Consider the following 46935-nt stretch of genomic DNA (forward strand, 5'->3'; position numbering starts at 1 on the left):
AAGACGCCGTCGAAGAGCAAGACGGCGCCGGCCGGGGCGGTCGTGACCGGCGGGGACACCGTCGTGTCCGTGGCGTGGTCGTAGACGGCGGGCCGGAAGCGCCGATCCCCACCCGGACCGAGCGGATCGAGCAGCACCCGGTTCAGCGCGTCGTAGTCGTGGGTGTCGAAGTAGCAGCCCTCGGCCGAGTACTCCCCGCGCGGATACCGCCGCGCCCGCGGGAAGAGGAAATCGTCGATCGTCGCGCGGATGACGTCGCGCCCCCCGGCGCGCAGGATGACGGCCAGCTCGTCGGCGAGCGTGGTCTTGCCGGCGGCGGGCGCCCCGTCGATGGCCACCCGCGTCGGGTGTGCCACCGTGACCGAGCCGACCGCCGCGGCCAGGCGCCCGAGCACCTCGTCGCGGGCGCCTCGATCCATGTCCTACTCCATCATGACGTCAGGGTGAACGTCACGTCTCCGGTGCCGTCGCCGTTCTCGACCAGGATGGCCTCCCCCCGGGCCTTGCGGTAGGCGCCGGTGCCGCCGGTCACCGCGAAGTGCTTCACCGGCGGCGGGGTGTTCAGGAACTGGGTGGCCAGCTGGCCGCCGGGGAGCGCGAACGTTGCGGTGCACTGGGCCTCGGGGCCGCCGTCGGGATCGGTGATGGTGCAGGCCACGCCGTCGTGGCCGACCTGGCGCCCGGCGGCGTCGAAGAGCAGGTCGTGGGAGATGATCTGGTCGCCCATGGTCGGGCCGGGCGCGCCGAGATCGAGGTACGAGAACGGGCTGAACTGCACGTGGAACCGCATCGCCGGCCGCGCCGAGTCGGTGGCGGCGGCCGGCGTCGAACCGGCCACCGCGGCCAGCAGTCCGGCGGTGGTGGACGCGGCGAGAATGATCAAGACCGGACGCTTCATGGGTTCCTCCTCGGGTCGGAGCTACCGGGCAATCCGGTTCGGATGCTCCGCTCCGGGCCGCGCCCGGACAATTAGCCGATCATCCAGCCATCGACGCCCGGCCATATCGGGTGAGGACGGCGGCGCCGGAGGGGTCGGCGGACAGCGTCCGGAGGTGGCTCGCCGGGCCGGCGGCGGGGAAGAGGCGGCGGCCGGCGCCGAGGATCGTGGGAAAGGTCAGCAGGCGGTACTCGTCGATCAGGTCGGCGGCCATCAGGGTGTGCACGACGCCGATGCTTCCCGTGACGATGACGTCGCGGTCCTGGCGCTTGACGGTGTCGATCAGGTCACCGTCGATCGTGCGGGAATTCGACCAAGCACCGACGTCCATTGCCGTACGCGTGGCGACCAGTTTCGGAATGGCGTTCATCCGCGCCGAGAACGGGTCGTCGCGGCCGGGCCAGAGCCGGGAGAACAACTGCCACGTGGTGCGGCCGAGCAGCATCACGCCGTCGTCCATGAGGGCGCCGAGGCGGAACTTGTCGCCGGCGACCGCCTCGCGACCGTGCCGGAATGCCCAGCCGCCGGTCGGGGTGCCGGCGGAACCGTCCGGATCCTCGACGATCCCGTCCAGGGTGATGAACTCGATGACGATGACGCTCATGGTGACGATCCCTTCGTGTCGGTCGGTGTCCGGCGGTACCTACCGGCGACATCGCGGGGGCTCATCGCGTACGGGCGAATTGCTTCAAGAAATTTCGGTGGGCAGGCCGAAGGAGCTCAGCACGGCGGGGTCGGCGAACACGACGTTGTGCGCGACGAGACCGCCGGTGATGGTGAGGACCTGGAGGGTGTGCAGCCGTTTTCCGCCGTCGGGGAGGGGCGCGTACGCGGCGAGCGCGGGCTGGCCGTTGGCATCGAGCCGCGTCATGGCCCAGCCCGCGCCCCGCATCCGGAAAACGCGCTCCATGAACCGGCCGTAATCGGCACGGCCCCGGTACCACAGCGGAACCGGCGGCATCTCGAGCACGGCGTCGGCGGTCAGCAGCCGTACGAGACCGGGAATGTCGGCCGCCTCGAAGGCCCGCACATATTCGTCGATCGCCGTGCGCACCTCCGGGTCGCCGGGCTCGGCGACCTCGCCCTCGCGGGCGCCGGAAACGGCCGCGCGGGCCCGTTGCAGCGCGCTGTTGACCGCCGGAATCGTCGTGCCGAGCTGGGTCGCCACCTCGGCCGCGCTGAACTCGAGGACCTCGCGGAGAACGAGCACGGCACGCTGCCGGGCCGGCAGGAACTGCATCGCCGCGATCAGCGCCAACCGCAGATCGGCCCCCGATCCGGGGCCGGGAAACGGCTGGAGCCAGGGAATGTCCATGGCCGGCGTGAGAGGCGCGGCTGGATCGTCGCTCGGCGCGCCCAGACCCGACGGCAACGGCCGCTTCCGCCCGGATTCGAGCGCGGTCAGACAGACGTTCGTGGCGATGCGATAAAGCCACGTCCGCACCGACGCGCGTTCGCTGTCGTACCGTTCCCGCGCTTTCCAGGCGCGCAGCATCGTCTCCTGAACCAGGTCCTCGGCCTCGTGGAACGAGCCGAGCATCCGGTAGCAGTAGACGACGAGCTCACGGCGGTAGGGCTCGAGGTCCATTCCCGGAACGCTAATTCATTCGCCGGTGGCGCCGTCGATGGCCTCGCGGATCAGGTCGGCGTGGCCCACGTGCCGGGCATATTCCTCGATCAGATGCTCGAGCAGGAACCGGACGTCGGTGTCGCCGAACTCCGGATTGGCGACCGTACGGCCGAGGTCCTCGGTGACCTTGCCGAACAGCTCCCGCGACTGGTCGCAGGCCGCCAGGTAGCCGGCGTAGATCTCGGCGGCCGACGTGGGATCGGTCGCCGGGGGAGTGATGCCCGCGAGCCGCACCTGGAACCAGTACCGCTCGACCCCCCGGAGGTGGCGCATGAGGTCGAGCAGGGTCAGCTCCGACGGCAGCGGACGGCGCCGCAGCTGAGCCTCGGTGAGGCCGGCGCACTTCCAGAGGAAGGTCGCCCGGTGGTAGTCGAGGTTCGAGGCGATCACGTCCAGCCACGATCCGGCGAGCGTGCGCGCGGGCCGGGCGATGCTTTCGATCACGATGTCGTTCATGCCCCACCGACGAACGGGACCGGCCCCGGATCGACAGGCCGGCGTTTCTAGGGCCCGAAGCCGACGCCGCCGATGTCGCCGGTGTTCGCGTCCGCGCTTCCGAACTGGCCCGGCCAGCGCCGGCGGGGCTTCTCGACGCCGGCCACGTGCTGCAGGCAGATCGCGCCGGGGAACTCGTGGCACTGGCCGCGGCCGCCGCAGTCGGCGAGGTAGTTCCGGCCGCCCCTCACCACGAGCGCCTTATCCACCCGGAACAGCAGGGGCAGCTCGCCGGGGCCGCAGCCCTCGTCCTCGCGGGCCCGGCGGAAGGCGTCGGCCAGGCCCGGGCCGGTGTGCTCCGGCTGGTAGGCCAGGAGGCGCCCGAAGGCGGCGTCGCAGAGGTCGGCGTAACCGCGGGTGTCGCGGATCGTCTCGCGCCACAGGTCGTCGGCCACCACCGAGGGCATCGACAGGGTGGCCCGCGGGTGGCGGGCGGCCAGCCGGAACCACTGGCGGGTGGCGTCCTCCACGAGGGCGATCCCGGCGGTGTCGAGGCTGTCGTGTCCCACCGAGAATCGGTGGCGGACCCCGGCCGGGAACCGGTAGTCGCCGATGATGGCCAGCCGCTGAGCGGTTCGCCGATCGATCCAGCTCATGGCCCACAGCGTGCGACCGCCGGGCGACCGCGGTCAAGGGTGTGTACCTTCCCCTGGACCTTCCCCCTGGGGTAAGGCACACGATCGGTGCCGTGAAGCTCTTTGTCGATCGACGGCCGTTGACGGTTCCCGCCTTCCGCCGGCTCTGGGTGGCATCGGCGGTCACGGCGGTCGGCGGCTCCTTCAGCCTCATCGCGGTGCCGACGCAGCTGTTCACGATCGCCGGCTCGTCGGCCCTGGTCGGAGTGTCGGCCGCGGTCTCGTTGTGCGCCCTGGTCGTGTCGGCGCTGTGGTCGGGCGCCCTCGCCGACGCGATGGACCGCCGGCGGCTGCTGCTGGCCGGTAACGCCGGGCTCGGGCTGGCCTATCTCGGGCTTTGGGTCAACGCACGGGCCGGGCTCGACTCCGTACCACTGCTGCTTCTGCTTGTCGCCGTGCAAGGGGTCAGCTATGGCGCCACGCTGACCTCGATGGGCGCCGCCGTGCCCCGCGTCGTGCCGGCCGGGCAACTGGTCGCGGCCAACAGCCTCAGCGCACTGACCCGGTACAGCGGCGCCGTCGTCGGCCCGCTGCTGGCCGGCGTGCTGATCCCGGCGATCGGGCTCGGCACGCTCTACCTGCTCGACGCGCTCGCGCTCGGCACCGTGCTGTGGGCGGTGGCCCGGCTGCCGGCGATGCCCCCGACGGCGACCCTCGCCGGGGGCACGCTGCGCCGGCTCGGCGACGGCTTCCGGTACCTGGCGGGGCGTCGGGTGCTGGTCGCGATCCTGGCCGTGGACCTGGCCGCCATGGTTCTCGCGCTGCCGCACGCGCTGCTGCCGGAACTGGCCGAGCGCACGTACGGCGGACCGGCCGGCGGCGGCGCGGAACTGGGCGTGCTGTTCGCGGCGTACCCGGCCGGGGTGCTGCTGGCCGGCCTGCTGTCGGGGACGTTCAGCCGCGCGCGGCGGCACGGCGCGCTCATGGCCTCGGCCGCGATGGCCTGGGGCGGCTGCGTGGTGCTGCTCGCCCTGACCGCGAGCCTGCCCATCGCGGTGGCGGCGCTCGTGCTGGGCGGCGCCGTCAACTTCGTGCTGAGCACGTTCCGCAACGCGATCTCCCAGGCGTACACGGACGATGCCCTGCGCGGCCGCATCCAGGGCTCGCTGACCGTGGTCCTGATGGGCGGACCGCAACTGGCCAACGTGGTGCACGGCTTCGCGGGGGCGGCAGTGGGCGCCCGCGCGGCGATCGGCGTGGGTGGCGTGCTCACCGTGGGTGTGGTCGCCCTCCTGGTTCGCGCCGTCCCCGAGCTGTGGCGGTACGACGCCGGCTGCGGCGATGGATGATGGATGCATGATCGGTGACCGGTGGGGCGTGACCGACGGCGAGATGTCGCGCTCCTATCCCTGCGATGACTTCGTTGTCTCGCCCGCGCTGCAGGCGTGGCGGGGTGTGCGAGTCGAGGCGCCGGCCGAAGCCGTGTGGCCATGGGTGGCCCAGGTGAGGATCGCCCCGTACTCCTACGACTGGATCGACAACCGCTGCCGCCGCTCTCCTCGACAGCTGGTAGGCCTGCCCGAGCCCGAGGTCGGCGAGGCATTCACCACGGCCGGCGGCCGGCGCCTCGGCCGGATCGTCTCGGTCGACCCCGGAAAGCAGCTGACCGGCACGATCATGGGCGCCTTCATGTCGTACGTCCTCGTGCCCGAGGAGCACGACCGGACCCGCCTGCTGCTGAAGGTCGTCATGCAGACCAGCCGCTGGACCGCACCCGGACTGTCCATCGGCGACCTCGTCATGGCTCGGCGGCAGCTGCTGAACTTCAAGCGACTCGCTGAACGGGACCGCCCGGTTTCCAGGGCGGTGGCGGTCGTGATCGAAGGATCTCGAGTCCTGCTGATCAAACGGTTCCTCCGGCAGGAGTCCTCGGCGGCCTGTGTGATGTGCGAGGACGGTGGCCGGCCGGGCCCGGGCTGTCCCGGACACCGTTACGCGGTGCTTCCCGGAGGCCACGTCGAGGACGGCGAAACCGCCGAGGTGGCGGCGGTGCGCGAACTCCTCGAGGAGACGGGGCTGCGGGCGACGATCGGCCAGCGGGTGTGGACGGGACGACACAACGGCCGTCCGGCGTTCTATTTCCTGATGGCCGATGTCGAGGGCGTGCCCGTGTTGTCCGGCCCGGAGTTGGCGGAGAGCGGCCCGAACAACAGCTATGAGCTTCTGTGGGCCACGGCGGATCAGTTCGAGGCGCTGAACCTGCACCCGGCCGATGTCCGCGAGATCCTGGCCGAGCTGGCGCCCCGTCGACATCGATGATCGGAAGACCCGCTCAGCGCGTACGCTCGCGCCTGTTGTCGCCCAATCGACGCGGCCTCAGTGGAGGGTGGAGCGTCGGGTGGGCCGGAGGCGGAGGTTTTCGACCTTCACCACTTCCGCGGGTACGTCCGCCTCCAGCGGCGACCGGGTTAGCCAGACCAGCGCATGTTCTCCCTCCCGTACCGGTAGCCCGGGGAAGTTGTTCGCGGCGTACTCGGTCCGCAACACGGCCAGAGTGTCCCGCGGAATCCGGGTGGGGTCCGGGAACGGGCCGGCCCAGTACCAGATCGTCGCGTGCAGAACCGATTCGGGATTGGCGGCGCCGCGGTCGAACACCGGCACCGCAACGATTTCGCGCAGCAGCAGCACGTCGTCCGTATCGAGCATCGTCGCGTTCGCGGCCGGCCCGTGCTTCGCCCACACCGGGCCCGAATAGAAGGCCGTCAGCCCGGCCTGACGCGAGGGCATGTCGGTGAATCCGCGCAGCCACACGAACCGGTCGGCGCGGTCGAGGTCGCGGAACTGACCCAGCACGGCCATCCCCAGTTCCTCCTGGGTCTCGACGAACTCGCGGTCGAACAGGTCGATCAGTTCGGCCCGGCGACCCTCGCGCAGGGTGTAACGGCGCAATTCGACGATCATGCCAAAATCCTCTCCAGGACGTCGGTAACGGTCGAGCGCGCCAGCGCGTTCCGGAAAGCGTCGGTCGCCTCGTCGTACAGGTCGGTGAGCACCGGGCGGATTCCGCGTCCGACCGGGCACTCCAGGTTCGGCTCGGAGTGGTGCAGGGCGAGCAGCGGCTCCGGCGAGACGGCGAGCCAGACGTCCAGCAGGGTGATCTCCGTTGCCGGCCGGCCGAGGGAGAAGCCCGCGCCGTTGCCGCGGCGTGCGCTGACCAGGCCGGCCTGCCGCAGATCGCCGAGGCTGCGCCGGACGATGACCGCGTTCGTGTTGATGCTGGACGCGACCTCGTCCGAGGTGAGCACGTCACGACCGCGCCGCCTGGCCAGTTCCAACCACGCCAGGGCGTGGGCCGCGATCGTCACCCTGCTGTTGGCCGTCACCCGAGCAGTCTCACCGGCATGAGCTTTAAAAGCAACCATTTCTATTACGTTTGAAGGTCCGCGTGCACCATGCGGGGGCTTACCGCTCGACCTAAAGTTGCCTGGAATCCGGCAGGATCGTCACCGACCGCGAGGGGACCGCGCCGATGCACGTCACCACACCGCTGGTCCTCGCGGTCGATTGCTCGACGACCGCGGCCAAGGCCGTCGCGCTCGACGGGTCCGGGCAGGTGGCGTCGTCCGCCGTCGAGCTCCTGGACCTGGCCCGTCCCGGCCCCGGCCGACACGAACAGGACGCCGGGCAGTGGTGGTCGGCCACGGCCGGTGCCCTGACCAAGGCGGTGGCCGCCCTGGGCGCGGACGCCGCCCGGGTGGCGGCGGTGAGCGTCACTCACCAGCGCGAGTCGTTCGTCTGCCTGGACGCCGCGGGCCGCCCGCTGCGGCCGGCCATCCTCTGGCTCGACAGCCGGGCCGACCGCGAGATCGCCGAGCTGGGATCCGACCGGGTGCGCGAGGTGTCCGGGAAACCGCCGGACGTCACCCCCGCCATCTACAAGATCGCCTGGATGTCCCGGCACGAGCCCGAACTGCTGCGATCCGCGGTCCGGGTCGCCGACGTGCATGCGTACCTCGCTGCCCGGCTCACCGGTCGATGGGTGACGAGCGTCGGATCGGCCGACTCCCTGGGCCTGCTCGACCTGCGGGCCGGAGACTGGTCCCCGGAACTGCTCGAGCTGGCCGGTGTCCGCCGCGACCAGCCCCCGACCTGGTGCCGCCGGGCACGCCGATCGGGCCGCTGCTGCCCGAGGTCGCGGCCGCCATCGGCCTGCCGTCACCCGTACCCCTCATCGCCGGGATCGGCGACGGCCAAGCGGCCGGCCTGGGCGCCGACGTCACCGGCCCCGGAGTCGGCTACCTCAACCTCGGCACGTCCATGGTGATGGGCGTCGCCGCCACCGACTACGCGACGTCGCCCGCCTTCCGCACTCTGGCGGGCGCGCCGTCCGGGACGTTCGTGCTCGAGACCATCCTCAACGCCGCCGCCTACCTGACCGGCTGGTTTCGGCGCGAATTCGGCGATCCGGCCCTCGGCGGCGCGCTCGACCCGGCGCTGGAGGCGGCGGCCGAGGCGGTGCCACCCGGCTGCGACAGCCTGCTCACGGTGCCCTACTGGAACTGCGCGCAGACCCCCTACTGGGACACCGCCGCCCGCGGCGTGACCCTCGGCTGGCACGGCGGGCACACCCGGGCCCACCTCTACCGGTCGCTCATGGAGGGGGTGGCCTTCGAGCTGCGCCTGCACCTGGAAGGGCTGGAGGCGGTCACCGGCACGCGGGTCGACCTGCTGCGGGCCATGGGCGGCGGCAGTCGCAGCCCGCTGTGGACACAGATCGTGGCCGACACCACCGGCCGCCCGCTGCGGTTGTGCCACGGCGAGGAGATCAGCGCCCGCGGCGCGGGCGTGCTGGCGTGGGCCGGGGCCGTCCCCGGATCGGACGTCGTCTCGGCCGCCGCGGGGATGGTCTCCTTGGGCGACACCGTCGTCCCCCGGCCCGAACACACCGCCAGGTACGACCGCCTCTTCTCGGTCCAGCGGCAGATGTACCCCAGGCTGCGGGAGGTGTTCGCGGAGCTGGCCCGAGCCTGACCGAGCACGGCACCTTGATGAGGCCCGACTCGAGTCAGTCATCCCTGCCGGATGAGGCAACGGCAGGCGATCGGAAGGACGGTCAGAGTGCCTCTGGGGACGGAACGCGCCCTCCCTCAGGCTGGCGGAGGTGTGTGCGATGCCCACGGAACCAGCACCAGAACCACGGGAGCCGGCCGACATCGTCGCGGCGTATCGGGAAGCGATGCGGGAGCTGGCGGTGCTGCGGCAGGAACGAACGGCGTCCGCGCGCAAATTGCGGGCTGAGCGCGGGTTGCGCCCCTGGCAGGTCGAGCTGCTCAAATTGCAGCGGTACCTCGAGGTCGAGAACCTGCGCATGATCGTGCTGTTCGAGGGCCGGGACGCGGCCGGCAAGGGCGGCGCGATCCGGCGGGTCACCCGGTTCATGAACGAGAAGCACTACCGGGTGGTCGCGCTCGGCCGGCCGACGGAGGAGCAGCGTTCGCAGTGGTATTTCCAGCGGTATGTGGCGCAGTTCCCGATCGGCGGGGAAATCGTGCTGTTCGACCGCAGCTGGTACAACCGCGCGATGGTCGAACGGGTCTTCGGCTTCTGCACCCGGGAGGAGTACCAGCACTTCCTGCGTGGCGTCACCGGATTCGAGAAGGACCTGGTCCGTCAGGGAACGATTCTCGTCAAACTGTACTTCAGCGTGACCAAGGAGCAGCAAGCCCACCGGTTCGAGCGCCGCCTCACGGATCCGCTGCGGCGGTGGAAGCTCAGCGAAATCGACCTGCAGGCCCAGGACCGCTGGGACGACTTCACGAACCGCAAGTACGAGATGCTCGTCCGCACCGGCACCAAAGCCGCGCCCTGGCTGATCGTCCGGTCCAACGACAAGCAGTCGGCCCGCCTGAACACCATGAAGGTCATCCTGAACGCGATCGACTACAAGGACCGCGATCCGGACCTCGACTTCGCGCCGGACCCGCGGATCGTCGTCTCCGGTGCCGACGAGGTCGCCCTGATGCGCGCCGAGCGCACCCGTACCGGCAAGTTCACCAACTGAACGCGCTCTGCCCACCGCCCGGACGTGATCCGAGGTGATTTCGCCCGCCACCAGCTCGAGGATCAAATCTGCCCTCCAGGGTGCCGGGGCCGGCGCCGGGGGTCGGCCCACGCTCGCCGGCGAAGCCAGACTCGGAGGCGACAACCTCGAAGCCATCACGCGCGACGCGGTGGCCTCCCGGCACCGGCCAGCCGCAAGCCGGAGCACCTTGGCGTGACAACCATCTCCGAAAGGTGACAACCACGACCGAACGGCCCACCGGTTCGTGCCGGTGCCGGGCCGCTCACCCGAGTTGAAACAGAACGGCGTCAGCCGCCGCGAGGCTGCGCCGGCGCTGGTGACCCGAGGCGCCGTAGCCGGGTTTGTCCGGCGAGATCCACCGCGGGCGGGCGATACGCGCGGTGTCGTCGTAGCAGGCCCCGCCTAGGCCCGACACCGGGGTCCCGGCCGTGGAGATGACCGGGGATGCGTCCGGGTTGCCGAACTCGTGCCAGCTCAGCGGCCGGCCATCGGCAAGGATCAGCACGGCGGACGTCATGCGTACATTCTGACTCGGGTCGCCCATCGGGTTGCCGGACGTTCGGTGGTGCCGGTCAGAGACGCACGATCAGGCGGCCTCCGACCTGCTCGGCGTCCTCGCAGCTCAATCCCTCGAGGACGCCGGGGACGTCGGCAAGTTCGACGGCGATCGCGTCGGTGCGGCGCAGGGCCGCGACGAGTTCCCGGACAAGCCGGCCGACCGGGACACCGCCGAGCCCGATGACGCGGACCACGCCGTCGTCTCCGGTGCGGGTCAGGGCCACCGCGGCGGGTGGGGCGGCCGGCGCCGCAGCCACGTCGACCAGCTCCCACCAGATGGCGTCCGGGGCGCCGGCGGCCGGCGTGACATGCCGGGCGACGGCGCGGCGGCCGGGCGGCACCCGGCGGAAGACCAGATCGTGGAACATGCGCCAACGGTGCCCGTCACGGCTTGCGCGATGCTTGCATGCGGTCCGCGGCCGGCCTCATCAGCCGTGGCGCGCGGCAGACGTCGCCGAGCTCGGCGCTGCGGGCGGCGGACTCGGCGACCAGGGCGGCGGACCGGTCGGTGTCGCCTGCCAAGGCGTGCGCCTCGGCCCGCAGCAGCAGGTAGAACGGCGCGAACATGAGCACCGCGGACGCCGCGAAACGGTCGTACGCCTCGTCGCAACGGCGGGCCCCGTCCGGCTCGCCGAGCATCGCGTCGGCCCAGGCGAGCAGCATCGCCGCGTGGATGCCGTACAGCGGGCCGAGGTCGGCGGCCGCCGCGCAGGCGCCGGCCCGGGTGCGGCACCCCTCGGCATCGCCGCGCATCGCCCGCAGCCAGGCGGCGTAGAGGTCGGCCTCCATCACGACGGCCTCATTGGTGCCCGCCCGGGCCCGGGCCAGCTGGTCGAGCCGGTCCGCGGCGTCGTCGTCGCCCCGGCAGTGGGCGACGAGGGCCGCATAGCCGGCGGCGGCGACGCCCACCGCCGGCACCTGCAGGCCACCGATCGCCTCGAACGCCCGGAAGTGCCCGTCCGACTCGTCCAGCCGCCCACGCACGCACTGCCCCCACCCCGCGACGAAATGCGCGGCGGCGACCGCGGCCGGGGGGTGCGGCCCGTCGAGCGCGCGTTCGGCGGCCTCGACGGCCTCGGCATAGTGACCGGTCAGAGCCCGGGTGAGCAGGACGTTCACCCAACCGGCCGGACTCTCGTCGAGGTCCGGTCCGGTTTCGTCGAGGACGGTGGCGGCCGGCTGCCGGCCGCTCCAGGTGCGGACGACCGACATCCGGACCCGCACGGTCGCGGCGAGCCGGGCGCCCTCCTCCCGGTCCGGTGCCCGGCCGGCCAGGTCGAGCGCCTGATCCAGGAATCGCTCCGCCTCCCGGTAGCCGTTGCGATTCATGGCGTCGTCGGCCGCGGCGGCGAGGTAGGGAACGGCGGCCGGGCCGACCGCCGGCTCGGCGAGAACGAGGTGGCGGGCGACCGCGACGACCTCTTCGGGGGTGAGGTCACCGCCGGTCCGCAGGGCGTCGGCCAGGCGAGCGTGCAGACGTACGCGGCGGGCCTGCGACACGCCCCGCTCGAGCGTCTGCCGGATCAGGTCGTGGCGGAGCGCGAACCCGGGGCCGTCCTCGACGAGCAACTCGGCCAGCAGGGCGCTCTCACAGGCGTCGAGTACCGCGTCGGCATCGAGGCCGGACACCGTGACCAGCGTGTCCAACCCGATCGGACCGCCGGCCAGCGCGGCCACCGTGAGCAGGGCGACGGTCTGCTGCGGGAGCCGTTCCAGCCGCCGGCGCAGGACTTCTTCGACCTCGGCCGGCAGCGCCTCGTTCACCGCCGCCGGGTCCAGCCGCTGCTCGCTGACCAGCAGCCGGGCGACTTCACCGACGAAGAACGGGTTGCCGAGCGTACGCCGGTGGATCGCCGCGGCGACCTCGGAATCCGGTGGCCGTCCGGACAGGCGGCGGACGATCTCGGCCACGTCGCCGGCGTCGAGCCCCGGCACCGGCACCCGCACGACCGCGTCGCGCCGGATCCCGCGCAATGTCGCGGCCACCTCCTCGGTGCCCGGCTCCTCGGTGCGCACCGCGACCGCGAACATCACGCCGTGCTCGACCAGCTCGTCGACGGCGAGCGCGAGCAGCGTGCGGCTGTCCGGGTCGACCCATTGCAGGTCGTCCAGCACGACGGTCAGCGGACCGCCGGCGCGGGCGGCCAGCAGCAAGTCGATGACGCCGCGGAAGAGCTGCGTCTGCGAGCGGTCGGCGCCGGCCGGCCCGCCGGACCGCATGAGCGTCCGGGCTTGATCGGCGGCCTCACCGGCGGGCAGCGCCTCGTCGTCGGGAAGCAGCTCGGCGACCGCACGGACGATCGTCACCCACGGCCACAGCGCGGGCATGGCGCCGATACCGACACCGGACGCGGCAACGGCGTTACCGCCGGCCGCGGCGGTGCGTTCGGCCACCACGCGCAGCAGCGTGGTCTTGCCGGAGCCGGCCGACGCCTCCAGCACGAGCAGCGAGCCGCGCCCGGCGCGGGCCCGGTTCACGGCGTGGTCGACGGCGGTGAGCGCGGCGTCCCGGCCGAGCAGGCGCTCGTCGGGCCGCTCGGCGGCGGGCGGCGGGGCGGCCACCGGCTCGGGGTGCGGCGCGAGGTCCAGCGCCGGGTCGTGCCGGAGCATGCCGGTCTCCAGCGCGGCGCTCTCCGGCGAGAGGTCGAGGCCGAGCTCGTCGGCGAGCGTGTGCCGCAGCCGGGCCACGGTCGCCAAGGCCTCGGTCTGGCGGCCGGTGCGGTAGAGGCCGAGCGCGAACGCCCGCCGGCCGCGCTCGCGGAACGGGTTCTCGGCGACGAACCGGCCGCCCGCGACGACGGCGGCCTCGGGGTCGCCGGCGACCAGGGCCGCCTCCAGCGCCAGCTCCTCGGCGTCGAGCCGAAGCTCGGTCAGCCGGGTGGCCTCGGCGCGGGCGAAGGACAGCGCCTGCAGGTCGGCCAGCGGCTCCCCGCACCACAGGCGGCGCGCCTCGGCGAGCAGGGCGGCGGCCTCCGCGCCGGAGCTGTGCCGGGCGCGGGCGACCAGGTCCTCGAAGCGGGACACGTCGACCAGCGCCGGGTCCAGGTCGAGCTGCCAGCCGGGCGGGCGGGTCAGTAACCGCGGCACGTGCGGGTCGGTGGCGGCCGCGGTGGCCAGCTCCCGGCGCAGGCGAGACACGTACGACTGGAGGCCGAGCGTCGCGCGGGCCGGCGGCTCGGCGGGCCACAGTTCGTCGACGAACCGGTCGAGCGGCACGACCCGGCCCGCGTTGAGTGCCAGCAGCGCGAAGACGGCGCGCTGCTTGAGCCCGCCCAGCCTCAGGGACACGGCGCCGGACGTGGCCGACACCGGGCCGATCAGGCCTACCCGCATGCCGGGGAGTCTTCCATCTCTGCAAGCGGCGTTCAAAGGTGCGGCAAGCCCGACCGGTGAGCCTGCAGCCATGAAAGCGTCGATGAAGCAAGTCGTGGTCCGCCGTCCGATCACCGCCCTGGTGGTCATCGTCTTCTCGGTCGCCTACCCGGCGATGTTCCTGGTCGCCCTGGCGACGCACCGGGTGATTCCCGGCGGGGACCTGATCGAGCGCCTCCCGTTCGCTCCCGACGAACTCGCCGGGCTGCTGCTGACCGCGCTCGTCCTGTTGCCGGCCGCGCTCTTCGTGACCTGGGCGGCGGACGGCCGGGCCGGCGTGCGGCAGCTGTTCCGCCGGGTCGCGTGCTGGCGGTTCCCGCTCCGCTACTGGCTGCTCGTGCTGACCGCGATACCGGTGCTGACCACCGTCGCGGGGCTGCTGCTCGGCGACACCTGGCGGCCGGACGACCTGGCTCGCCTCGTGCCGGTGCAGCTCGGACAACTGCTGATCAACCTGCTGCTGGTGAACCTGTGGGAGGAGACGGCGTGGGCCGGGGTCGTGCAGACCCGGCTGGCGCAGCGGCACAACGTCGTGGTCGCCGGGCTGCTCGCCGCGATCCCCTTCGGGCTCGTGCACTGGCCGCTGGCCTTCATCGGCGAGTTCACGCTCACCTCCGTGCTGGTCGCGCTGCCGGCCTATGTGGTGCTCGGGGCGCTGGTACGCCCACTGGGCGGGCTGGTGATGCGCGGCGCCGGGGGCAGCGTGCTCGCGTTCGCCGTGCTGCACAGCGTCTTCAACCGGTCCAACAACCCGGACGGCATCCTGGCCGCGGTGCTGGACGGCAGCGCGTACCAAATCGGGATTTTGATCGTCCTGGTGCTCCTCACGGTCATCGTGGCGGTGCTGCAGCATGGCCGTCTCGTGCCCTTCGTGCGCAGGCACCCGTACGCGTCATTTCTGATCGTCTTCAATGTTCTCGGGCAGGCCGCGGCGTTCGTCCCGGTGATCGCGCACCGGGTATACGGCGCCGACTGGGACATCGAGCTGTATCTGATCGGGCCGACCCTGGTGTTCCTGCTGCTGCCGGCGCTCGTCATCACCCGGATCGCCCGCGGCGCCGAAGGTCTCCGCGAGCTGGCCCGGTCGATGGTCCGATTCCGCGTCCACCCCGCCTGGTATCTCCTGCCGCTGGTCGCCGTGCCGGCTCTTACCCTGCTCACCGCGCTGCCGGCGCCGCCGGGCGTGACCGTCGCCGAGGCCGCGACCGCCTACCTGACCGTGTTCCTGCCGGCGCTGGCCTTCCAGTTCCTCACCACGAACCTGTGGGAGGAGACGGTCTGGCTGGGCTTCTTCCAAGGGCCGCTGCAGGACCGGTTCGGACCGTGGCGGGCGGTGCTGCTGACCACCCCGTTCTTCGCCCTCGAACACCTCTCACTGGTCTTCGGCGGCACGTTCGGTCAGGGGCTGGCCCAGTTCGGCCTGATCCTGGTCGTCGCCTTCTTCACCCGGGTGCTGCTCGGCCGGATCTACCTGCGGACTCGCAGCGTCGCGCTCGCCGGACTGGTGCACGCCGCCGCCAACGCCGCCGGCATCGCCCTCGTTCCGCGGCTGTTCCACCAGCCCGGCGGCGGCGGAACGGCCCTGCTGCTGCTCGGACTCGTCGTCATCCTCGCCACCCTGGCCGCGTCCGCGGTCACCACCCGGAAAGGACTTCGCCATGCGTGACCGCACCGCCATCACCCTCGGCCTGACCGCCCTGCCGCTCTATGCGCTGCTGCTCGTGGTCGGCACCCTCACCCCGCAGCCCGACCAGGTCACCGATCCCGACGGCTGGGCCCGGTTCGTCAGCACCGACTCCTACCTGATCAAGCACATCGCCACCAACGTCGTGGGAGCCGTGCTCGTCGTTCTCGGCACCTTCGCCCTCGGCGCGGCGATCAAACGGCGGGCGGCCGTCGTCGGCATGGTGCTGTCGGTGATCGGCCAGGTGCTGTTCACCGTGCCCGGGGTGATCTCGACGTTCGCTACGCCGCCCATCGGCCAGGCCTATCTGCGCGGCAACCACGAGGTCATGACGATCGCCTTCGCCGACGCGATGACCGTCATCACGATGCTCGCGGTGCTGCTGGTGGTCGGCGGAAGCATCGTCCTCGGAGTCGCGGTCGCGCGGTCCACGGTGTTCGCCCGGTGGACCGGGGTCTTCTGGGCCGCCGCCGCGGTGATCTTCTACCTGCTCGGCGCCGCGCTCGGCATGGCGACCACCGGGGCGAGCCTGGCCACCCAGCCGGTCGGCGCCGCCCTGATGGCCGTCGCCGGCGGCGCCATGGCGTGGCGGGCGGCCCGGTCATGACCGCCCTCTACTTCGGCCTGGCCTTCCTGCTCTCCTGGCTGCCCTGGCCGCTGGTCCTGCTCAACCCCGACAGCAGCCCGATGGTGCCGTTCGGCCCGCTGCTCGCGGCCGTCGTCGTGGCCGCCCTGACCCACAGCTCGAGACAGCTGTACGCGCAGCTGGGCCGGTGGCGGGCGCCGGTCCGGTGGTATCTGGCGGCCGTCCTGGTGCCCATCGCGATCACCGGGCTCGCGGCGGCGCTGACCCTCGCGGCCGGCGGCTCGCCGGTGGCCGCCGCGGCCCGGCCCGATGCGATGCAGGCCGTCGCCGTCTTCGGGTCCACGCTCGTGCTGGTCGGTCTCTTCGAGGAGGTCGGTTGGCGCGGCTTCGCCCTGCCGCGGCTGCAGAAGCGCATGACCAGGTTGTACGCGGCCCTGCTGCTCGGCGCGATCTGGGCGATGTGGCACCTGCCGTTGCTCATCTCCGACCCGACCCGGCAGCGGCCGGTGATGCCGTTCCTGATCCTCGCCGTCGCCCAGTCGATGTTCTTCAGCCGGCTCTACAACGCCACCGCGGCCGGCCTGCCCCTGGCGATCATCAGCCACGCCGTCATCGACACCTCCGCCCGGTTCGTCCTGCCGATGTTCGCCGGCTCCGACTACCAGCTCGCCTGGTGGGCGATGGTCGCGCTCTGGACGATGGTGGCGGTGCTGGCCGAGCTTCCAAGGTCTGAGCGGCTCCGTAGACATCAACCAGGCGGCGTCGATCCGGCCGCGGCGGTCAGCGGCGAGGGACCTGGAGTCCGGCAAGCGTGACCGTGACCAGGCGCCGCACGGCGTCGGGGTGGGGGACGGTGCCGGCCGCGGTGAGGGCGTGCGGGCAGTATCCGGCGAGCTCGTCGGCGCCCACGTCGCGGACGGTCCCGTCCCGGGCGGCCTCGTTCTCGTCGACGCGCCGATCCCCCATACCGCTGCCAGCGGGCCACCGCCCCGGCGGTCCACACCCATCTTCGGGCGGACGGCACTCCTGCAGGCAGTGGCAGCGGGTCAGCCAACTGTTCGCACTTGGAAGCCGATCCTCGGGGCCGTCGCCTTCAAGCGGCACCCGCCGCGAAAACCTCGACTTGATTCGACCTGCACCTGGGCTGGCCCGACCCTGAAATGATCTTGTGCTTCCCGGTTGTGCCCACGGTAAGCAGCAAAACGCGAACGGCTCGTTACCCAAGATTTGGTAACGAGCCGTTGAGCTGCGAAAACTGTGGTGGGCGATACTGGGATCGAACCAGTGACCTCTTCCGTGTCAAGGAAGCGCGCTCCCGCTGCGCCAATCGCCCTTGGCTTTCGCCGAGGTGGAGACGGGATTTGAACCCGTGTACACGGCTTTGCAGGCCGTTGCCTCGCCTCTCGGCCACTCCACCGAGGCGGCCCCGCACTAACCTGTGAAGGCCTCTCCGAGCGGACGACGGGATTCGAACCCGCGACCCTCACCTTGGCAAGGTGATGCGCTACCAGCTGCGCTACGTCCGCTTGTCTCTCCGGGGGGCTTGCGCTCCCTGGCGACGGATGAAACCTTAGCCTGTCGGCCAGGGCCTTGCCAAACCGGGGTGCCCCGGCGCGTTGCGTGGACGGCCCGAGCTGGGATTACCACGGTTGTCCACAGGCCAGAAAACAAGCGAGCGCCCCGTACGGCCGCCGGTGTTGGATTAGCCCATGAACTTCCGGCAGATCAGCGCAGCGGAGCGCACGGCGACGATGTTCCCCCTCCAGGCGTACGCGTTTCTGTCCTCCCCCTGGCCGGCGGAGGAAGAGGAGGCATATCGCCGCCGCATGGGCTTCTTCGAGACGGCGGTGAGCCTGGTCGCGGAGGAGGAGGGCCGGGCGCTGGCGGCGGTGGCGGCCTTCCGCATGTCGCAGAACGTGCGTGGTCTCGTGCACGACATGGCGGGCGTGGCCTCGGTGTCGTCGCATCCGTCGGCGCGGCGGCGGGGGCTCGTGCGAGAGCTGATCCAGCGGCTGTTGCGGCAGATGAAGGACGAGGGCGCCGTGGTGAGCGCGCTCTACCCGTTCCGGGCGAGCTTCTACGCGCGCTTCGGCTTCGTGGGCATCCCGCGGAACCGCACGGCGACCTTCGCCCCCGAGGGGCTCGGTGACTACGTGCGGGCCGAGCTGCCGGGTGAGGTCGAGCTGCTGCCGATGAGCGAGGGCTTTCGGCCGTACGACGATCTGACCCGTGAGCTGGTCGGGCGGCAGCACGGGTTCGCGGTGTTCGACGAGGTGCGCACGGCCGAGTTCCGCGACGACAAGATGTGGGTGGCGGTCGCGCGCGCCGAGGGCCGGGTGGTGGGCGCCGTCCGCTATCGGGTCGACTCCTACGGCGGTGACCTGGTCGCCTCCGACCTGCTCTACAGCGGGCCGCTCGGGCGGGCGTTGCTGCTCCAGTTCTTCGCCCGGCACGTCGACCAGGTGGCCCGGGTCGTGGTGCGGCTCGGTCCCGACGAGGTGCCCGAGCTGTGGGCCACCGACTTCGCGGTGGTCACCGAGGGGCGGGTCGGCTATCCGCGGCAGGGCGGCCCGATGGTCCGGGTGCTCGACATGGAGGCGCTGACCGGCAGCCAGGCCGGCCCGGGCGAGGTCACCATCGAGATCCCCGACGACACCCTGATCGGCGGCGTGTGGCACCTGACCGGCGATGGCGGCGCCCTGACCGTGGCAAAGGGCACGACCCCGCAGGCAACGCTGAGCGCGGCCGGGTTCAGCGCGTTGCTCTACGGCGTGCTCGACCCGATCGAGGTCGTCACCCGGGGCCTGGGCGAGCTGACACCGGAGGCCATTCCGCCCCTGACGTCGATGTTCCCGAGGCAGATGCCCTATCTGTTCGCCGACTTCTGAGAGCGCGCAGCCAAGGGCGGGCCTATTGCGAGAGGAGGGCGTTCTGAACCGCCGGGTCGGGCGGTGAGGAGACCGCGGGCGGGCGGCCGCGAACGACGTCCCAGAGTGCTTTGCCGCTGGCGAAGTAGTCGCGGACCGACTTCGAGACGAGCAGGGTTGTGGGGCAGTGGCAGCGGGCCACGACTCCGGTGGCGTCGATGCCCAGGTGGCGGCAGAGGGTCACGGCCCGGGAGACGTGGTACGACTGGGTCACGACCAGGGCCTGCTTGACGCCGTAGACGTCGCGGGCTCGGATGCAGGTGTCGTACGTGTCCAGGCCGTAGGGGTCGCTCACGATGCGCGCCGGGTCTACGCCGAGGCCGGCCAGGTAGGTGGCCATGGCGGCGGGTTCGTCGCCGGAGCCGCCGCGGCTGTCGCCGGAGACGAGCACGACGCGGGCCTTGCCGTCCTTGACCAGGTCGGCGGCGGTCTCGAGGCGGCCGGCCAGGCGGGGCGACGGCTGACCGGCGACGGTCACCTCGGTCCCGAGGACGATCGCGACGTCGGCGGCGGGGGCGTCGTCGGCGGGGGACACGTGGCCGTGCGCGGCGAGGGTCGTCCACGCCCAGGGCACGCTGACCACGACGAGCAGGACGGCAACAACGAGGAGGGCGCGAAGCAGGCGACGTCTCATGGCGGCGGCGAGCGTAGCGCCCACCCGCCACCACCCGGCCGGCCGATGTAACACGGCGAAAGGGGTCAGTTGGGGGAACGGGGGAGCGGCGGAAGCGCCACAACGTCAGGCCCGCCCGTGATCGACGGCCTCGGGCACGGCTTCTCCCCCAGCAGCGCGGCACCCAGCGGCGTGATCGTGTGGAGCACCGCCTTGCCCACGCGGCTCGTGTGGATCAGGCGGGCCTCGCGCAGCACGGCCGTGTGCTGGGACACCGAGGCGGCGCTCACCCCGACCCGGCGGGCCAGCTCCGACGTTGTCGAACCGTCGCCTATCGACTCGAGGACCGACGTGCGGGTCTGGCCGATCAGAGCCGCCACCGAACCGCCGTTTGCGGCGGGGCGCTGGGCCCAGAACGCCGCCGGGTCGCGCTCCACCGGGTAGACCAGCACGGGCGGCAGCAGCGGGTCTCGGAACACGTCGGGGGCGCCCCACGACAGGTAGGACGGGACCAGGACCAGGCCGCGGCCCTCCAGCTCGATCGACTGCTCGAAGGGGGTGTCGACCTCCAGCACGGGCGCGTTCCAGCGCATCATCGGGCGGAAGCTCTCCAGCAGGCCCTCGGCGCCGTGCTCCAGCAAAGCACGGGCTCGGCGGGAACGGTCGGCCTCGACGTGGGCCTGCGCCTGCGACCAGAACGGCGCGACCGCGACCTCGTGGTGCGAACGCATCGCGGCGGCCACCCGCTCCAGGACGGGACGGTCGCCCTCGGCCAGGCGGCGCATCCACGACGGCGTGGGCTCGCCCAGGCGGGCCAGCTCGGTCATGTCCTGCCGCAGGCGCGCCGCGGGGGTCGAGAGGATGGCCTCGATCGCGTACGGCAAACCCTGCGCGCCGGCCGCGGGGGTGAGGAAGTCGGGGTAGTACGGGCCGCGCACCAGCGGAAGCAGAATGTCGAGATCGGCCCGCCGGGCGGTGCGCACGACCTGCTCACGCCACGGGCCGAAGATCGGCGTCTGGCCCGGGCGGGTGAGCCGGAACACGCTGAACACCGTCTCCCACATGGGATCCGGCTCCGTGGCCATGCGTACACGGCCGATGTCTTCCGGCGTGAAGTGGACGCGCAACACGTCGGCCCCTCCGGCTTACCTCGCGTTCAGATCGCGAGCTTATCCGGATCAAGCCCAACCACCCACTCCCCCATAGGGGGCCAAAAGGGCACAGGGGCGCGATCGCGAGGATCGCGCCCCAGTCGAGCCGCCGCCGCACGTGCCGCCGCTGGGACGATCCCCCGTCGTACCTAACCGCCACGGCGGTCAGCTCGCCCGGTGGCCGGCTCGACCAGACGACGATCGCCGGAGGAGGGCGCTTGCCTCAAGACATTTAACGTCTCGCTGAATAGTTAGCAGTCTTAACCATTCAAAATCGACCCAAATCTAGTACGGTGTCGGAATCCGTCGCACGGGAAGCGTCGGCTCCTGGTAGTCGTCCGCTTTCTGCCGCTTCGGGAGCTTCACGTCCTTATGCGCCAGCGGCTGGTACGGCACGTTGTCGAGCAGATGCGTGATCACGTTGAGCCGGCCCCGCTTCTTGTCGTCCGTCGTCGCCACGTACCAGGGCGCCCAGGCGGTGTCGGTCAGGCGGAACATATCGTCCCGGGCGCGCGAGTAGTCGTACCACCGGCTGTAGGACTTGAGGTCCAGGGACGAGAGCTTCCAGTACTTACGCGGGTCGTTGATCCGGTTCTTCAGCCGGCGCGTCTGCTCCTCCGAGCTGACCTCCAGCCAGTACTTCAGCAGGATCACGCCGGACTCGACGATCGCCCGCTCGACCTCGGGCACCAGCTTGAGGAACTGCTCCGACTGCTGCGGCGTGCAGAACCCCAGCACCCGCTCGACCCCGGCCCGGTTGTACCAGCTCCGATCGAAGATCACGACATCCCCGGCGCCGGGCAGGTGCGGCACGTAGCGCTGGAGGTACATCTGCGACTTCTCGCGGTCGGTCGGGGCCGGCAACGCGACGACCCGGAACGTCCGGGGGCTCACCCGCTCGGTGATCGCCTTGATCGTGCCGCCCTTGCCCGCCGTGTCGCGCCCCTCGAAGACCACGCAGATCTTCGCCCCGGTGTCCTTGACCCACTCCTGCATGGCCACCAGTTCGCCGTGCAGCCGCCGCAGCTCGTGCTGGTACTCCTTCTCCTTCATCCGGGGGAGCACCTCTTTGTCGGATTCCATAGGCCACCGTGGCACGCCGCACGCGCGCCCCCATCACCCCCGGCGGATGGATAAAAATCAAAACCATGACAACCGCGATGGTGTACGCCGAGTTCGCCGCTCGTGAGGCACATGACGTCTCACCCGCGTACGAGAAACTGTCCGTCGCCGTCTCGCGGAGCCCGGAGCTCATCGCCCGCCTGGACGCGCTGCCCGAGCCCAAACGTCAACCCAATCTGCTGTACGCGGCGGTGCGTTTCCTCGGCGGCCCGGTCACCGATCCGGCCGCCTTCCTCGCCTTCACCGCCGCGAACTGGCCCGCGATCGAGGCCGAGATGCGCACCCGGGCCACCCAGACCAACGAGATCGGCCGCTGCGCCCTGCTCCTGCCCGTGCTCGCCGCCCTGCCGCAGCCCCTGGCGCTGCTCGAGATCGGCGCCTCGGCCGGCCTCAACCTGTTCCCGGACCGCTACTCCTACCGGTACACCGATCGCCGGCGCGGGGATGAAGGGAAGGGGGAGCGGGAAAGCGGGCGCGGCGATCACCGCCTCGGCGACAAGGACCCGGTGCTCGACTGCGATCTGACCGGTCACCAGCCCCCGGCGCGGCTGCCCGAGATCGTCTGGCGGGCCGGCCTCGACCTCAACCCGCTCGACATCACCGACCCGGCCGACGCGCGCTGGCTGGAGTCGCTGATCTGGCCCGAGCACGAGCACCGCCGCGAGCTCCTGCGGGCCGCCGCGCGCATCGCCGCCGCCGACCCACCGCTGCTGGTGCGGGGCGATCTCGTGGACGACCTGCCCGAGCTGGCACGACGGGCGCCGTCGGACGCCACGCTGGTCGTCTTTCACACGTCGGTGCTCTATCAGGTGCCTGCTCCGCGTCGCGAGACGTTTCTTCACCTCGTACGGGAAATGTCCGCGCACTTGATCTCGATCGAGAATCCCACGGTGATCGCGTACGCCGAGGTGCCGCGGCCGCCCGCCGAGACGCTCTTCAACGTGATGGCCCTCGACGGCCGGCCGCTCGCCTGGTGCCGGCCGCACGGGCAGGGCATGATCTGGTTCGGGCGGTGAGAAATGCTCGATCTGTTGCGCCCGGTCGTCGTCGCGCCGATGGCCGGCGGGCCCACGACGCCCGACCTGGTCGTCAACGCGTCGCGGGCCGGGGCGCTCGGCTTCCTGGCGGCCGGATACAAGACGCCGGAGGCGGTCGAGGCCGAGCTGCGGGCGGTCGCCGGCGTGCCGTACGGCCTCAACATCTTCGTGCCGATGCCGCCGCCGCCCGATAACGAACCGCTCGAGCGCTACCGCCGCCTTCTTCAGGCCGAGGCCGACCGCTACGAGGTGGAGCTGCCGGCGCTGCGGCTGACCGACGACGATCATTTCGCCGCCAAGGTCGAGCTCGCCATCCGGTACGCGGCGCCGCTGGTCAGCTTCACCTTCGGCGTGCCCGACCGGTTCGTCGTCAAGGCGCTTCAGGACGCCGGCTCGGCGGTGCTGATCACCGTGACCTCGGCCGGGGAGGCCCGCGACGCGATGGCCGCGGCGCCCGACGCCCTGATCGCCCAGGGCGGCACGGCCGGCGCCCACTCCGGCACCACGCACCCGGCGACCTACCGCGGCACGAGCACGGCGGCCGAGGCGCTCGCCGAGGTGCGCGCGACCGCCGACGTCCCGGTCGTGGCCGCGGGCGGCGTCACCGCCGCCGCGGACGTGCGGGCCCTGATCGACGCCGGCGCCGCGGCGGTGCAGTCCGGCACGTACTTCCTGCTCGCCGACGAGGCCGGCACCCGGCCCGCGCACCGCGCCGCGCTCACCGGCGGCGACTACACCGAGACGGTCGTGACCAGGGCGTTCACCGGCCAGCCGGCCCGCGGCCTGCGCAACCGGTTCATCGACGCCTACTCGGACGCGGCCCCGATCGGCTACCCGGCCATCCACCACCTGACCGCCCCGATCCGGGCGGCCGCGGCCGCCCGCGGTGACGCCGGCGGGCTGCACCTGTGGGCCGGCACCGGCTTCGCGGCCGCGCACGCCGGACCGGTCGCCGATCTGGTCGGAGAACTACTTTCCCCGTCATGACAACCGACTGGTCGCCCGCCCCCGTCTGAGGGGTGTTGAACCCGGCGGAGGGACGCGGATGGCGGACGGCTCGGACGTGTCTGATGGCTCGGATGTCTCTGATGGCTCGGATGTCTCCGATGTCTCTGATGAGGAATACGTCGACTACGTGGCGGCGCGCATTCCGGCGTTGCGGCGGCTGGCGTTCCTCCTGACCAGCGACCCGCATCGCGCGGACGATCTGGTCCAGCAGACCATCACCACGCTGTACGTGAAATGGCGGCGGGCCCGGCAGGCCGGCAACCTCGACGCGTACGTCCGCACCATGCTCGTGCGCACTTTCGTGGACGAGCGGCGACTGGCCTGGGCGCGGGTGCGGCTGTTCCGGGAGATGCCCGAGCCGCCGCCGGCCGAGGAGCACGGCGTCGAGGACCGCCAGGTGGTGCGGTCGGCGCTGAGCCGGGTTCCGCGCCGCCAGCAGGCCGTCCTGGTGCTGCGGTTCTTCTACGACCTGCCCGTCGACGAGGTGGCCGCGGTGCTCGGCTGCTCGGCCGGGACGGTCAAGAGCCAGACCTCACGGGGCCTGGCCACCCTGCGGCGACTCCTCGGCGAGCGCCAGTTCGCGAACTATCTCAGTTAGGAGTCGGCCATGCCTTCGGAATCAGATCTTCTCCGTCACCTCGACGACGAGCCGGGCGTGCCGTCGACCGTGGACATTCAGCGCGCGATCGCCACCGGCCGCCGCAAGCAGCGCCGCCGCCGCGCGACCGGATACGTCGGCGCCGCCGTGGTCACCACGGCCGCCGTCGCCGCCGGGGTCACTCTCTCCGGGATCACTCTCACCGGCGGGCAGTCGAAGCCGGTCGCGGTCACCGCGACGGCGCCGTCGCCGTCCCGATCGGCGGCCAAGCCGGCCTACACGATTCCCGGCGCCACCGGCTTCATCGCGCCCGGCGCGAGCGCGCCTGCCACCTGCGCGATCGAGCGCCTGCCGGTCCCCGGCAACATCTCGATGGCGCTGGTCTCCGGGGCCGACCCGACCGGGCAGTTCCTGGTCGGCCGCTCCTATCCGCACGACGGCTACCAGGCCGTGATCTGGCACAACGGCAAGGCCAAGAACGTGATGCTCCCCGGCGACCTCGAGGAGGGCCTCCACGACGTCAACTCGGCGGGCGAGGCGGTCGGCTTCAGCTACGTCGCTTCCGGCGGCCAGGATGCGGTCTCGCTTCCGTACGTCTACCGGGACGGCGAGGTCGCGAAGCTGAAGGGCGTCGAGAGCGGCCAGGCGAACGCGATCAACAACGCCGGCGCGATCGTGGGCAACGACGAGGGCCGGTCCGCCGCGGTGGTCTGGCCGTCGGCGACGGCGGCCCCGGTCCGGCTGCCCGCGCCCGCCGGCACCGGGGTGGCGACGACGAGCGACATCGACGAGGACGGCACCACCGTCGGGAATCTCGACTACAAGGTCCCGTACGTCTGGTTCCCGGATGGCACCCACCACGCGCTGCCGCTGCCCACCAGCAACGGCAAGAAGGCGGTGAGCGCCCGGGTCTTCAGCATCCGCAACGGCATCGCGGTCGGCGTGGCCGACGAGACGGCGAAGGGCCGGGCCGCGGGCGGCAAGGAAACCGGCGCGATGTGGGTGGTCCGCTGGAACGTCCGCACCGGCGAGTCGGCGATCGTGCCGGGCGCGGCGGCCCCGCCGAGCGGCTCGAACGCCCAGGGCTGGCTGGTCGGCACCGACGCGAAGGGCCGCCCGGTGCTGGCCGCTGACGGCCACGACGTGGTGCTGCCCGAGCTGGTGCACCGCGCCCCCGACGGCCTCTCCACCATCCCCACCACGATCAGCGACGACGGCCGCGTGATAGCCGGCCAGTCCGACGACGCGGCGGGCACGATCCACGCCGTGATCTGGCACTGCCACTGACCATCAGCTGTCGAACCAGACGACGAGCCGGACGGCGTCCTCCCCGTACTCACCGGCCAGGGACCGCATCGCCGCCAGCAGATCGCGCAGCTCGGCGTTCCGCAGAACCTCGCCGCCGTCGACGCGTTCCACCCGCCACAGCGTGGCGCCGGATCGCCACTCGGTCCCCTCGGGATAAGAACTGCCCCGGGGGTCGGCATCCTCCCCGGCCACGGCCCGCCATCGCGGACCGTGGCCGGCCGCCTTGCCCCGGAAGACCGGCCCGTCCTCGGTGATCTCGTATTCGTGGATCCGATCGTCGACCCGCGGCGCGGGCGCCGCCCAGTCGATCGCGGCCAGCTCCGTCCACGCCACCCAGGTGTGATCGTGAATCCCGGTGTACGCCGTCGTCGGCCGCACCACCGCATCGGCGGGAAGCCCGCGCCCGGCCGCAACGGGCGCGAAACCGGCGTAGTTCTTGACCCCGAACAGAAGCCCGTAGGCGTCGTAGTCCCGCCAGGTGCCGACGCCGACCCCGGCCGGCGCCCACACCCCGTCCTTGCGGACCTCCACACCACCGTCGATGTCGGTGCCCATACCGCCCCCTGTCTCGCCGACGTCGACGCTGGTCACTGGGGAAGCAGTTCGATCCAGCCTCGGATGTGGTCGGCCGTCTCGACCTCGACGAGCTCCGGATGGTCGGCCGCCACCTGGTCCATGATCAGCTGGATGACGGCCGCGTCGGTGTCGCCGCGAGCGACGAAACCGCACTCGCATCGAACCTGCCGCGTCATCACCGACCCTCCCCGGCGCAGTGTTTCGGTGAGTCTGCCACGAGGTGTCCACGATGCTGGGCGCCGGCGCTGTCGGCCCATTTCGTGGCTCGGCGGGGGTTCTTGCCGGAGGCCGGGGCGGCATGGTCGGAGACGTGGCGCCGCCGGCTGGCCGAGGTCGACCGCCGGGCGCTGGAATGCTACGCGACAGCCTGCTTGTCGTCCTCGGCGACCGGCTCGGCCTGTACCGGGCCCTCGCCGACGGACCGGTGACCACGGCCGGGCTGGCGAGGAAGTCCGGCACCGCCGAACGATACGTCCGGGAATGGCTGGCCGGTCAGGCCGCGGGTGGCTACGTCTCCTATGAGCCGGCGACCCGGAGGTATTGGCTCAGTGCGGCGCAGGCGGCGGCGTTCGCCGATCCCGACGGGCTGGCCCTGCCCGGTGCGTTCGAGATCGCCGTGGTCTGCATCAGCGACGAACCCAGGATTCGCAGCGCCTTCCGGACCGGCGAGGGCGTCGCCTGGGGCGACCACGACCCGGGGGTGTTCACCGGCTGCGAGCGGTTCTTCCGTCCGGGCTACGTGGCGAACCTGGTGAGCGCCTGGATCCCGGCGAAGAGCCCATCGCGCGGATCGCGGCCGAGGCCGGCTTCGGCACCTTCCGCCGGGTCGCCGAGACCGCCTTCGACATCGTCTACGAGGCGCGGCCCTGACATGGCGTTCCCGATCGACTTCGGGGATCGCCGATGAGGGGCTCGGATCCGCGAATCCTGGTGGTGGGGGCCGGGCCGGCTGGACTCGCCACCGCCCTGGCCCTGCACCGGCGTGGCTTCGCTGTGGAAGTCGTCGAGCGGCGGGGTGGGTGGGAGGACGGCGGCGCCGGTCTCTTCCTGCCCGCCAACGGCGTACGGGCGCTGAAAGAGCTCGGGGTGGACACGCCGGGGCGCCCGGTACGCCGCCAGCGACTCCACGACCATCGCGGCCGGCGGCTGGCCGACATCGACGTCAGCCGGATCTGGCCGGGGCTGGGGGATAGCGTCGGGGTCCACCGGGCCTCCCTGCATCAGGCACTTCGCGACGCCGTGCGGGACGTTCCCGTACGGATGGGCACGGCGGTCACTTCGATCCGGGACGGCGACGCGCCGGTCGTGCTCGCGTCCGACGGCACGCGCCGGGCGTACGACCTGGTGATCGGAGCCGACGGCCCGCACTCGACCGTGCGGGCGAGTGGCGTTCGCCGGGTTCGCCGAACCGGTCGGCTCGCTCATCGCGGCGGCGACGATCGTGCACAGCGCGCCGATCGAGGAAGTGACCCCGCCGGCGTGGCATGGGCCGTTCGCTCCAGGCAAGGCCGCCGGGAGGTTTTCACGGATTCGATGGAACCGAACGGGCGTGTCGGGGGTTCTTAGGGTTGTGAGCGAAATGTCGTCCGGCCCGGAAGCCGTCGGTGAGCTGTACCGAGCCTGCTACGGCCGGCTGGTCGGGGTTGTCGCGCTGGCCGCCGACAGCCGTGCCGAGGCCGAGGAATGCGTGCAGGAGGCGTTCATCCGGCTCCTGAATCAATGGTCCCGGGTGTCGCGGTACGAGGCGCCGGAGGCGTGGTTGCGGACCGTCGCCTTCCGGCTTCTGTCGAACCGGCGCAGAAAGGCCCGCAACGCTTGGCGAGCGCTGATCCGGCAAGGCCCCGCAACGGACGCCGCCCCGCCGAACGCCGACCAGATCGATGTGGTGCGGGCGCTGCGGCAGCTTCCGGCGCCGCAGCGCCAGGTGGTGGTCCTGCACCACCTCGCGGATCTCCCCGTGCACGAGGTCGCCCGGACGCTCGCCGTCTCGGAAGGCACGGTCAAGTCACGGCTCAGCCGAGCGCGCAGCGCCCTGGCTTTTCTGCTCAACGAGGAGGCGACCCATGCCTGATCTCAGGACGCTGCTGAGCTCGGCCGCGCAGCAGCAGGAGCCCGGCCACCGGCCCGAGTTTGCCACCCTGCGCGACCGGGCCCGCCGGCGCCGGCGACTCAAGCACGTCGCGACGGGCGTGGCGGTGGTGCTCGTGATGGGGCTCGCGATCGGCACGATTCCGTTGCTGCGGGCATGGAACCGGCCGGGTGCCGACGACCGGGCCGCCGCCCGGCCCAGCACCGGGACCGCCGCCGTGACGGCCACCGTGAACGGGCGTCTGCTGCGGGTCGGCGGCCCGGCCGGAACCCGGCCCGCGGGTCTGCCGGGCACGGTGCGGTTCCAGGCCGAGGGCGGCGGAATCGTCACCGCCCGGACGGCCGACGACGGCCGTTTCTCGATCGCGGTGGAACCGGGACGATACGTCGTCACCGGGACCAGTCCGCTATTCGGTGACGGTAAATACGAATGCCGTACGGAGAAGTCTGTCGAAATAACTGAGGCTGGTCTCGACAACGTACAGGTGATCTGCAATCAGCGGTGATCACTTCAGGTCACGACGACGGGCCGGCCAGCCGTCGTGATTACGCAGCGCTGCCGGCGCTCGGGCAAGAATGGCGGAGGCGGTCACGCAGCGTCGGAACGGCAGTCGAACAGTCGGTCAACATATAGATTGCTGTCAATAATGTGACGGCATGGTCCACGGTGGACGAACTTACTCTCGGCCTATCCCGATAAAGGAGGCCAGGGTGAGGAAAGGATTCAGGGCCGCAGTCGTCGCCGCCTGCGTGGTGACGGTGGGGCTGATCGCGCCGCAGGCGGCACGGGCCAGCACGCCCGGTTGTTCGCTCAGTTCCCACTGCTACTCGATTCTGCGGGGGTCGGGGACCACCTTCTACGGCATGTACGGCACGTGGAACCGCGCCGCCATGGGCACGTCGTCCTCGGCGTCGAACCCGCAGTTCGTCGACTCGGAGATGTGGTTCTCCCCGAACGCCAGCACCAATGCGTGGGTGGAGACGGGACTGGCCCGGGGCTACTTCTCGGTGCCCGCCGCCACCGGCTACTACGCGTTCGGCGCCTACCAGACGACCGGCGGCAGCTACCACGAGTACAGCTTCGGCGCGGTCTCCCAGAGCTCGGGGGTCACCGACGAATACCAGATCTCCCGGGGCGGCACGACGAACACCTTCCGGATCTACTTCGACGGCTCTTACAAGACCACTCCCAGCGTCGGCTTCTGGAGCGGCAGCACGCTGGACATCGGCGCCGAGGTGGCCACGTCGTCGGGCACCGCGGCGACCTTCAACATGTATCCGAAGGGCCTGAACTCGGGCGGCTCGCGCGTCAACCTGGGCACCGAGACGCCGATCGTCGACTCCCCGCTGTACGGCCACCGGCCCGGTGAATCGGCCTGGACTTGGAGGATTCCGTGATGAAGAACCGCTATCTGATTCTCGCCGCGTCGGCGGTCGTCGCCACCGGTTCGGCGATCGCCCTGGCCACCCAATCCGCACAGGCGCAGGCGCCCGTGCTCGGCGGTGGCGCGAGTTCGGCGGTCGCCGACTCGTCGTGCCGGCTCGACGCCGTGGCGGCCGCCCCGACCGGGCGGGACTCCCGCTGGGTCGCCATGTGGCGGTCGAATCCCGCCTCGCAGAAACCGGCCGCCACCGCCCGCACCCTCGCGGCCCCGGACGCGGTCATCGCGGCCGAAGCCGTGCCCGGCGCCGGCGGCGGGAACGGGACGAAGCTGGCCGGTGCTCCCGCGGCGGCGGCGCAGATGTCCTACGCCCGGGCGGCCGCCTCGACCGGAGACGACGTCGCCGAGGGCATCGTCGCCCCCGACCGATGTGTCTGGCTGGTCACGGTCAAGGCCGCCTTCACACCCCGGTCGGTGCCGTACGGCGCCACACCCGTGCGGTACGACTCCTACACGACCGTCTTCGACGCGGCCACCGGCCAGTTCCTGTCGATCACCGCCGGCACCGCGGCGCCCGACGTGCTGAGCGCTGCGAACATCGCGTCCTGACCAACCCGGCTGGTCGGCCCCGGCCGGGCGGCGCTCAGGCGCCGACCGGCCGGGCGTGCGCGGATCGTGACCGGTCCGGGCGGCCGTGGCTCGCCGATCGGGAGAAAGCCTGCGCGATACAGGATCTCCTCAGCGGCCTCTCAGAAAACCGACGCACAGTGTAGGAGCTGCCCCGTTCGGTAACTGGAGGAAAGATGCTCGCCCTCGTCAGCTTTGTTCTGCTGCTGGTGCAGGTTCTGCTGGTGGCTCGCGCACTGCTCGACTGGAGCGTCGCGCTGGCCGGGCCGTCCGTGGCCGGCTCGTTCCGGTACCGGTTGACCCGCGGGGTCACCGCCGCCACCGAGCCGCTCCTCGCCCCGGTCCGGCGGCTCGTCCCGCCGCTGCGGGTGGGCGGGCTCGCGATCGACCTGGCCTTCATCATCGTGTTCTTCGCGATCGTGCTGATCCGGTCGCTGATCGCGTAAACAGCGCCCTCCTTCCCGGGGGATGAGGCGGGACGTCCGTTCCGGGCCCGATACTGACCCCATGTCCGTACAGTTCACCGCCGACGACTACGCGGCCCGCATGCGCCACACGGTCGACTCCGCCACGGCCGCCGGGCTGGCCGGCGTTCTCGTCGGGATCGGGCCCGACCTGACCTGGCTCACCGCGTACAAGCCGACCGCGGTCACCGAGCGTCTCACCCTGCTGGTGCTCACCGCGGATCGGCCGCCGACGCTCGTGGTGCCGGCGCTCGAGCGGCCGGACGCGGCCGCGGCGACGGGCGCGAGCGCGCTCACCCTGGTCGACTGGTCCGACGGCGGCGACCCCTATCAGACGGTCGCGCCGCTGCTGCGGGCCGGCGGCCGGTACGGCATCTCCGACTCGACCTGGGCCATGCACCTGATCGGCCTGCAGAAGGCGCTGCCGGGCACGTCCTACGAGGCGATGTCCGACTGCCAGCCGATGCTGCGGGCGATCAAGGACGAGCACGAGCTGGGCCGGCTGGCTGCCGCGGGCGCGGCCGCCGACGCTGCCTACGGTGAGATCCTGGGCGTACGCTTCGCCGGCCGTCGCGAGACCGAGGTGGCGGGCGACCTGGCGTCGTTGTTGCGCAAGTTCGGCCACGAGCAGGTCGACTTCACCGTGGTCGGGTCCGGCCCCAACGGCGCCAACCCGCACCACGAGGCCGGGCAGCGGGTGATCCAGGAGGGCGACGCCGTGGTGCTCGACTTCGGCGGGCTGCTCGACGGCTACGGCTCGGACACCACCCGTACGGTCTCGGTGGGAACGCCCTCGGACGAGGTGCGTGAGGTGCACGAGATCGTTCGCCGCGCCCAGCAGGCCGCTTTCGAGGCGGTCCGCCCCGGCGTCGCGTGCGAGGAGATCGACTGGGTGGCCCGGCAGGTGATCCGGGACGCCGGCTACGGCGAGTACTTCATCCACCGCACCGGCCACGGCATCGGCGTCACCACGCACGAGCCGCCCTACATGGTGGCCGGCGAGAAGCAGCAGCTCGTGCCCGGCATGTGCTTCTCGATCGAGCCCGGCATCTACCTGCCCGGCAAGTTCGGCGTGCGGATCGAGGACATCGTCACGGTGACCGCCGACGCCGGCCGCCGCCTCAACAACACCGACCACGGTCTGGGAGTCGTCGCCTGACCCCGGTGTCAGACATCTGCCATCGCCAGGCGTGGTCCGGTCATCGACGATGGTGAGATGCGGCCGTCCCACCTCACCGGTCCCCAGATGGGCGAGCTCCAGCGGATGCTCGCGGCCGCGTTCGGTCGCGAGCGGTTCGGGCAGTTGCTGCGGCACCGGCTCGACCGGGACATCGACCACTACGTCGCGCCCGCCGACGACTATCTCGCCGCCCTCTACCGGGTCATCGACCACGCCGATCGCGAGCAGTGGTGGCCCGCCCTCGTCGCGTCGGCCCGTGCCGCCCGGCCGTCCGATCCGGCGCTCCAGGCGTTCGGCGAGCGGTTCGCGCTGGCGCCCTCGGTCGTGCCGCCGGGCGGCGAGAGCCTGGACGACCGGCGTCTCGAGGCGCAGATCAGAAAGGCGCGGTCCACGTACGACATAGCTTCGTGGCGTGCCCGGCTGGGCGAGATCGAGGGCCGCGTCTGCCACGTCGGCCTGCCCGGCGGCGGGGGCACGGGTTTCCTGGTCGGCCCCGGCGTCGTGATGACCAACTACCACGTGGTCGAGCCGGTGCTCCGCGGCCGGATCCGCCCCGCCGACGTGATCCTGTGGTTCGACTACGCGTACGCCACCGACGGCGCCACCCTCCGCCGCGGCACCCCGCACCGGTTGGCGGGGGACTGGTGCCTGGCCGCGAGCCCCTACAGCCGGTCGCCCGATCCCACCGACGACGAGCTGGACTTCGCCCTGCTGCGCGTCGACGGCCGGCCCGGCGAGGAGCCAGTCGGCGGCCCGTCGCCCGACCCCGCCCCACCCCGCGGCTGGATCGCGATGCCCGAGACCGACCACGACTTCGCCGAGTCCGCCGCCCTGCACATCGTCCAGCACCCCGGCGGCGGCCCCCTGGTCGTGGCCCTCGACACCGAGGCCGTCCTCGGCGTCAACCGGGCCGGCACCCGGGTCCGCTACCGCACTCCCACCGAGCGCGGCTCCTCCGGTTCCCCCTGCTTCGGCCCCGACTGGCAGTGGATAGCCCTGCACCACGCCTCCGACGGCGCCCGCCCGGCCGCCTTCAACGAGGGCATCCCGGTCGCGGCCCTGCGCCGAGCCACCGCGAGGTGGAACACCGGCACCGCCCTGAGCGGCTGACCACGATGCGAAGGCTCACCCTGACCGGCCCGCAGAAGGCGGCCCTGGAGACCGCGCTCGCGCGCGCCTACACGTCCGACCGGCTCGCCTTCCTGCTGCGCGAGCTCGACCGGGACTACGACCACATCCAGCTGACCGGGGCGAACTTCCCGGCGAACGTCGCCGAGGTGGTCAAGACCGCCCAGCAGCAGGGCTGGCTGATGGATCTGCTGGTCGCCACCCGCGCGCGGGACCCGCGGATCCAGGAGATCTACGAGGTCGTCACCGAGGCCCGGGCCGTGGCCGACCCGGAGCCGGACGCCCGCGGCGACCACGTCGTCGTCGCCTTCTCGTGCACGGCCCGCGGCCAGGAGATGGCCGACGAACTCGCCGCGCAGGTGCGGCGGATGACGGCGCCGGCACAGCCCTGGCGGGGCGCCGGCGCCAAGCTCCGCGGGTCGAACGTTCTGGTGCTCATCGAGACCCCGGATGCCGCCGCGGACCGGCGGTGCCGCGACGAGGTTGCGGACGCGCTCGCCATGGGTCTGGACGTGATCGCGGTGGTGACCGACCTCGCCACCGATCGCGCCGACTGGAGCCGGCCGCTCGACGCCGTGGACGGCCCGGAGGAGCTCGAGGAACGGCTCCGGCGGGCCGGCCTCCCCGCTCGCCGCCTCCAGAAGCTGCTCGACCGCCGGGAGATCCTCCGCCGTAACCGCGATCGTGCCGACGGCCCCGAGGCCCGCCGTATCGACGACGAGCTCGTCGAGCTGGACGGACTGATCGCCGGCCTGAACCTGCGCGGCGGCCCGGGCCGCCGCGCCGCGAGGGCCGACCCGCCGATCGCCACCCCACCCGAGGAGCCGTGGTGCGCCGGAGAGCCGCCCGTCGTGCCCGACGGCGAGTTCCAGGATCGCGTTCCCTACCGCGACGCGATCGTCCGGCATCTCACCGGCCCGGACGTCCGGATGGTCACGCTGACCGGCGCGGCCGGGATCGGCAAGACCGGCTTGATCGCCGACCTGCTGGCCGGCATCCGGGCGGGTGCGCTCGCGTGGCCGCTTAAGGGCTTCATCTACCTGCCGGTCTTCGGGTTCCGCCCGGTCAACGCCGCCACCCTGGTGCTCGGCGTGCTGCGGATGGTGCGCGACCAGGACGCCGCACGGCGGCTCCACGCCGCCCGCCGGCAGGGCATCCCCTGGCGGGACCTGCTCGACCGGGCTCTCGACGAGTTCGCGGACTGCCCGGTTCTGGTCGTCATCGACAACGCCGACGAGCTGTTCGAGACCGCCGGCGGCCGCACCCGTTTCGCCGACGAGGAGCTGCGCGAGGTCGTCGACCTGATCCTGGCGCGCCCCGACCACGACCTCCGGCTCCTGCTCGCGTCGCAGGGAACGGACGTGCCGGCCGGGGGCGCGCTGGTGGAGCTCGATCGGGGACTCGACCGGGACGACGCGCGGGCCTTCCTGCTGGCCCTCGACGCGGACCGGCTGCTGGGTCTCGCGGACGTCCCCGCGAGCGATCTGAACTACGTGTGCGACGAGGTCGATGGCCTGCCGCGCGCGCTGGAACTCGTGTATGCCTGGCTGAGCGGCCGATCGGACCGGTCGCTGGCCGGCCTGATCACGTCGTTGCAGCGGGAGAGCTACGACGACGCGGCGGCGTTTCTGCTCGACAAGACCTTCGGTCGGCTCTATCTGGAGTACCAGCGCATCCTGCAGATCCTGGCGGTCTACGGCCGGCCGGTGCCGGCCGCTGCCGTCGACGAGCTGCTCGCCCGTTACATGCCCGGGGCGACGAGCGGGTGGTCGCTGCCCCGGCTGGCCCGGTTGCGCCTGGTGCGGCGCGAGCCCGACGGCCGGTACTACGTGCCGCCGCGGCAGGACCGGGACGCCCTGCTCGAGACGATCGACCCGGACGGCGGGCTGCCGCTCAACCAGCTCCGGCTGTCGCACCTGGCGGCCGAGTACTTCGCCCGCCGCCCGGCGACACCCGCGAAGATCTCCGGAATCGACGACCTGCACGACCACCTCGCCGAGATCGATCTGCGCATCCAGGCCGGCGAGGTCGACCGGGCCCTGGACCTGATCGTGGCGATCAACGAGCAGTACCTGATGCGCTGGAACTACTTCACGGTCGCCGTCCGCGCGCTCGCCCAGTTCGAGGGCCTGCTCACCGATGACCGGGAGCGGCGCCTGCGGTGCGCGCTGGCGTGGGCCTACAGCAAACAACGGCGGCCCGCACTCGTGGTCGAACACGCGGAAGCCGCCCTCGCCCTCCGGCCCAGCATCACGAACAGGGCGCGCCTGCTGGCCACGCTCGGGAATGCCGCGAGCGACGAGGGACGGTACGAGGAGGCGGCCCGCCGGTATCGGTCGGCGCTGCGGGTCTCGCTCGTCCGGCCGGATCGGCGCCGCGCGATCCGGGCCATGGCCTACATCGGACTCGGCGTCGGGCGATCGGTCGCCGGGGACTTCGACGGCGCGATGCGCATGCAGGCGCGGGCGAACCGGGCCATGCCGCGTACGTCGAGCACCGAGGCGGCGCAGTTCCGGGTCGCGGCCGCCGCCAACGAGGGTCGGATACTCACGCTCACCGGCGACTACCCGAGGGCTCGGAGCCGGCTCGACGAAGCGATCGTCCTCGCGCGACTGGAGAAGCTGAACCTCGAGCGGGCCGAGTGCCACATCTACCGCTCCGAGCTGCTCATCCTGCTGGGCGAGTCGACGGAGGCGGTCGAGGACGCGGGCGAGGCCGCGAAGATCGCGGCCGAGACCGGTGACCGTCTGCTGCACCGCGACGCACGGGAGCTGCTCGCGCTGGCCGGACTCGCCGAGGGCGATCTCAAGGGCGCCGCCGAGGCGATCGGCGTCGCCGTCCGGCATGGCCCGACCCCGCGCGGGCTGGCCCTGCAGGGGATGATTGCCTACCGCGCCGGTGACCAGGCGGCCGCCGCGGCGGCGTTCGAGGAAGCACTGGCGCTGGTGCCGGATCGTCCCTACTTCGAGCACCTGGATGCGCGGTGGCTGATCCTGACCGGGCTCGCGGTCTCCCGGCCCGATCCCCCTCTGCTCGACGACGCCGCCGCGGCCTTCCGGGCGGCACGCGGAATCACGAGCGCGGACGGTGTGACGAAGCGGGCGGATCTGATGATCGACTTGCTGGAGCCCGATCCTGCTTCGTCGAGTCGTCTCCGTCCCCGATAGCCATCACACCGCCGAAGGCCAGCAGGGCCAGGAGGATCAGCCCGACGATCCACACACCGATGTCCCCCGAGCTGTCGTCGGGGTTCCCTCTGCCCAGGACGTATCGCCGGTGGAACATTTGGCTTCGACGCTAAGTGGGTGGGTTGATGCCGGTCCATGACGCAACGTCGGTGGCGTGGGGGTGACGGGTGGTGGCGCGGCCGCGACACGCCACCGCGAAGCGCTGGTCAACGTGGGCGCGGTGGACGACTATCAATCGATGGTCCTCCGGGTCGCGGTCGTCGATCCGTTGCCGTTCTTTCGGCTCGGGGTGATGGCGGCGATCGCCGCGGCCGGGCATGCCGCCGAGGAGACCGATGACGTCGTCGCCTGGGCCGCGGTGCCCGAGGCGCGGATCGTGCTGCTGACCGTGCGGGCGCTCGGTGACTGGCTGACCCTCGACGCGGTGTGCCGGGGCGCGGCCGGGAACGGCGTCATCGTGCTGCTCGATCAGCCGAGCCTCGCGGCGCACGTGCGGGCGCTCGCGGCGGGAGCCGTCGCGGTGCTGCCGCGGGACGCGCCGCCGGATGCGCTGCGGGAGGTGTTCGCGGCCGCGGCCGACGGCAAGAGCGTGGTGCCGACCGAGGTGCTGCGGGCGCTGCTGCGGCCCGCTGAAGCCGACGCCGGGCCGTCGGCGGACGAGCTCTCCTGGCTGCGGCAGCTCGCACGAGGGGAGAGCGTCGCCGAGGTGGCCGGCCGGTCCGGCTACTCCGAGCGCATGATGTTCCGGCTGCTCCGCGACCTCTACGCCCGGCTCGGCACCCGCAACCGCACCGAGGCGCTCATCCACGCCAAGGAGCAGGGCTGGCTGTGATCAGGCCGACGGGTTGCGGTGGGTCACCTCGTGCGGGAAGTGCAGCCGCACCGAGGTCGTCCCGGCCGAGGTGTGGGTGGTGACCACGTCGGCGAGCTGGCGGGCCATCCACAGGCCGCGCCCGGAGCCCTTCTCCGGCGACGGCGAGTAATAGCCGGCCGTCGGCGGCAGCGGTTGGCCACCCGCGTCATCGATCTGAAGGACGAGGGTTCCCGCGTACGGCCAGGCCCGCAGCCGCACCGGCGCGGCCCCGTGGACCAGGCCGTTCGTCACCACTTCGGCCACCGCGATCACCACGTCGTCGACGGCGCTGCCCTGGAACCGTTCGTGCCTGGTCCACGCGCGCACGGTCTCGCGGACCCGGCCGAGCTCGTCGAGCCCGGTGACGGTCATGTCGAGGGAGATGAACGAGGGCGGCGGCGCGAGCGGGATCTCGTTGCGGCCGGCCAGGTAGACGGACGCCGGGACGTGCTCGGTGTTGACCTGGTGACCGGACTCGGTGATCTCGAAGTCGTGCAGGCTGCGCACGTTCTCGATGGTCAGCGTCGGGTGACGGCGGCTGTCCCAGATGCAGGTGACCGGGCAGCCGTACGCCGCGTAGGTCTCATTGCAGACCGCTTCATAGGAGAGGTACGCCGCGGCGCGGTCGACCGGACTCGCGGGATCGATGGTGGTGGCGATGTCCGGTTCGGCGATGACGTGGATGCGACGGCCACCCTTGTGCTGATCCTCCAGGTAGCGGCGGAACTCCTCGTACGCGAAACCCAGCCGTTGATAGAAAGCGGCCGGCTCGCTCCACTGGAACCCATCGCTGAGACCGCCGAGGTCGGCCCGCACCAGGCGCTCGGTGTCGGTGCTCACGACCATGAGGATCGGGATGTTCTGGTCGACCGAGAGCCGCAGCGCCGGGATCAGGCGGGCGCGCAGGGCCTCGTCCGAGTCGACGATCAGGGCGGCGTGCACGAACCCGGCGGCCTGACTGGTCATGCGCCGATTCCCGGGCGGCTGAGGTCGAAGCCCGGCATGTCGGCGATGCCGCAGATCTGGAGCACGCGGTACGCCGCCGGCCCGCAACTGACCTCGAGGACGCCGCCGTCGGGCAGGGCGTCGCGCCCGACCAGCAGCGCCCGCACGCCGGCCGCGCCGCAGTAGGTCACCCCGGTCAGGTCGAGGCGGCCGGCGCCGTCGAGGACCTCGGCGACGATCTGCTCGGCGATCTCCGACCAGTTTTCCTCGTCGATGTCGCCGGAAAGGCGCAGGACCGCGCCGGCTCGCGACATCGAGGCCCGCTGAGCGTGTCCGGCACGAGATGACTCACCCACGAACTCACCATACGCGCTGGGGCCGCCGCCCGGAGGAGCCCGAAACGGTCATGACATCACTCGATGGGGTGGTCGGCGAAGCCCGGGTGGGTCGATCAGCTTTTGGGCTTGGACAGGTCATAGACCGTGCTCCCGCCGACCGTGGTGGCGGTGTAGTTGTCGGCCACCCACTGGCTGATGTCCGAGTCGCCGCCGCGGCCGCCGAAGCCGCCGCCGCCCTGGCCGCCGCCGATGTAGTAGCGGATCTCGCCGGCCTTCACGTAGGCCTGGAACTCGGCGAGGGTCGGGGACGGGTCGCTGCCGGTGAAGCCGCCGATCGCCATGACCGCGCGGCCGCTGGCGAGCTGGAGCGGGGCCGCCTGCATCGAGCCGTTGGTGGCCGCGGCCCAGCGGGAGTCGGTCGCCTCGAGCAGCGCCACCACCTCGGAGTCGGCCTGGCCGCTGCCGCCGGGGCCGCCGCCGCCCATCTGGCCGCCGCCGGGGAAGCCGCCCTCGAAGTTTCCACCGCCGGGGAAGCCGCCGTCGCGGCCCCCACCGAAGCCGCCACCGCGCCCGAACCCGTCGCCGGTCGAGACCCCGGCCGGACCGGACGTCGGCGTCGACCCGGTGTGCGCCACCCCGGCCGTGCTCACGCCCCAGGCCGCGCTCGCCAGCCCGGTCGCGCCCACCGCCACCGCCGCGACCGTCACGAGACCGACCCGGCGCAACGCCGTCGACGGCACCAGCAGGCCGGCCGCCGCGACGAGGCCGGCGATCAGCACGATCCACCGCAGCGCGGGCGCCCACGACACCCGGCCGAGCAGCTCGAAGTCCCAGATCGCGGTCACCGCCACCATCGCCGCGAGGCCGGCCCGGGCGACGATGGTCGACCGCATGCCCCACATCACCCGGGCGCCGATCGCGACCAGCGCCGCGATGCCGGGAGCCAGCGCGATCGCGTAGTACGGGTGGACGGTCCCGCTCATGTAGCTGAACGTCAGCGCCGTGACGATCGTCCAGCCGCCCCACATCACGGCCGCGGCCCGGGTGCGGTCGGTGCGCGGCGCCCGCGCCGACAGGACGAGCAGTCCCACGAGCGCGACCAGCGCCGCCGGCAGCAGCCAGGAGATCTCCAGGCCGAAGGAGTCGCCGAACATCCGGGTGAGGCCCGGCGACCCACCGAACATGCCGCCCCCGCCGCCCCCGCCACCGCCGTTGCCCTCGCCGCCGAAGATGCGGCCGAGCCCGTTGTAGCCGATCGCGAGCTGCCACAGCGTGTTGTTGGTCGAGCCGGCGATGTACGGCCGCGACGACGCCGGCCACAGCGACACCAGCAGCACGAACCATCCGCCCGAGACGACCAGCGCGACGCCGCCGATCAGCAGGTCACGCAGCCGCTTCAGCATGGTCGTCGGCGCCGCGATCAGGTAGACCAGCGCGAACCCGGGCAGCACCAGGAACGCCTGGAGCATCTTGGTGAGGAAACCGAAGCCGAGGAGTACGCCGCACAGCGCCAGCCACTTCCAGGACGCCTTCTCCACGGCCCGCACGGTCGCGTACGCCGCCCCCGTCATCAACAGCACGAGCAGCGCGTCGGGGTTGTCGAAGCGGAACATCAGCACCGCCACCGGCGTGACCGCGAGCGTCGCCCCGGCCAGCAGCCCGGCCACCGGGCCGAACCAGCGACGGACCGCCGCGTACAGCAGAGCCACGCTCGCCACGCCCATGAGCGCCTCGGGCACCAGCAGCGACCAGCTGTTCGCCCCGAAGATCCGCATGGACAGGCCCATCACCCACATCGCGGCCGGAGGCTTGTCGACCGTGATCGCGTTGCCGGCGTCGAGCGACGCGAACAGCCACGCCTTCCACGACTGGGAGCCGGCCTGGGCCGAGGCGGCGTAGAACTCGTTCGCCCAGCCGGAGGCCGACAGGTCCCACAGGTAGAGGACGGCGGTGGCGGCCAGCAGGGCGCCGAGCGCGGGCCGGTCCCACGCACGGCGGCGCTTGGACGGAGTCTCCAGCGGCGCCGGGGCAGGGTCGAGCGTCAACGTCATGCGGCCACTGTCGCCGGGCGGGCTACGCGGACTCTAGGTACAACCTGTGAGCGGCCTGTAGATCTTGGGTGGGGTTACGCGGTAGTTACACCCGAATTGAGCACCCGCAGGGCGGCCTGGACGGTGTCGGCCATCGCGATGCGTGCCGACGCCAGGTAGCGCCGCGGATCGACGAGATCGGGCTGGTCGCCGAGCGCCGTGCGCACCGTACCGGTGAATGCCGTGTTCAATGCCGTCCCGATGTTGATCTTCGCCATGCCACCCCGGACCGCCTCGCTCAGCTCCTCGTCCGGCACGCCCGACGAGCCGTGCAGCACCAGCGGCACCGGGACGGCGACGGCGAGCCGGCCGATCAGGTCGTGGTCGAGGCGGGCGCTGCGGGTGGTCATGGCGTGCGACGAGCCGACGGCGACGGCGAGCGCATCCACGCCGGTGGCGGCGACGTAGGCGGCGGCCTCGTCCGGGTCGGTCCGGGCGCCGAACGCGTGCGCGCCGCCCTTGCCGCCGATCTCGCCGAGCTCGGACTCGACCCACAAGCCGGCGGCACGGCATCGGGCGACGGCGGCGGCGGTGGCGGCGACATTTCCCGCGTACGGGAGGCGCGACGCGTCGTACATGACGGACCCGAACCCGTTCGGCGCCGCCTCGGCGAGCAGCTCGTCCGACTCGACGTGATCGAGATGCAGGCCGACGGGCACGTCCGCGGCGCCGGCGATGCTGCGGGCGGCGGCCGCGATCGGGGCGAGCCGGCCGTGGTGGAACCGCACCGCGTTCTCGCTGATCTGCAGGATCACGGGGAGACCGGCGGCCTCGGCCCCGGCCACGATCGCCTCGGCGTGCTCGATGGTGATCACATTGAAGGCGCCGACCGCGGTGCGCGCCGACGCGGCGGCGGCGACCAGGTCACCGGTGGGTGCGAACACGAGAACCTCCAGCGGTGGCGGCGGACGACGAAGCGGCGGCGAAGGACTCGGCCGAGACGGTGGCCCGGAGACGCCGGTAGACGCCGGGATCGAAGGCGCCGGCCACCGGCGCGGCGACGGCGGCCGCGGAGAGGGCGACGGCGTCGGCGAGCAGCTCGGGCCAGGGCGTGTGGTCCCGCAGCCCGCGAGCCAGCGCGGCAACGCAGGCATCGCCGGCGCCGGTGGGGTTGCCCTCGACCGCCTCGGGTGGGACGCATTCCCAGACGTCGTCGCCGTCGACCGCGAGCAGCCCGGCCGCGCCGCGCGAGACGACCACCGGCCCGGCGGCGAGCGAGCGCACCGCGTCGGCGAGCCCGAGCGGGCCGGGCCGGCGGCCGTGGCCCGGCCCGGCGGCGGCCGGAGGAACGGCGGCGGCGGGCGGGAGCAGGGCGGCGAGCTCGTCCGTGTTCGGCTTGGCCAGGGCCGGGCCGGCGCTGAGGCCGGCGAGCAAGGCCGGGCCGCTGGTGTCGAGGACCGTAGGCACGCCGGCCGCGGCGGCGAGGGCGATCAGGGCCGCGTACCCGTCGATCGGCACGCCGGGCGGAAGGGAACCGCTCAGGGTGACCACGGTGGCCGGTCCCAGCAGCTCGCGGAACTCGGCGAGGAAGAGCGACCACTCGTCCGCGTCGACCGGCGGGCCGGGCTCCCAGAAGCCGGTGGCATCGGCGGGGTCGACCACCGCGACCGTACGCCGCGTCTCGCCCCCGATCCGGACGAAGCCCGACCGGACCCCTTCGTCGGTGAGCAGGCCGGACACGCGATCGCCGGTGCCGCCGCCGAGAAAGCCGGTCGCGAGCACCGGCTCGCCCAGCGCGTGCAGCACGCGCGCGACGTTGAGGCCCTTGCCGCCCGGGCGCTCGGCCACCGTGGCGACCCGGTGCGTGCCGTGCGGCACCAGCGCGTCGACCGCGTAGGTGAGATCGAGGGCCGGGTTCAGCGTGACGGTGACGATCATGGCGAGACTCCGGAAAGGATCTGCCCCGCCTCGGGCTCGGGAACGGCCCTGGCGACCCTGACTGCCGGACTGGATACCGGCTGGGCTCGATCGCGTCGGTCTCGATTCCAACTGATCGAACGCGCACGTGTCAATAGCCGATCATGCGCGTATGGTGCTCCCAAATTGTTCATATGGACAGCGGAGGCGGCCGTGACCGAGTTCGACGTTCTCGTGGTCGGGGACGCCAACCCCGACCTGCTGCTGCGTGGCGACGTGCGCCCCCGGTTCGGCCAGGCCGAGCAACTGCTGACCGCGGCCGATCTGGTGCTGGGCGGTTCGGCGGCGATCACCGCGGTGGGTTGCGCGAGACTCGGCCTGCGTACGGCGTTGCTCGCGGCCGTGGGTGACGACATCTTCGGCGGCCTGGTCCGCGCCGAGGTCGAGCGCGCGGGCGTGACGCTGCTGCCCGCCGACCCGCACGGCGCGCCGACCGGCATCACCGTGGTGCTGTCCGAGAAGGACGATCGCGGCATGCTGACCCTGCTCGGGACGATCAACGGCCTGCGGCCCGGCGACGTCACCGACGAGCTGCTGGCCCGGGCCCGGCACGTACACGTGGCCTCGATGTATCTCCAGCCGGCCCTCGCGGCCGGTCTCGCCGGCGTCATGAAGCGGGCGCGGCAGTCGGGGTTGAGCACGTCGCTCGACACCAACTGGGACCCGGCCGGGAAATGGGAGTCGATCACCGAGATCCTGGCCCACATCGACTTCTTCCTCCCGAACGCCAACGAGCTGCGAGCGATCGCCGGCGTCCCCGACGTCGATGAGGCCGCCGAAATCCTGATGAAGACCGGCGCCGCAGTGGTGATGAAGGACGGCGAGCGCGGGGCACGCGCCTGGTGGCCGGGCGGCGGCGAGTGCGCGGCGCCGGGGGTAGCGGTCGAGGTGGTGGACACGACGGGCGCGGGCGACAGCTTCAACGCGGGTTTCCTTTCCGCCCGGCTCAGTGGCAAGGACATGCCGGAAGCGGTGCGCTGGGCCGCGGTCGCCGGCTCGCTGAGCACCCTCGCCGTCGGCGGCACCGCGGCCCAAGCGCGCATCGCCGACCTGCACGGATGATGCCTGCCGCGGCCCTTTGCTCTGCTTACCGATACGCGCACGATGAATATCGATTCACGCGGCGCGTATGGGTGAGCAGTGCGAGAGTCGCTCTGCTCACCTATACGTGCGGGCTGAATCGACATGCGTGAGGCGCGTATGGGTGAGCAGAGCCAAAGTCGCTCTGCTTACCCATGCGTGCGGGCTGAATCGATATGCGTGAGGCGCGTATGGGTGAGCAGAGCCAAAGTCGCTCTGCTTACCCAGGCGCGCGGGCTGAATCGATATGCATGAGGCGCGTATAGGTGAGCAGAGCAAAGGGCGCCGGTGTGGGGGTCAGCCCTTGATGCCGGTGAAGGTCATCGTGGCGATGAACTTTCGCTGGGCGAACAGGAACGCCAGGATCAGCGGCATCGTGGCCAGCACGTTGCCGGCCATCAGCTGCGACCACTCGGTGCGCCGCATGCCCTGGAAGTTTGCCAGGCCCACCTGCAGCGTGAACCGGGTGTCGTCGGAGATGGCGACCAGCGGCCACAACAGGTCGTTCCAGCTCCACAGCAGCGTGATGATGGCCAGCGTGGTCAGGGCCGGGCGGGCGAGCGGCAGCACGATGCTGCGGAACGTCCGCCAGCGGCCGCAACCGTCGATCAGGGCGGCCTCCTCCAGCTCGACCGGCAGGCCCAGGAAGAACTGCCGCATCAGGAAGATGCCGAAGGCCGAGGACAGCCATGGCACGAAGGCCGCGGCCAGGGTGTCGACGATGCCGATCCGGGCGAACATCAGGTACGTCGGGATCATCAGTAGCTGGATCGGGATCATCACGGTCGCCAGGATCAGGACGAAGGCGATGCCGCGGCCGGCGAACTTGAGGCGGGCGAAACCGTAGCCGGCCATCGAGCACAGGACCAGGTGGGACACCACCGCGATGCCCGAGACGATCACCGTGTTGGCGAACCAGCGCAGCGCGTGCGTCTCGGCGAACAGGTGGCGGTAGCCCTCGAGGTGCAGGCTGGTCGGGATCAGCTTGGGCGGGAACTGATTGATCTCGGCGCTGCTCATGAACGAGGTGAGCAGCATCTGCACGAGCGGCAGCACGAAGATCAGGGCGAGCGGCATGAGCAGCAGGTGCCACGGGCTGAACGGGAGACGCCGACGCATTTTCAGAACACCTCCGAGCCGCGGCGCCGGCCGTACAGGATCACGGCCAGGCTGAGCACCAGGGTCACGATGAACAGCAGGTAGGCGGCGGCCGCCCCGTACCCCAGGCGTTGGGTTTGGAAGGCCAGCTCGTAGATGTAGTAGACGATGGTCTGGGTGCTGTTCAGCGGCCCGCCGCGGGTGGTCGTGTAGACCAGGTCGAACAGCTGCATCGCGGTGATCGTCTGCCAGACCGCCACGAAGATGGTGACCGGCCGCAGCTCGGGCAGCGTGACGTGCCGGAAGACCCGCCACTTGGAGGCGCCGTCGACCACCGCCGCCTCGACCAGCTCGCGCGGGATGTCCTGGAGCGCGGCCAGGTAGATCACGGTGGTGAAGCCGACCTCGCCCCAGAGCAGGATCAGGCAGATGATGTAGAGCGCCTGGTGCTGGCTCTCCAGGAACTGCTGCTGCGGCAGGCCGAGGTGGCGGAGCACGTCGTTGGCGGCGCCGAACTGGGGGTTGAAGACGAAGCCGGCCAGGATGCCGGTGGCCGCGGCCGACGCCACGTACGGCACGAAGATGCAGGTGCGGTAGAAGCCGATCAGCCTGATCTTCTGGTTGAGCGCGACCGCGATGAGGATGCCCAGGATGATCGAGCCGGGCACGAAGATCGCGGTGAGGATCAGCGTGTGCCGGGTCGCCGCGATCATGTCGGGGTCCTGGACGAGCTGCTGGTAGTTGCGCCAGCCGACGTTCGTGCCCGGGGCGATGCCGTTCCACTTGGCGCGGGAGATGAAGAACGCCCAGACCGCCGGGAAGACGGAGAGCCCGACGACGATCACGGTGGCCGGCCCGGCGAACGCCCAGCCGGTGAGACTCCGCCGCAGAGCGCGGCCGCGAGGGCCGCGCTGTGCGGGAGTGGCGGAGTGGGTACGCGGGGTCACCGCGAACGTGACGGCCATCAGGAGCCGATCGAGTTGGCCGACTTCTTGGCCGCCTCGTCCAGCGCCGCCTTGGGCTGGGCCTGACCCTGCAGCACCTTGGCGATCGCGTCGCCGACGTTACGGGACATCTCCTCGTAGCCCGGCAGCGTGGGCCGGGCCTGCTTGGCGTTGGCCAGGTTGTCGAAGAACTTCTGGCCGCCCGGGTACTCCTTGACGTAGTCGGCGAACTCGGGCGAGTCCTTCTCGGTGGTACGCAACGGCAGGTTGCCGACCGCGAGGTTCCACTTCGGATCGATCTCGGCGCTGGTCAGCCACTTCGCGAAGTCGCGCGTGGCGCCGGCCCGGTTCACGTCCTGGTGGTCGAACAGCACCCACAGGTCGGGGCCGGAGACGGTCTGATGGTCGCCGTTGTAGCCGGGCAGGTTGACCACGCCGTAGTCGAGCTTGGCCTCCTTGAGCTCGAGCAGCGCCCACGGGCCGGAGAGCATCATGCCGATGTGCCCGCTGTTGAACAGCGGCGCGTACTTCTCGTCGGTCTGGTCCAGGTACATCGACTTGTCGTCGACCGCGATCTGGCGCAGCGTCTCGAGCGCGGCCACCCCGGCGTCGGAGTTGAAGGCCGGCTTGTTGCCGTCGAGGATCTTGCCGCCGTGCTGCCAGAGCATCGGCCACAGGTGCCAGGTGGTGTCCTCGCTGCCGGACACCGAGTACGCGGTGCCGTACTGGTTGATCGACTTGTCGGTCAGCTTCTTGGCCGCCGCCCGGAAGTCGTCCCACGACCAGTCGTCGGTCGGGTAGGCGAGGCCGGCCTTGTCGAAGATCTTCTTGTTGTAGATCAGCGCCAGGTTGTCGACCAGCGCCGGAATGCCGATGACCTTGTTGTTGCTGGTCGCCACCTCGCGGGCGGCGGCCGGCATCTCGTCCCACTTGAAGGACGGGTCATTGACGTACGCGGTGAGGTCCTGCGCCTTGCCGCTCGCGCCCAGATCGCCCGCCCAGTTGCCGTAGGCGTACGAGATGTCGGGGTAGCTCCCGGCCGTGAAGCCCGCCGACAGCTTGGTCAGCAGGTCGTCGGTGGTCGGCGCGCCGGGCGAGACCTTGATCGTGACGTTCGGGTGCGCGGTGTGGTACTCGGCGGCCAGCTGCTCGGCCACCTTCTCCTGCTCCTGCGGTTGCCCGGTCCACCAGGTGATTTCGACGTTCGCCTTCGGGTCGTAGCCCACGGCGGCGTCCTTGCCGTCATCGGTCGTTCCGCCCATGCAGGCGGAGAGCAACAGTGGGGGGGGGGGGGGGCGGGGCAAGAGCAAGCTGCCCGCGTTGACAAGCCGCAGCACCAACACCCCTCCCGCTC

Annotated in this window: 49 protein-coding genes, 3 tRNA genes and 1 pseudogene (1 of these 53 running past the window's edge); 25 read left to right on the top strand and 28 right to left on the bottom strand. The window is 71.7% G+C overall.

From position 1 onward, the window contains the following. The 6 genes from ACZ6TB_RS17260 to ACZ6TB_RS17285 all read right to left on the bottom strand — a co-directional run. Window positions 1-419 carry the 5' portion of a cytidylate kinase family protein gene (locus ACZ6TB_RS17260; RefSeq protein WP_465555389.1) on the bottom strand. The gene continues 220 nt to the left of window position 1, outside the view, so the window shows 419 of its 639 coding nt (coding positions 1-419); the start codon lies at window positions 417-419; its stop codon lies off the left edge, out of view. Window positions 420-430: 11 nt separating this feature from the next. Then, complete coding sequence (locus ACZ6TB_RS17265) at window positions 431-898, bottom strand: allene oxide cyclase barrel-like domain-containing protein (protein ID WP_465555391.1); 468 nt, start codon at window positions 896-898, stop codon at window positions 431-433. A gap of 79 nt (window positions 899-977) precedes the next feature. Next, complete coding sequence (locus ACZ6TB_RS17270) at window positions 978-1541, bottom strand: dihydrofolate reductase family protein (RefSeq protein ID WP_465555393.1); 564 nt, start codon at window positions 1539-1541, stop codon at window positions 978-980. 84 nt (window positions 1542-1625) lie between these two features. Further along, complete coding sequence (locus ACZ6TB_RS17275) at window positions 1626-2525, bottom strand: sigma-70 family RNA polymerase sigma factor (RefSeq protein WP_465555395.1); 900 nt, start codon at window positions 2523-2525, stop codon at window positions 1626-1628. 15 nt (window positions 2526-2540) lie between these two features. Continuing rightward, on the bottom strand, window positions 2541-3023 hold the full coding sequence (locus tag ACZ6TB_RS17280) for a DinB family protein (protein ID WP_465555397.1): 483 nt from the start codon (window positions 3021-3023) through the stop codon (window positions 2541-2543). 47 nt (window positions 3024-3070) lie between these two features. Further along, window positions 3071-3658 carry a glycine-rich domain-containing protein gene (locus ACZ6TB_RS17285; RefSeq protein ID WP_465555399.1) on the bottom strand — a complete coding sequence of 196 codons (588 nt, stop codon included), beginning with the start codon at window positions 3656-3658 and terminating at the stop codon, window positions 3071-3073. A 92-nt stretch (window positions 3659-3750) separates the two neighbouring features. Here ACZ6TB_RS17285 and ACZ6TB_RS17290 point away from each other — a divergent pair, with 92 nt between their 5' ends. Next, window positions 3751-4986: an MFS transporter gene (locus ACZ6TB_RS17290; RefSeq protein ID WP_465555401.1), complete on the top strand. Its 1236-nt coding sequence runs from the start codon at window positions 3751-3753 to the stop codon at window positions 4984-4986. Between the two features lie 7 nt (window positions 4987-4993). Continuing rightward, window positions 4994-5956: an NUDIX domain-containing protein gene (locus tag ACZ6TB_RS17295; RefSeq protein ID WP_465555403.1), complete on the top strand. Its 963-nt coding sequence runs from the start codon at window positions 4994-4996 to the stop codon at window positions 5954-5956. 57 nt (window positions 5957-6013) lie between these two features. On the opposite strand, the gene ACZ6TB_RS17300 is transcribed toward ACZ6TB_RS17295, so the two are convergent. Next, on the bottom strand, window positions 6014-6598 hold the full coding sequence (locus ACZ6TB_RS17300; protein WP_465555405.1) for an NIPSNAP family protein: 585 nt from the start codon (window positions 6596-6598) through the stop codon (window positions 6014-6016). Further along, entirely contained in the window at window positions 6595-7020 is a 426-nt protein-coding gene (locus ACZ6TB_RS17305; protein WP_465555407.1) for an Rrf2 family transcriptional regulator, read from the bottom strand. Before ACZ6TB_RS17305 ends, ACZ6TB_RS17300 begins: the two co-directional genes overlap by 4 nt. A 146-nt stretch (window positions 7021-7166) precedes the next feature. Between ACZ6TB_RS17305 and ACZ6TB_RS17310 the strand changes: the two genes are divergently transcribed. From ACZ6TB_RS17310 to ppk2 (ACZ6TB_RS17320), 3 genes are all read left to right on the top strand, one after another. Next, window positions 7167-7961, top strand: coding sequence for a xylulokinase (locus ACZ6TB_RS17310; RefSeq protein ID WP_465555409.1), 795 nt, complete (start codon window positions 7167-7169; stop codon window positions 7959-7961). Continuing rightward, window positions 7961-8668, top strand: coding sequence for a xylulokinase (locus ACZ6TB_RS17315; protein WP_465555573.1), 708 nt, complete (start codon window positions 7961-7963; stop codon window positions 8666-8668). Before ACZ6TB_RS17310 ends, ACZ6TB_RS17315 begins: the two co-directional genes overlap by 1 nt. A 139-nt stretch (window positions 8669-8807) precedes the next feature. Then, entirely contained in the window at window positions 8808-9698 is an 891-nt protein-coding gene (gene ppk2 / locus ACZ6TB_RS17320; RefSeq protein WP_465555411.1) for a polyphosphate kinase 2, read from the top strand. 283 nt (window positions 9699-9981) lie between these two features. On the opposite strand, the gene ACZ6TB_RS17325 is transcribed toward ppk2 (ACZ6TB_RS17320), so the two are convergent. From ACZ6TB_RS17325 to ACZ6TB_RS17335, 3 genes are read right to left on the bottom strand one after another with little or no spacing between them, the layout of a single operon-like run. Beyond that, window positions 9982-10236 carry a hypothetical protein gene (locus ACZ6TB_RS17325; protein WP_465555413.1) on the bottom strand — a complete coding sequence of 85 codons (255 nt, stop codon included), beginning with the start codon at window positions 10234-10236 and terminating at the stop codon, window positions 9982-9984. Between the two features lie 55 nt (window positions 10237-10291). After that, window positions 10292-10645: a hypothetical protein gene (locus tag ACZ6TB_RS17330; RefSeq protein ID WP_465555415.1), complete on the bottom strand. Its 354-nt coding sequence runs from the start codon at window positions 10643-10645 to the stop codon at window positions 10292-10294. Window positions 10646-10661: 16 nt separating this feature from the next. Next, window positions 10662-13610 (bottom strand): BTAD domain-containing putative transcriptional regulator, encoded by a 2949-nt coding sequence (locus tag ACZ6TB_RS17335; RefSeq protein ID WP_465555417.1) that lies wholly within the window; start codon window positions 13608-13610, stop codon window positions 10662-10664. An 82-nt stretch (window positions 13611-13692) separates the two neighbouring features. On the opposite strand from ACZ6TB_RS17335, the gene ACZ6TB_RS17340 reads away from it, so the two are divergent. The 3 genes from ACZ6TB_RS17340 to ACZ6TB_RS17350 are packed head-to-tail and all read left to right on the top strand — an operon-like array spanning window position 13693 to window position 16734. Continuing rightward, the gene (locus tag ACZ6TB_RS17340) at window positions 13693-15315 is read left to right on the top strand and encodes a CPBP family intramembrane glutamic endopeptidase (RefSeq protein WP_465555419.1); all 1623 of its coding nucleotides are present in this window, start codon (window positions 13693-13695) and stop codon (window positions 15313-15315) included. Beyond that, window positions 15308-15940 carry a hypothetical protein gene (locus tag ACZ6TB_RS17345; protein WP_465555420.1) on the top strand — a complete coding sequence of 211 codons (633 nt, stop codon included), beginning with the start codon at window positions 15308-15310 and terminating at the stop codon, window positions 15938-15940. Before ACZ6TB_RS17340 ends, ACZ6TB_RS17345 begins: the two co-directional genes overlap by 8 nt. Next, window positions 15937-16734, top strand: coding sequence for a CPBP family intramembrane glutamic endopeptidase (locus ACZ6TB_RS17350; RefSeq protein ID WP_465555422.1), 798 nt, complete (start codon window positions 15937-15939; stop codon window positions 16732-16734). The genes ACZ6TB_RS17345 and ACZ6TB_RS17350 overlap by 4 nt, the downstream gene beginning before the upstream one ends. Here the strand turns inward: ACZ6TB_RS17350 and ACZ6TB_RS17355 are convergent. The 4 genes from ACZ6TB_RS17355 to ACZ6TB_RS17370 form a co-directional block, all read right to left on the bottom strand. Then, window positions 16700-16885 carry a hypothetical protein gene (locus ACZ6TB_RS17355; protein ID WP_465555424.1) on the bottom strand — a complete coding sequence of 62 codons (186 nt, stop codon included), beginning with the start codon at window positions 16883-16885 and terminating at the stop codon, window positions 16700-16702. The two genes, ACZ6TB_RS17350 and ACZ6TB_RS17355, sit on opposite strands and share 35 nt — an antisense overlap. A 292-nt stretch (window positions 16886-17177) precedes the next feature. Next, window positions 17178-17252, bottom strand: a tRNA-Val gene (locus tag ACZ6TB_RS17360). A gap of 13 nt (window positions 17253-17265) precedes the next feature. Further along, a tRNA-Cys gene (locus ACZ6TB_RS17365) sits at window positions 17266-17336 on the bottom strand. Between the two features lie 36 nt (window positions 17337-17372). After that, a tRNA-Gly gene (locus tag ACZ6TB_RS17370) sits at window positions 17373-17445 on the bottom strand. 183 nt (window positions 17446-17628) lie between these two features. On the opposite strand from ACZ6TB_RS17370, the gene ACZ6TB_RS17375 reads away from it, so the two are divergent. Beyond that, window positions 17629-18807 carry a GNAT family N-acetyltransferase gene (locus tag ACZ6TB_RS17375; protein ID WP_465555426.1) on the top strand — a complete coding sequence of 393 codons (1179 nt, stop codon included), beginning with the start codon at window positions 17629-17631 and terminating at the stop codon, window positions 18805-18807. A gap of 22 nt (window positions 18808-18829) precedes the next feature. On the opposite strand, the gene ACZ6TB_RS17380 is transcribed toward ACZ6TB_RS17375, so the two are convergent. The 3 genes from ACZ6TB_RS17380 to ppk2 (ACZ6TB_RS17390) all read right to left on the bottom strand — a co-directional run bounded on the left by ACZ6TB_RS17380 (window position 18830) and on the right by ppk2 (ACZ6TB_RS17390) (window position 21693). Further along, on the bottom strand, window positions 18830-19480 hold the full coding sequence (locus tag ACZ6TB_RS17380; protein ID WP_465555428.1) for a SanA/YdcF family protein: 651 nt from the start codon (window positions 19478-19480) through the stop codon (window positions 18830-18832). A 65-nt stretch (window positions 19481-19545) separates the two neighbouring features. Then, window positions 19546-20544, bottom strand: a complete 999-nt coding sequence (locus ACZ6TB_RS17385) for an ArsR/SmtB family transcription factor (RefSeq protein ID WP_465555430.1) — start codon at window positions 20542-20544, stop codon at window positions 19546-19548. 351 nt (window positions 20545-20895) lie between these two features. Then, window positions 20896-21693, bottom strand: a complete 798-nt coding sequence (gene ppk2 / locus ACZ6TB_RS17390) for a polyphosphate kinase 2 (RefSeq protein WP_465555432.1) — start codon at window positions 21691-21693, stop codon at window positions 20896-20898. 65 nt (window positions 21694-21758) lie between these two features. Between ppk2 (ACZ6TB_RS17390) and ACZ6TB_RS17395 the strand changes: the two genes are divergently transcribed. Genes ACZ6TB_RS17395 through ACZ6TB_RS17410 form a run of 4 tightly spaced genes read left to right on the top strand, consistent with a single transcriptional unit; the run spans window position 21759 to window position 25662 of the window. Next, window positions 21759-22748: a DUF2332 domain-containing protein gene (locus ACZ6TB_RS17395; RefSeq protein ID WP_465555434.1), complete on the top strand. Its 990-nt coding sequence runs from the start codon at window positions 21759-21761 to the stop codon at window positions 22746-22748. A 3-nt stretch (window positions 22749-22751) separates the two neighbouring features. Next, window positions 22752-23756 carry a nitronate monooxygenase gene (locus ACZ6TB_RS17400; protein WP_465555436.1) on the top strand — a complete coding sequence of 335 codons (1005 nt, stop codon included), beginning with the start codon at window positions 22752-22754 and terminating at the stop codon, window positions 23754-23756. Between the two features lie 58 nt (window positions 23757-23814). Next, window positions 23815-24375: a SigE family RNA polymerase sigma factor gene (locus ACZ6TB_RS17405; protein WP_465555438.1), complete on the top strand. Its 561-nt coding sequence runs from the start codon at window positions 23815-23817 to the stop codon at window positions 24373-24375. A gap of 9 nt (window positions 24376-24384) precedes the next feature. After that, window positions 24385-25662, top strand: coding sequence for a hypothetical protein (locus ACZ6TB_RS17410; RefSeq protein ID WP_465555440.1), 1278 nt, complete (start codon window positions 24385-24387; stop codon window positions 25660-25662). Window positions 25663-25665: 3 nt separating this feature from the next. Here the strand turns inward: ACZ6TB_RS17410 and ACZ6TB_RS17415 are convergent, their stop codons facing one another. Together ACZ6TB_RS17415 and ACZ6TB_RS17420 are read right to left on the bottom strand one after the other, a co-directional pair. Further along, window positions 25666-26238 (bottom strand): hypothetical protein, encoded by a 573-nt coding sequence (locus ACZ6TB_RS17415; RefSeq protein WP_465555442.1) that lies wholly within the window; start codon window positions 26236-26238, stop codon window positions 25666-25668. Between the two features lie 32 nt (window positions 26239-26270). Further along, window positions 26271-26435 carry a hypothetical protein gene (locus tag ACZ6TB_RS17420; RefSeq protein WP_465555444.1) on the bottom strand — a complete coding sequence of 55 codons (165 nt, stop codon included), beginning with the start codon at window positions 26433-26435 and terminating at the stop codon, window positions 26271-26273. Window positions 26436-26488: 53 nt separating this feature from the next. Here ACZ6TB_RS17420 and ACZ6TB_RS17425 point away from each other — a divergent pair, with 53 nt between their 5' ends. The 11 genes and pseudogenes from ACZ6TB_RS17425 to ACZ6TB_RS17475 all read left to right on the top strand — a co-directional run bounded on the left by ACZ6TB_RS17425 (window position 26489) and on the right by ACZ6TB_RS17475 (window position 37148). Continuing rightward, complete coding sequence (locus tag ACZ6TB_RS17425) at window positions 26489-27166, top strand: hypothetical protein (RefSeq protein ID WP_465555574.1); 678 nt, start codon at window positions 26489-26491, stop codon at window positions 27164-27166. Further along, window positions 27163-27585 (top strand): annotated as a pseudogene (locus ACZ6TB_RS17430) (FAD-dependent monooxygenase); the annotation flags it as partial. The gene ACZ6TB_RS17425 and the pseudogene ACZ6TB_RS17430, both read left to right, overlap by 4 nt. Before the next feature lie 58 nt (window positions 27586-27643). Next, window positions 27644-28330 (top strand): RNA polymerase sigma factor, encoded by a 687-nt coding sequence (locus tag ACZ6TB_RS17435; protein WP_465555446.1) that lies wholly within the window; start codon window positions 27644-27646, stop codon window positions 28328-28330. Next, a complete protein-coding gene (locus ACZ6TB_RS17440) occupies window positions 28323-28853 on the top strand; it encodes a hypothetical protein (protein WP_465555448.1) in 531 nt (176 codons plus the stop codon). The genes ACZ6TB_RS17435 and ACZ6TB_RS17440 overlap by 8 nt, the downstream gene beginning before the upstream one ends. 205 nt (window positions 28854-29058) lie before the next feature. Beyond that, entirely contained in the window at window positions 29059-29745 is a 687-nt protein-coding gene (locus ACZ6TB_RS17445) for a hypothetical protein (RefSeq protein WP_465555450.1), read from the top strand. Then, complete coding sequence (locus tag ACZ6TB_RS17450) at window positions 29745-30338, top strand: hypothetical protein (protein WP_465555452.1); 594 nt, start codon at window positions 29745-29747, stop codon at window positions 30336-30338. Before ACZ6TB_RS17445 ends, ACZ6TB_RS17450 begins: the two co-directional genes overlap by 1 nt. Window positions 30339-30532: 194 nt before the next feature. Next, on the top strand, window positions 30533-30802 hold the full coding sequence (locus ACZ6TB_RS17455; protein ID WP_465555454.1) for a YggT family protein: 270 nt from the start codon (window positions 30533-30535) through the stop codon (window positions 30800-30802). A gap of 61 nt (window positions 30803-30863) precedes the next feature. Next, a complete protein-coding gene (locus tag ACZ6TB_RS17460; protein ID WP_465555456.1) occupies window positions 30864-31979 on the top strand; it encodes a M24 family metallopeptidase in 1116 nt (371 codons plus the stop codon). A gap of 57 nt (window positions 31980-32036) precedes the next feature. Further along, the gene (locus ACZ6TB_RS17465) at window positions 32037-33110 is read left to right on the top strand and encodes a trypsin-like peptidase domain-containing protein (RefSeq protein ID WP_465555458.1); all 1074 of its coding nucleotides are present in this window, start codon (window positions 32037-32039) and stop codon (window positions 33108-33110) included. Window positions 33111-33115: 5 nt separating this feature from the next. Further along, window positions 33116-36295 (top strand): effector-associated domain EAD1-containing protein, encoded by a 3180-nt coding sequence (locus ACZ6TB_RS17470; protein ID WP_465555460.1) that lies wholly within the window; start codon window positions 33116-33118, stop codon window positions 36293-36295. A gap of 175 nt (window positions 36296-36470) precedes the next feature. Next, entirely contained in the window at window positions 36471-37148 is a 678-nt protein-coding gene (locus ACZ6TB_RS17475) for a helix-turn-helix transcriptional regulator (protein WP_465555462.1), read from the top strand. Here the strand turns inward: ACZ6TB_RS17475 and ACZ6TB_RS17480 are convergent, their stop codons facing one another. The 5 genes from ACZ6TB_RS17480 to ACZ6TB_RS17500 form a co-directional block, all read right to left on the bottom strand. Next, window positions 37149-38135: an ATP-binding protein gene (locus ACZ6TB_RS17480; protein WP_465555464.1), complete on the bottom strand. Its 987-nt coding sequence runs from the start codon at window positions 38133-38135 to the stop codon at window positions 37149-37151. Continuing rightward, window positions 38132-38470 carry an STAS domain-containing protein gene (locus ACZ6TB_RS17485; protein ID WP_465555466.1) on the bottom strand — a complete coding sequence of 113 codons (339 nt, stop codon included), beginning with the start codon at window positions 38468-38470 and terminating at the stop codon, window positions 38132-38134. Before ACZ6TB_RS17485 ends, ACZ6TB_RS17480 begins: the two co-directional genes overlap by 4 nt. A gap of 95 nt (window positions 38471-38565) precedes the next feature. Further along, a complete protein-coding gene (locus ACZ6TB_RS17490) occupies window positions 38566-40503 on the bottom strand; it encodes an ArnT family glycosyltransferase (protein ID WP_465555468.1) in 1938 nt (645 codons plus the stop codon). A gap of 74 nt (window positions 40504-40577) precedes the next feature. Further along, window positions 40578-41426 (bottom strand): class II fructose-bisphosphate aldolase, encoded by an 849-nt coding sequence (locus ACZ6TB_RS17495; RefSeq protein WP_465555470.1) that lies wholly within the window; start codon window positions 41424-41426, stop codon window positions 40578-40580. Then, window positions 41407-42420, bottom strand: a complete 1014-nt coding sequence (locus ACZ6TB_RS17500) for a 1-phosphofructokinase family hexose kinase (protein ID WP_465555472.1) — start codon at window positions 42418-42420, stop codon at window positions 41407-41409. Before ACZ6TB_RS17500 ends, ACZ6TB_RS17495 begins: the two co-directional genes overlap by 20 nt. Window positions 42421-42612: 192 nt before the next feature. Between ACZ6TB_RS17500 and ACZ6TB_RS17505 the strand changes: the two genes are divergently transcribed. Further along, the gene (locus tag ACZ6TB_RS17505; protein WP_465555474.1) at window positions 42613-43521 is read left to right on the top strand and encodes a carbohydrate kinase family protein; all 909 of its coding nucleotides are present in this window, start codon (window positions 42613-42615) and stop codon (window positions 43519-43521) included. Between the two features lie 315 nt (window positions 43522-43836). Here the strand turns inward: ACZ6TB_RS17505 and ACZ6TB_RS17510 are convergent, their stop codons facing one another. The 3 genes from ACZ6TB_RS17510 to ACZ6TB_RS17520 are packed head-to-tail and all read right to left on the bottom strand — an operon-like array spanning window position 43837 to window position 46843. Further along, entirely contained in the window at window positions 43837-44658 is an 822-nt protein-coding gene (locus tag ACZ6TB_RS17510; protein ID WP_465555476.1) for a carbohydrate ABC transporter permease, read from the bottom strand. Window positions 44659-44660: 2 nt separating this feature from the next. Beyond that, window positions 44661-45602, bottom strand: a complete 942-nt coding sequence (locus tag ACZ6TB_RS17515) for a carbohydrate ABC transporter permease (RefSeq protein WP_465555478.1) — start codon at window positions 45600-45602, stop codon at window positions 44661-44663. Further along, window positions 45602-46843, bottom strand: a complete 1242-nt coding sequence (locus ACZ6TB_RS17520) for an ABC transporter substrate-binding protein (protein ID WP_465555480.1) — start codon at window positions 46841-46843, stop codon at window positions 45602-45604. Before ACZ6TB_RS17520 ends, ACZ6TB_RS17515 begins: the two co-directional genes overlap by 1 nt. Between the last annotated feature and the right edge of the window lie 92 nt (window positions 46844-46935).

It is taken from the genome of Actinoplanes sp. NPDC051537 (assembly GCF_055586105.1).

What these genes read in the sequence shown, in the direction of transcription:
- ACZ6TB_RS17265 (WP_465555391.1), bottom strand. Translation starts at nt 898, where the DNA reads ATGAAGCGTCCGGTCTTGATCATTCTCGCCGCGTCCACCACCGCCGGA.
- ACZ6TB_RS17270 (WP_465555393.1), bottom strand. Translation starts at nt 1,541, where the DNA reads ATGAGCGTCATCGTCATCGAGTTCATCACCCTGGACGGGATCGTCGAG.
- ACZ6TB_RS17275 (WP_465555395.1), bottom strand. Translation starts at nt 2,525, where the DNA reads ATGGACCTCGAGCCCTACCGCCGTGAGCTCGTCGTCTACTGCTACCGG.
- ACZ6TB_RS17280 (WP_465555397.1), bottom strand. Translation starts at nt 3,023, where the DNA reads ATGAACGACATCGTGATCGAAAGCATCGCCCGGCCCGCGCGCACGCTC.
- ACZ6TB_RS17285 (WP_465555399.1), bottom strand. Translation starts at nt 3,658, where the DNA reads ATGAGCTGGATCGATCGGCGAACCGCTCAGCGGCTGGCCATCATCGGC.
- ACZ6TB_RS17295 (WP_465555403.1), top strand. Translation starts at nt 4,994, where the DNA reads ATGATCGGTGACCGGTGGGGCGTGACCGACGGCGAGATGTCGCGCTCC.
- ACZ6TB_RS17300 (WP_465555405.1), bottom strand. Translation starts at nt 6,598, where the DNA reads ATGATCGTCGAATTGCGCCGTTACACCCTGCGCGAGGGTCGCCGGGCC.
- ACZ6TB_RS17310 (WP_465555409.1), top strand. Translation starts at nt 7,167, where the DNA reads ATGCACGTCACCACACCGCTGGTCCTCGCGGTCGATTGCTCGACGACC.
- ACZ6TB_RS17315 (WP_465555573.1), top strand. Translation starts at nt 7,961, where the DNA reads ATGGGCGTCGCCGCCACCGACTACGCGACGTCGCCCGCCTTCCGCACT.
- ppk2 (WP_465555411.1), top strand. Translation starts at nt 8,808, where the DNA reads ATGCCCACGGAACCAGCACCAGAACCACGGGAGCCGGCCGACATCGTC.
- ACZ6TB_RS17325 (WP_465555413.1), bottom strand. Translation starts at nt 10,236, where the DNA reads ATGACGTCCGCCGTGCTGATCCTTGCCGATGGCCGGCCGCTGAGCTGG.
- ACZ6TB_RS17330 (WP_465555415.1), bottom strand. Translation starts at nt 10,645, where the DNA reads ATGTTCCACGATCTGGTCTTCCGCCGGGTGCCGCCCGGCCGCCGCGCC.
- ACZ6TB_RS17335 (WP_465555417.1), bottom strand. Translation starts at nt 13,610, where the DNA reads ATGCGGGTAGGCCTGATCGGCCCGGTGTCGGCCACGTCCGGCGCCGTG.
- ACZ6TB_RS17340 (WP_465555419.1), top strand. Translation starts at nt 13,693, where the DNA reads ATGAAGCAAGTCGTGGTCCGCCGTCCGATCACCGCCCTGGTGGTCATC.
- ACZ6TB_RS17345 (WP_465555420.1), top strand. Translation starts at nt 15,308, where the DNA reads ATGCGTGACCGCACCGCCATCACCCTCGGCCTGACCGCCCTGCCGCTC.
- ACZ6TB_RS17350 (WP_465555422.1), top strand. Translation starts at nt 15,937, where the DNA reads ATGACCGCCCTCTACTTCGGCCTGGCCTTCCTGCTCTCCTGGCTGCCC.
- ACZ6TB_RS17355 (WP_465555424.1), bottom strand. Translation starts at nt 16,885, where the DNA reads ATGGGGGATCGGCGCGTCGACGAGAACGAGGCCGCCCGGGACGGGACC.
- ACZ6TB_RS17375 (WP_465555426.1), top strand. Translation starts at nt 17,629, where the DNA reads ATGAACTTCCGGCAGATCAGCGCAGCGGAGCGCACGGCGACGATGTTC.
- ACZ6TB_RS17380 (WP_465555428.1), bottom strand. Translation starts at nt 19,480, where the DNA reads ATGAGACGTCGCCTGCTTCGCGCCCTCCTCGTTGTTGCCGTCCTGCTC.
- ACZ6TB_RS17385 (WP_465555430.1), bottom strand. Translation starts at nt 20,544, where the DNA reads ATGGCCACGGAGCCGGATCCCATGTGGGAGACGGTGTTCAGCGTGTTC.
- ppk2 (WP_465555432.1), bottom strand. Translation starts at nt 21,693, where the DNA reads ATGGAATCCGACAAAGAGGTGCTCCCCCGGATGAAGGAGAAGGAGTAC.
- ACZ6TB_RS17395 (WP_465555434.1), top strand. Translation starts at nt 21,759, where the DNA reads ATGACAACCGCGATGGTGTACGCCGAGTTCGCCGCTCGTGAGGCACAT.
- ACZ6TB_RS17400 (WP_465555436.1), top strand. Translation starts at nt 22,752, where the DNA reads ATGCTCGATCTGTTGCGCCCGGTCGTCGTCGCGCCGATGGCCGGCGGG.
- ACZ6TB_RS17405 (WP_465555438.1), top strand. Translation starts at nt 23,815, where the DNA reads ATGGCGGACGGCTCGGACGTGTCTGATGGCTCGGATGTCTCTGATGGC.
- ACZ6TB_RS17410 (WP_465555440.1), top strand. Translation starts at nt 24,385, where the DNA reads ATGCCTTCGGAATCAGATCTTCTCCGTCACCTCGACGACGAGCCGGGC.
- ACZ6TB_RS17415 (WP_465555442.1), bottom strand. Translation starts at nt 26,238, where the DNA reads ATGGGCACCGACATCGACGGTGGTGTGGAGGTCCGCAAGGACGGGGTG.
- ACZ6TB_RS17420 (WP_465555444.1), bottom strand. Translation starts at nt 26,435, where the DNA reads ATGACGCGGCAGGTTCGATGCGAGTGCGGTTTCGTCGCTCGCGGCGAC.
- ACZ6TB_RS17425 (WP_465555574.1), top strand. Translation starts at nt 26,489, where the DNA reads ATGCTGGGCGCCGGCGCTGTCGGCCCATTTCGTGGCTCGGCGGGGGTT.
- ACZ6TB_RS17440 (WP_465555448.1), top strand. Translation starts at nt 28,323, where the DNA reads ATGCCTGATCTCAGGACGCTGCTGAGCTCGGCCGCGCAGCAGCAGGAG.
- ACZ6TB_RS17450 (WP_465555452.1), top strand. Translation starts at nt 29,745, where the DNA reads ATGAAGAACCGCTATCTGATTCTCGCCGCGTCGGCGGTCGTCGCCACC.
- ACZ6TB_RS17455 (WP_465555454.1), top strand. Translation starts at nt 30,533, where the DNA reads ATGCTCGCCCTCGTCAGCTTTGTTCTGCTGCTGGTGCAGGTTCTGCTG.
- ACZ6TB_RS17460 (WP_465555456.1), top strand. Translation starts at nt 30,864, where the DNA reads ATGTCCGTACAGTTCACCGCCGACGACTACGCGGCCCGCATGCGCCAC.
- ACZ6TB_RS17465 (WP_465555458.1), top strand. Translation starts at nt 32,037, where the DNA reads ATGCGGCCGTCCCACCTCACCGGTCCCCAGATGGGCGAGCTCCAGCGG.
- ACZ6TB_RS17470 (WP_465555460.1), top strand. Translation starts at nt 33,116, where the DNA reads ATGCGAAGGCTCACCCTGACCGGCCCGCAGAAGGCGGCCCTGGAGACC.
- ACZ6TB_RS17480 (WP_465555464.1), bottom strand. Translation starts at nt 38,135, where the DNA reads ATGACCAGTCAGGCCGCCGGGTTCGTGCACGCCGCCCTGATCGTCGAC.
- ACZ6TB_RS17490 (WP_465555468.1), bottom strand. Translation starts at nt 40,503, where the DNA reads ATGACGTTGACGCTCGACCCTGCCCCGGCGCCGCTGGAGACTCCGTCC.
- ACZ6TB_RS17500 (WP_465555472.1), bottom strand. Translation starts at nt 42,420, where the DNA reads ATGATCGTCACCGTCACGCTGAACCCGGCCCTCGATCTCACCTACGCG.
- ACZ6TB_RS17510 (WP_465555476.1), bottom strand. Translation starts at nt 44,658, where the DNA reads ATGCGTCGGCGTCTCCCGTTCAGCCCGTGGCACCTGCTGCTCATGCCG.
- ACZ6TB_RS17515 (WP_465555478.1), bottom strand. Translation starts at nt 45,602, where the DNA reads ATGGCCGTCACGTTCGCGGTGACCCCGCGTACCCACTCCGCCACTCCC.
- ACZ6TB_RS17520 (WP_465555480.1), bottom strand. Translation starts at nt 46,843, where the DNA reads ATGGGCGGAACGACCGATGACGGCAAGGACGCCGCCGTGGGCTACGAC.